General features: G+C 60.1%; 55 protein-coding genes (2 of these 55 running past the window's edge). 33 read left to right on the forward strand and 22 right to left on the reverse strand.

Annotated elements, in window-relative coordinates; all coding sequences use genetic code 11:
- The 3 genes in view from gpmM to ACK3CV_RS24475 are tightly spaced (at most 9 nt apart) and all read left to right on the forward strand, a layout consistent with a single transcriptional unit that may run on beyond the window.
- A protein-coding gene (gene gpmM / locus ACK3CV_RS24465) for a 2,3-bisphosphoglycerate-independent phosphoglycerate mutase (protein ID WP_164040065.1) crosses the window boundary here: on the forward strand, positions 1–452 show its 3' end. Its footprint begins 1,093 nt before the window's first position; only the last 452 of its 1,545 coding nucleotides appear in the window; the start codon falls outside the window, past its left edge; the stop codon is at positions 450–452.
- Positions 453–461: 9 nt separating this feature from the next.
- Entirely contained in the window at positions 462–1,796 is a 1,335-nt protein-coding gene (gene envC, locus ACK3CV_RS24470) for a murein hydrolase activator EnvC (protein ID WP_060424803.1), read from the forward strand.
- Positions 1,797–1,798: 2 nt separating this feature from the next.
- Complete coding sequence (locus ACK3CV_RS24475; RefSeq protein WP_164040063.1) at positions 1,799–2,749, forward strand: divergent polysaccharide deacetylase family protein; 951 nt, start codon at positions 1,799–1,801, stop codon at positions 2,747–2,749.
- A 41-nt stretch (positions 2,750–2,790) separates the two neighbouring features.
- On the opposite strand, the gene tdh is transcribed toward ACK3CV_RS24475, so the two are convergent.
- On the reverse strand, positions 2,791–3,816 hold the full coding sequence (tdh, locus tag ACK3CV_RS24480; RefSeq protein ID WP_033649729.1) for an L-threonine 3-dehydrogenase: 1,026 nt from the start codon (positions 3,814–3,816) through the stop codon (positions 2,791–2,793).
- A gap of 9 nt (positions 3,817–3,825) precedes the next feature.
- Positions 3,826–5,022 (reverse strand): glycine C-acetyltransferase, encoded by a 1,197-nt coding sequence (gene kbl, locus ACK3CV_RS24485; protein WP_033636462.1) that lies wholly within the window; start codon positions 5,020–5,022, stop codon positions 3,826–3,828.
- Positions 5,023–5,262: 240 nt separating this feature from the next.
- Between kbl and rfaD the strand changes: the two genes are divergently transcribed.
- Genes rfaD through ACK3CV_RS24515 form a run of 6 tightly spaced genes read left to right on the forward strand, consistent with a single transcriptional unit; the run spans position 5,263 to position 11,636 of the window.
- The gene (gene rfaD, locus ACK3CV_RS24490) at positions 5,263–6,192 is read left to right on the forward strand and encodes an ADP-glyceromanno-heptose 6-epimerase (protein ID WP_016929696.1); all 930 of its coding nucleotides are present in this window, start codon (positions 5,263–5,265) and stop codon (positions 6,190–6,192) included.
- 22 nt (positions 6,193–6,214) lie between these two features.
- On the forward strand, positions 6,215–7,261 hold the full coding sequence (gene rfaF, locus ACK3CV_RS24495; RefSeq protein ID WP_164141696.1) for an ADP-heptose--LPS heptosyltransferase RfaF: 1,047 nt from the start codon (positions 6,215–6,217) through the stop codon (positions 7,259–7,261).
- A gap of 2 nt (positions 7,262–7,263) precedes the next feature.
- Positions 7,264–8,229 (forward strand): lipopolysaccharide heptosyltransferase RfaC, encoded by a 966-nt coding sequence (rfaC, locus tag ACK3CV_RS24500; RefSeq protein ID WP_489009909.1) that lies wholly within the window; start codon positions 7,264–7,266, stop codon positions 8,227–8,229.
- Entirely contained in the window at positions 8,226–9,392 is a 1,167-nt protein-coding gene (locus ACK3CV_RS24505) for a glycosyltransferase (RefSeq protein ID WP_033654528.1), read from the forward strand. Before rfaC ends, ACK3CV_RS24505 begins: the two co-directional genes overlap by 4 nt.
- A gap of 28 nt (positions 9,393–9,420) precedes the next feature.
- A complete protein-coding gene (locus tag ACK3CV_RS24510; RefSeq protein ID WP_164040062.1) occupies positions 9,421–10,662 on the forward strand; it encodes an O-antigen ligase family protein in 1,242 nt (413 codons plus the stop codon).
- The gene (locus tag ACK3CV_RS24515) at positions 10,659–11,636 is read left to right on the forward strand and encodes a glycosyltransferase family 2 protein (RefSeq protein WP_164040061.1); all 978 of its coding nucleotides are present in this window, start codon (positions 10,659–10,661) and stop codon (positions 11,634–11,636) included. Before ACK3CV_RS24510 ends, ACK3CV_RS24515 begins: the two co-directional genes overlap by 4 nt.
- A gap of 36 nt (positions 11,637–11,672) precedes the next feature.
- Here ACK3CV_RS24515 and ACK3CV_RS24520 read toward each other — a convergent pair whose 3' ends face one another.
- Together ACK3CV_RS24520 and ACK3CV_RS24525 are read right to left on the reverse strand one after the other, a co-directional pair.
- Complete coding sequence (locus tag ACK3CV_RS24520; protein ID WP_164040059.1) at positions 11,673–12,767, reverse strand: glycosyltransferase family 9 protein; 1,095 nt, start codon at positions 12,765–12,767, stop codon at positions 11,673–11,675.
- Between the two features lie 8 nt (positions 12,768–12,775).
- Positions 12,776–13,732, reverse strand: coding sequence for a polysaccharide deacetylase family protein (locus ACK3CV_RS24525; RefSeq protein WP_164040058.1), 957 nt, complete (start codon positions 13,730–13,732; stop codon positions 12,776–12,778).
- 210 nt (positions 13,733–13,942) lie between these two features.
- Between ACK3CV_RS24525 and rfaQ the strand changes: the two genes are divergently transcribed.
- From rfaQ to ACK3CV_RS24540, 3 genes are read left to right on the forward strand one after another with little or no spacing between them, the layout of a single operon-like run.
- Entirely contained in the window at positions 13,943–15,025 is a 1,083-nt protein-coding gene (rfaQ, locus tag ACK3CV_RS24530; protein WP_033649736.1) for a putative lipopolysaccharide heptosyltransferase III, read from the forward strand.
- On the forward strand, positions 15,022–16,149 hold the full coding sequence (locus ACK3CV_RS24535) for a glycosyltransferase family 4 protein (RefSeq protein ID WP_489009910.1): 1,128 nt from the start codon (positions 15,022–15,024) through the stop codon (positions 16,147–16,149). Before rfaQ ends, ACK3CV_RS24535 begins: the two co-directional genes overlap by 4 nt.
- Before the next feature lie 2 nt (positions 16,150–16,151).
- A complete protein-coding gene (locus ACK3CV_RS24540) occupies positions 16,152–17,252 on the forward strand; it encodes a glycosyltransferase (RefSeq protein ID WP_489009911.1) in 1,101 nt (366 codons plus the stop codon).
- A gap of 45 nt (positions 17,253–17,297) precedes the next feature.
- On the opposite strand, the gene ACK3CV_RS24545 is transcribed toward ACK3CV_RS24540, so the two are convergent.
- Positions 17,298–18,311 (reverse strand): glycosyltransferase family 9 protein, encoded by a 1,014-nt coding sequence (locus ACK3CV_RS24545; protein ID WP_164040056.1) that lies wholly within the window; start codon positions 18,309–18,311, stop codon positions 17,298–17,300.
- A gap of 125 nt (positions 18,312–18,436) precedes the next feature.
- On the opposite strand from ACK3CV_RS24545, the gene waaA reads away from it, so the two are divergent.
- The 3 genes from waaA to coaD are packed head-to-tail and all read left to right on the forward strand — an operon-like array spanning position 18,437 to position 20,977.
- Positions 18,437–19,714 carry a lipid IV(A) 3-deoxy-D-manno-octulosonic acid transferase gene (gene waaA / locus ACK3CV_RS24550; protein ID WP_025304695.1) on the forward strand — a complete coding sequence of 426 codons (1,278 nt, stop codon included), beginning with the start codon at positions 18,437–18,439 and terminating at the stop codon, positions 19,712–19,714.
- Positions 19,715–20,488 (forward strand): glycosyltransferase family 2 protein, encoded by a 774-nt coding sequence (locus tag ACK3CV_RS24555; RefSeq protein ID WP_164040054.1) that lies wholly within the window; start codon positions 19,715–19,717, stop codon positions 20,486–20,488.
- 3 nt (positions 20,489–20,491) lie between these two features.
- Entirely contained in the window at positions 20,492–20,977 is a 486-nt protein-coding gene (coaD, locus tag ACK3CV_RS24560; protein WP_004931181.1) for a pantetheine-phosphate adenylyltransferase, read from the forward strand.
- Between the two features lie 3 nt (positions 20,978–20,980).
- Here coaD and mutM read toward each other — a convergent pair whose 3' ends face one another.
- From mutM to radC, 4 genes are all read right to left on the reverse strand, one after another.
- Positions 20,981–21,796, reverse strand: a complete 816-nt coding sequence (mutM, locus tag ACK3CV_RS24565) for a bifunctional DNA-formamidopyrimidine glycosylase/DNA-(apurinic or apyrimidinic site) lyase (protein WP_164040053.1) — start codon at positions 21,794–21,796, stop codon at positions 20,981–20,983.
- Positions 21,797–21,877: 81 nt separating this feature from the next.
- Positions 21,878–22,045: a 50S ribosomal protein L33 gene (gene rpmG, locus ACK3CV_RS24570; RefSeq protein ID WP_002442576.1), complete on the reverse strand. Its 168-nt coding sequence runs from the start codon at positions 22,043–22,045 to the stop codon at positions 21,878–21,880.
- A gap of 11 nt (positions 22,046–22,056) precedes the next feature.
- Entirely contained in the window at positions 22,057–22,293 is a 237-nt protein-coding gene (rpmB, locus tag ACK3CV_RS24575; RefSeq protein WP_004931195.1) for a 50S ribosomal protein L28, read from the reverse strand.
- A 262-nt stretch (positions 22,294–22,555) separates the two neighbouring features.
- Positions 22,556–23,239, reverse strand: coding sequence for a RadC family protein (gene radC, locus ACK3CV_RS24580; RefSeq protein WP_025304698.1), 684 nt, complete (start codon positions 23,237–23,239; stop codon positions 22,556–22,558).
- A 183-nt stretch (positions 23,240–23,422) separates the two neighbouring features.
- On the opposite strand from radC, the gene coaBC reads away from it, so the two are divergent.
- The 3 genes from coaBC (at position 23,423) to slmA (ending at position 25,923) form a co-directional block, all read left to right on the forward strand.
- Positions 23,423–24,640, forward strand: coding sequence for a bifunctional phosphopantothenoylcysteine decarboxylase/phosphopantothenate--cysteine ligase CoaBC (gene coaBC, locus ACK3CV_RS24585; protein WP_164040051.1), 1,218 nt, complete (start codon positions 23,423–23,425; stop codon positions 24,638–24,640).
- Complete coding sequence (gene dut / locus ACK3CV_RS24590) at positions 24,618–25,076, forward strand: dUTP diphosphatase (protein WP_033636478.1); 459 nt, start codon at positions 24,618–24,620, stop codon at positions 25,074–25,076. Before coaBC ends, dut begins: the two co-directional genes overlap by 23 nt.
- 250 nt (positions 25,077–25,326) lie before the next feature.
- Complete coding sequence (gene slmA, locus ACK3CV_RS24595; protein WP_025304700.1) at positions 25,327–25,923, forward strand: nucleoid occlusion factor SlmA; 597 nt, start codon at positions 25,327–25,329, stop codon at positions 25,921–25,923.
- A gap of 31 nt (positions 25,924–25,954) precedes the next feature.
- Here slmA and pyrE read toward each other — a convergent pair whose 3' ends face one another.
- Entirely contained in the window at positions 25,955–26,596 is a 642-nt protein-coding gene (gene pyrE / locus ACK3CV_RS24600; protein ID WP_004931204.1) for an orotate phosphoribosyltransferase, read from the reverse strand.
- Between the two features lie 96 nt (positions 26,597–26,692).
- The gene (gene rph / locus ACK3CV_RS24605; RefSeq protein ID WP_025160305.1) at positions 26,693–27,409 is read right to left on the reverse strand and encodes a ribonuclease PH; all 717 of its coding nucleotides are present in this window, start codon (positions 27,407–27,409) and stop codon (positions 26,693–26,695) included.
- A 126-nt stretch (positions 27,410–27,535) separates the two neighbouring features.
- Between rph and ACK3CV_RS24610 the strand changes: the two genes are divergently transcribed.
- Positions 27,536–28,399 (forward strand): YicC/YloC family endoribonuclease, encoded by an 864-nt coding sequence (locus ACK3CV_RS24610; protein WP_164040049.1) that lies wholly within the window; start codon positions 27,536–27,538, stop codon positions 28,397–28,399.
- 55 nt (positions 28,400–28,454) lie between these two features.
- Here ACK3CV_RS24610 and ACK3CV_RS24615 read toward each other — a convergent pair whose 3' ends face one another.
- Entirely contained in the window at positions 28,455–28,844 is a 390-nt protein-coding gene (locus tag ACK3CV_RS24615) for a hypothetical protein (RefSeq protein WP_164040047.1), read from the reverse strand.
- A 362-nt stretch (positions 28,845–29,206) separates the two neighbouring features.
- On the opposite strand from ACK3CV_RS24615, the gene ACK3CV_RS24620 reads away from it, so the two are divergent.
- Positions 29,207–30,391: a NupC/NupG family nucleoside CNT transporter gene (locus ACK3CV_RS24620; RefSeq protein ID WP_004931212.1), complete on the forward strand. Its 1,185-nt coding sequence runs from the start codon at positions 29,207–29,209 to the stop codon at positions 30,389–30,391.
- Positions 30,392–30,425: 34 nt separating this feature from the next.
- On the opposite strand, the gene ACK3CV_RS24625 is transcribed toward ACK3CV_RS24620, so the two are convergent.
- Positions 30,426–30,860 carry a DUF3574 domain-containing protein gene (locus ACK3CV_RS24625; RefSeq protein ID WP_047569999.1) on the reverse strand — a complete coding sequence of 145 codons (435 nt, stop codon included), beginning with the start codon at positions 30,858–30,860 and terminating at the stop codon, positions 30,426–30,428.
- A gap of 253 nt (positions 30,861–31,113) precedes the next feature.
- Between ACK3CV_RS24625 and ACK3CV_RS24630 the strand changes: the two genes are divergently transcribed.
- The 6 genes from ACK3CV_RS24630 to recG all read left to right on the forward strand — a co-directional run bounded on the left by ACK3CV_RS24630 (position 31,114) and on the right by recG (position 37,805).
- On the forward strand, positions 31,114–31,731 hold the full coding sequence (locus ACK3CV_RS24630) for a trimeric intracellular cation channel family protein (RefSeq protein WP_025304704.1): 618 nt from the start codon (positions 31,114–31,116) through the stop codon (positions 31,729–31,731).
- Positions 31,732–31,942: 211 nt separating this feature from the next.
- Positions 31,943–32,566: a guanylate kinase gene (gmk, locus tag ACK3CV_RS24635; RefSeq protein ID WP_033636481.1), complete on the forward strand. Its 624-nt coding sequence runs from the start codon at positions 31,943–31,945 to the stop codon at positions 32,564–32,566.
- A gap of 54 nt (positions 32,567–32,620) precedes the next feature.
- On the forward strand, positions 32,621–32,896 hold the full coding sequence (gene rpoZ / locus ACK3CV_RS24640) for a DNA-directed RNA polymerase subunit omega (RefSeq protein ID WP_004931221.1): 276 nt from the start codon (positions 32,621–32,623) through the stop codon (positions 32,894–32,896).
- Between the two features lie 18 nt (positions 32,897–32,914).
- Positions 32,915–35,026, forward strand: coding sequence for a bifunctional GTP diphosphokinase/guanosine-3',5'-bis pyrophosphate 3'-pyrophosphohydrolase (spoT, locus tag ACK3CV_RS24645; RefSeq protein ID WP_033636482.1), 2,112 nt, complete (start codon positions 32,915–32,917; stop codon positions 35,024–35,026).
- 5 nt (positions 35,027–35,031) lie between these two features.
- Positions 35,032–35,727 (forward strand): tRNA (guanosine(18)-2'-O)-methyltransferase TrmH, encoded by a 696-nt coding sequence (gene trmH, locus ACK3CV_RS24650; protein WP_164040045.1) that lies wholly within the window; start codon positions 35,032–35,034, stop codon positions 35,725–35,727.
- Entirely contained in the window at positions 35,724–37,805 is a 2,082-nt protein-coding gene (recG, locus tag ACK3CV_RS24655) for an ATP-dependent DNA helicase RecG (protein ID WP_033636486.1), read from the forward strand. The genes trmH and recG overlap by 4 nt, the downstream gene beginning before the upstream one ends.
- A gap of 42 nt (positions 37,806–37,847) precedes the next feature.
- Here recG and gltS read toward each other — a convergent pair whose 3' ends face one another.
- Positions 37,848–39,059 carry a sodium/glutamate symporter gene (gene gltS / locus ACK3CV_RS24660; protein WP_033636489.1) on the reverse strand — a complete coding sequence of 404 codons (1,212 nt, stop codon included), beginning with the start codon at positions 39,057–39,059 and terminating at the stop codon, positions 37,848–37,850.
- A gap of 240 nt (positions 39,060–39,299) precedes the next feature.
- Here gltS and ACK3CV_RS24665 point away from each other — a divergent pair, with 240 nt between their 5' ends.
- Positions 39,300–40,700: a nucleobase:cation symporter-2 family protein gene (locus ACK3CV_RS24665; RefSeq protein ID WP_019452186.1), complete on the forward strand. Its 1,401-nt coding sequence runs from the start codon at positions 39,300–39,302 to the stop codon at positions 40,698–40,700.
- A 128-nt stretch (positions 40,701–40,828) separates the two neighbouring features.
- Entirely contained in the window at positions 40,829–42,490 is a 1,662-nt protein-coding gene (locus ACK3CV_RS24670) for an AsmA family protein (protein WP_049195727.1), read from the forward strand.
- Between the two features lie 36 nt (positions 42,491–42,526).
- Here the strand turns inward: ACK3CV_RS24670 and fabY are convergent, their stop codons facing one another.
- The 5 genes from fabY to typA all read right to left on the reverse strand — a co-directional run bounded on the left by fabY (position 42,527) and on the right by typA (position 47,455).
- Entirely contained in the window at positions 42,527–43,474 is a 948-nt protein-coding gene (gene fabY / locus ACK3CV_RS24675) for a fatty acid biosynthesis protein FabY (protein ID WP_033636491.1), read from the reverse strand.
- Between the two features lie 21 nt (positions 43,475–43,495).
- Positions 43,496–43,933, reverse strand: coding sequence for a D-aminoacyl-tRNA deacylase (dtd, locus tag ACK3CV_RS24680; protein WP_016929644.1), 438 nt, complete (start codon positions 43,931–43,933; stop codon positions 43,496–43,498).
- Positions 43,930–44,823, reverse strand: coding sequence for a virulence factor BrkB family protein (locus ACK3CV_RS24685; protein ID WP_033636493.1), 894 nt, complete (start codon positions 44,821–44,823; stop codon positions 43,930–43,932). Before ACK3CV_RS24685 ends, dtd begins: the two co-directional genes overlap by 4 nt.
- Before the next feature lie 51 nt (positions 44,824–44,874).
- Entirely contained in the window at positions 44,875–45,465 is a 591-nt protein-coding gene (gene yihX, locus ACK3CV_RS24690; RefSeq protein WP_164141692.1) for a glucose-1-phosphatase, read from the reverse strand.
- Positions 45,466–45,631: 166 nt separating this feature from the next.
- Entirely contained in the window at positions 45,632–47,455 is a 1,824-nt protein-coding gene (gene typA / locus ACK3CV_RS24695; protein ID WP_004931243.1) for a ribosome-dependent GTPase TypA, read from the reverse strand.
- Between the two features lie 370 nt (positions 47,456–47,825).
- On the opposite strand from typA, the gene glnA reads away from it, so the two are divergent.
- The 4 genes from glnA to ACK3CV_RS24715 all read left to right on the forward strand — a co-directional run bounded on the left by glnA (position 47,826) and on the right by ACK3CV_RS24715 (position 52,135).
- Complete coding sequence (gene glnA / locus ACK3CV_RS24700) at positions 47,826–49,235, forward strand: glutamate--ammonia ligase (RefSeq protein WP_025304715.1); 1,410 nt, start codon at positions 47,826–47,828, stop codon at positions 49,233–49,235.
- 193 nt (positions 49,236–49,428) lie between these two features.
- Positions 49,429–50,478: a nitrogen regulation protein NR(II) gene (glnL, locus tag ACK3CV_RS24705; protein ID WP_004931246.1), complete on the forward strand. Its 1,050-nt coding sequence runs from the start codon at positions 49,429–49,431 to the stop codon at positions 50,476–50,478.
- A gap of 8 nt (positions 50,479–50,486) precedes the next feature.
- Positions 50,487–51,899 carry a nitrogen regulation protein NR(I) gene (gene glnG / locus ACK3CV_RS24710; RefSeq protein ID WP_015379452.1) on the forward strand — a complete coding sequence of 471 codons (1,413 nt, stop codon included), beginning with the start codon at positions 50,487–50,489 and terminating at the stop codon, positions 51,897–51,899.
- Between the two features lie 113 nt (positions 51,900–52,012).
- On the forward strand, positions 52,013–52,135 hold the full coding sequence (locus ACK3CV_RS24715) for a YshB family small membrane protein (protein WP_015379453.1): 123 nt from the start codon (positions 52,013–52,015) through the stop codon (positions 52,133–52,135).
- Between the two features lie 34 nt (positions 52,136–52,169).
- On the opposite strand, the gene hemN is transcribed toward ACK3CV_RS24715, so the two are convergent.
- The 3 genes from hemN to ACK3CV_RS24730 form a co-directional block, all read right to left on the reverse strand.
- Positions 52,170–53,543, reverse strand: coding sequence for an oxygen-independent coproporphyrinogen III oxidase (gene hemN, locus ACK3CV_RS24720; RefSeq protein ID WP_086580743.1), 1,374 nt, complete (start codon positions 53,541–53,543; stop codon positions 52,170–52,172).
- A gap of 182 nt (positions 53,544–53,725) precedes the next feature.
- The gene (gene yihI / locus ACK3CV_RS24725; protein WP_049234118.1) at positions 53,726–54,265 is read right to left on the reverse strand and encodes a Der GTPase-activating protein YihI; all 540 of its coding nucleotides are present in this window, start codon (positions 54,263–54,265) and stop codon (positions 53,726–53,728) included.
- 25 nt (positions 54,266–54,290) lie between these two features.
- Positions 54,291–54,494, reverse strand: coding sequence for a hypothetical protein (locus ACK3CV_RS24730; protein ID WP_223182053.1), 204 nt, complete (start codon positions 54,492–54,494; stop codon positions 54,291–54,293).
- Positions 54,495–54,999: 505 nt separating this feature from the next.
- On the opposite strand from ACK3CV_RS24730, the gene yihA reads away from it, so the two are divergent.
- On the forward strand, positions 55,000–55,591 hold the 5' portion of the coding sequence (gene yihA / locus ACK3CV_RS24735) for a ribosome biogenesis GTP-binding protein YihA/YsxC (RefSeq protein WP_019452177.1). 53 nt of this gene lie beyond the right edge of the window; the window shows 592 of its 645 coding nt (coding positions 1–592); the start codon lies at positions 55,000–55,002; its stop codon lies beyond the right edge, outside the window.

Here is a 55,591-nt window from a genome sequence, read left to right on the forward strand (position 1 = left end):
AAGTCGCCACCTACGATCTGCAGCCGGAGATGAGCGCCGCCGATCTGACCGACAAGCTGCTGAGCGCCATCCGCAGCGGCAAATACGACGCCATTATCTGCAACTACCCGAACGGCGACATGGTGGGGCATACCGGCGTGTATGAAGCGGCGGTCAAAGCGGTGGAAACGCTGGACGCCTGCATCGCCCAGGTGGTTGACGCGGTGCGCGACGTCGACGGTCAGCTGCTGATCACCGCCGATCACGGCAACGCCGAGCAGATGCGCGATCCGGCCACCGGCCAGGCGCACACCGCCCACACCAGCCTGCCGGTGCCGCTGATTTACGTCGGTAAACCGGCGCGGGCGGTCGAAGGCGGCAAGCTTTCGGACATCGCGCCAACCCTGTTAACGCTGATGGGAATGGAAATCCCGCAAGAGATGACTGGTAAGCCGCTGTTCATCGTGGAATAATCCTTCTCCATGAGGGAGAAGGCGTTTTTTGCACTATCAAGGGTAACCCGAAGCGCAAACGCAGGCAGCCGGCGGCTGCCTGAACGCACCGCGCCAAGGACGTTCACCGCCATGTGCGCCAGCGTATTTTGCGCTGGCGTCTTGCTGTTGCCGCTCGCCGGCCAGGCGGCGGAGGACAATAAATCCCAGCTGAAAGACATCCAGCAGAGCATCGCCGAGAAAGAAAAGGCGGTGAAGCAGCAGCAACAGCAGCGCAGCTCGCTGCAGGATCAGCTGCGTCAGCAGGAAAAAACCATCGCCCAGGCCAGCCGCCAGCTGCGCGACACCCAGAGCACGCTCACCCAGTTGGGCAAGGACATTGCCGGCCTGAACGCCTCGATAGCCAAACTGCAAAAGCAGCAATCAACCCAACAAAACCTCCTCGCCAAACAGCTCGACGCCGCCTTCCGGCAAGGGCAGCACAGCGCCGTGCAGCTGATCCTCAGCGGTGAAGAAAGCCAGCGCAGCGAACGTATTCTGGCCTATTTCGGCTATCTGAACGAAGCGCGTCAGAAAACCATCGAAGAGCTGAAGCAGACCCGCGCCGAGCTGGCGAAGCAAAAAACCACGCTGGTGGCCAAACAGGGCCAGCAAAAATCCTTACTGGGCGAGCAACAGACGCAGCAGCAGAAGCTGGAGCAGGCGCGCGGCGCCCGCAAGAAAACGCTGACCGCGCTGGAAGCCTCGCTGGAAAAAGACCAACAACGCCTGGTGGAACTGCGCCAGAACGAAGCCCGCATGCGCGACAAGATCGCCCGGGCGGAGCGCGAAGCCCGTGCGCGCGCCGAACGCGAAGCGCGTGAAGCGGCCAAGGTGCGCGAACAGGTGCGCATCAAGGAGCAGCAGGCGAAGAAAACCGGCACCACCTACAAACCTAGCGAAGCCGATCGCTCGCTGATGGCGCGAACCGGCGGCCTCGGTCGTCCGGCCGGCCAGCTGATGTGGCCGGTGCGCGGGCGCACGCTGCACGGCTTTGGCGAACAGCAGCAGGGCGAGCTACGCTGGAAAGGCATGGTGATCGAAGCCCGCGAAGGCAGCGAAGTGAAAGCCGTCGCCGATGGCCGCGTGCTGCTGGCCGACTGGCTGCAAGGCTATGGCCTGATGGTGGTGGTCGAACACGGTAAAGGCGACATGAGCGTGTACGGCTACAACCAGAGCGCGTTGGTCAACGTCGGGGCGCAGGTGCGCGCCGGCCAGCCGATCGCTCTGGTCGGCACCAGCGGCGGCCAGGGAACGCCGTCGCTCTATTTCGAAATCCGTCGTCAGGGACAGGCGGTTAACCCACTGCCGTGGTTGGGAAGATAGATTTGCGCTATGTCAAAACCCGTACAGCTCTGTTAATAGGCTGTCTGCTGCAGGTTTACGCTGCGCAGGCAGGAAAACTCTCCATCGTCATCGATGACGTGGGCTACCGCCCTCACGAAGAAAACGCGGTGCTGCAAATGCCGACGGCGATCTCGGTCGCGGTGTTGCCCAACGCGCCGCATGCCCGCCTGATGGCCACCCGCGCCCACAACCAGGGCCGCGAAGTCTTGATCCACATGCCGATGGCGCCGCTCAGCAAGCAGCCGCTGGAGCGCGATACCCTGCAGCCTTCCATGAGCAGCGACGAGATCCAGCGCATCATCCGCAACGCGGTGAACAACGTGCCCTACGCGGTCGGCATGAACAACCACATGGGCAGCGCCATGACCTCCAGCCTGCCGGGCATGCAGAAAGTGATGCAGGCGCTCGAAAGCTACCGACTGTATTTCCTCGACAGCATGACCATCGGCAGCAGCCAGGCGACCCGCGCCGCGGCCGGCACCGGCGTGAAGGTGATCAAACGCAAGGTGTTCCTCGACGATACCGCGAACGAAGCCGACATCCGCCGCCAGTTCAACCGCGCGGTCGAATTGGCGCGGCGCAACGGCTCCGCCATCGCCATCGGCCACCCGCGCCCGGCGACGGTGAAGGTGCTGCAGCAGATGCTGCCGTCGCTGCCCGCCGATATCGTGCTGGTCAAGCCGAGCGCGCTGCTGAACGAACCGCAGGGCAACGGCGGCGGCTACGTCCCACCGCCGGTCAAACCGCAAAAACCGCAGCCGAAGAACCCGTTCAGCGGCGGCATCAAGCAGTGCATGGTCAAACCGCCGAAGGAAAAAACCAACGCCGGCACCGCGCTGGGCGTCATCGCCGACAGCATCGCCACCTCGCCGCCGGTGACCTTCATCAAGCGTCATTGGCAGCACTGGACGCAAGCCAAACCGCAAGCGTAAAAAAAGGGCCGGAATTCCGGCCCTTGTCACGTCTGCCGAGATTAATCCCAGCTCAGCACCACTTTACCCGACTTGCCGGAGCGCATGGCGTCGAAGCCCTGCTGGAACTCGTCGATCGAGAATCGGTGGGTGATGATCGGGCTCAAATCCAGACCGGACTGGATCAGCGCCGCCATCTTGTACCAGGTTTCGAACATTTCGCGGCCGTAAATCCCTTTGATAAACAGCCCTTTGAAGATGACCTGGTTCCAGTCGATCGACATATCCGAAGGCGGAATGCCCAGCATGGCGATGCGTCCGCCGTGGTTCATCGCATTGAGCAGCGTGCGGAACGCCGGCGGCGCGCCGGACATTTCCAGACCGACGTCGAACCCTTCGGTCATACCCAGCTCGGCCATCACGTCGCTGAGGTTTTCCTTGCTGACGTTCACCGCGCGGGTCACACCCATCTTGCGCGCCAGTTCCAGGCGGTATTCGTTAACGTCGGTGATCACCACATGGCGAGCGCCGACGTGTTTGCACACCGCCGCCGCCATGATGCCGATCGGGCCGGCGCCGGACACCAGCACGTCTTCCCCAACCAGATCGAACGACAGCGCGGTGTGCACCGCGTTGCCGAACGGATCGAAGATCGAAGCCAGTTCGTCGGAGATGTTATCCGGGATCTTGAAGGCGTTGAACGCCGGGATCACCAGGTATTCCGCAAAGCTGCCCGGACGGTTCACGCCCACGCCGACGGTGTTGCGGCACAGGTGCGTGCGGCCGCCGCGGCAGTTGCGGCAATGGCCGCAGGTGATGTGGCCTTCGCCGGACACGCGATCGCCGATGCTGAAGCCTTTGACTTCCTGACCGATCGCCACCACTTCGCCGACGTATTCATGGCCGACCACCATCGGAACCGGAATGGTTTTTTGCGACCACTCGTCCCAGTTGTAGATATGCACATCGGTGCCGCAGATCGCGGTTTTGCGGATTTTGATCATGATGTCGTTGTGGCCCAGCTCCGGCTGAGGCACGTCGGTCATCCAAATCCCTTCTTCCGCTTTCAGTTTTGACAGTGCTTTCATGGTTTTACCTTATGCAATAACGCCAAGATCCTTACCGATACGTGTAAACGCCGCCACTGCGCGTTCGATTTGCTCCGGGGTGTGGTCGGCGGACATCTGGGTACGGATGCGCGCCTGGCCTTTCGGCACCACCGGATAGAAGAAACCGGTCACATAGATGCCTTCCTTGAGCAACGCATTGGCGAATTCCTGCGCCAGCTTCGCCTCACCCAGCATCACCGGGATGATGGCATGATCGGCGCCGGCCAACGTGAAGCCGGCGGCGGTCATTTTTTCGCGGAACAGACGCGCGTTGGCCCACAGGCGATCGCGCAGGGCATCGCCCTCTTCCAGCAGTTCCAGCACTTTGATCGACGCGGCGACGATCGCCGGCGCCAGCGAGTTGGAGAACAGGTACGGGCGCGAACGCTGGCGCAACCACTCCACCACTTCTTTCCTGGCGGCGGTGTAGCCGCCGGACGCGCCGCCCAGCGCTTTGCCTAACGTACCGGTGATGATATCGACGCGGCCCATCACTTCACAGTATTCATGGGTGCCGCGCCCGTTGGCGCCGACAAAGCCCACCGCGTGGGAGTCATCCACCATCACCAGCGCCTGGTATTCGTCCGCCAGATCGCACACCCCTTTCAGGTTGGCGATCACGCCGTCCATCGAGAAGACGCCGTCGGTGGCGATCAGGATGTGGCGCGCGCCGTCGGCTTTGGCCTGCTTCAGCTGCGCGGCCAGCTCGGCCATGTCGTTATTGGCGTAGCGATAGCGCTTGGCCTTGCACAGGCGCACGCCGTCGATGATCGACGCGTGGTTCAGCGCATCGGAGATAATGGCGTCTTCCGGGCCGAGCAGGGTTTCGAACAGCCCGCCGTTGGCGTCGAAGCAGGAGGAGTAGAGGATCGCGTCTTCCATGCCCAAGAAGGCCGCCAGTTTCTGTTCCAACTGCTTGTGGCTGTCCTGAGTGCCGCAGATGAAGCGCACCGACGCCATGCCGAAACCGTGACTGTCCATGCCCGACTTGGCGGCGGCGATCAGCGCCGGATGGTTGGCCAGGCCCAGGTAGTTATTGGCGCAGAAGTTGATCACATGGCTGCCGTCGGCGACGGCGATATCCGCCTGTTGCGCGGAGGTGATGATGCGTTCTTCCTTGAACAGCCCTTCACTGCGAGTGGCGGCAAGCTGTTGTTCCAACTGCTGATAAAAAGACGCTGACATTCGGTTATCTCCAGGATTGGGCTATTTGCGGCATATTTTACTGATTTGTAACCAAACTGACGAGAATGCGCGGGAGAGAATATTAAAATTGCAGCAGATATCACGGCAAAAAGCGGACTTCAATGGCAATGCGGGATATTCGGAGCCCTTCCGCTGTTTGCCGCGGCATGAAATGCTATTATAACCGCCATTGAGCGTGGGGCATTGTGCCCCGCCAGGCAGCTTAGCAGGGGTAACCCAATGATTATCGTCACAGGCGGCGCCGGCATGATCGGCAGCAACATCATTAAGGCACTGAACGACAAGGGATATCGCGATATCCTGGTGGTGGATAACCTGAAAGACGGCACCAAGTTCGTCAACCTGGTCGATCTGGACATCGCCGACTATATCGATAAAGAAGACTTTATCGCCAGCATCGTGGCCGGCGACGATCTGGGCGATATCGAAGCGGTCTTCCACGAAGGCGCCTGCTCCGCGACCACCGAGTGGGACGGCAAGTACATGATGGACAATAACTATCAGTACTCCAAAGACCTGCTGCACTACTGCCTGGATCGCGAAATCCCGTTCCTGTACGCCTCCTCCGCCGCCACTTACGGCGGCCGCGAAGAGTTCATCGAAGAGCGTGAGTATGAAGCGCCGCTCAACGTGTACGGCTACTCCAAATTCCTGTTCGATCAGTACGTGCGCGAGATCCTGCCGGAAGCGGACTCGCAGATCTGCGGCTTCCGCTACTTCAACGTTTACGGCCCGCGCGAAGGCCACAAAGGCAGCATGGCCAGCGTCGCCTTCCACCTGAATACCCAGATCAACCGCGGCGAAAACCCGAAACTGTTCGCCGGCAGCGAAAACTTCAAGCGTGACTTCATCTACGTCGGCGACGTGGCGGCGGTTAACCTGTGGTTCTGGGAAACCGGCAAATCCGGCATCTTCAACTGCGGCACCGGCCGGGCGGAAACCTTCCAGGCGGTGGCCGACGCGGTGGTGGACTTCCACCAGAAGGGCGCGGTGGAATACATCGAGTTCCCGGAGAAGCTGAAGGGCCGCTATCAGGCGTACACCCAGGCCGATCTGACCAAGCTGCGCGCCGCCGGCTACGACGCACCGTTCAAAACGGTCGCCGAAGGGGTGAAAGAGTACATGGCCTGGTTGAACCGCACCGCATAAGCTGAAGGAATTAACGCTGGGTATGAAAATACTGGTTATCGGCCCTTCTTGGGTTGGCGACATGATGATGTCGCAAAGTCTCTATCGCACCCTGAAGGCCGAATACCCGTCGGCGGAGATCGATGTGATGGCGCCGGCCTGGTGCCGCCCGCTGCTGGCGCGCATGCCGGAAGTCAATCAGGCGCTGGCGATGCCGCTGGGCCACGGCGCGCTGGGGCTCGGTGAACGCCGCCGCCTGGGGCGCGCCCTGCGCGCCAACCGTTACGATCGCGCTTACGTTCTACCCAACTCGTTCAAATCCGCGCTGGTGCCCTTCTTCGCCGATATCCCGCAGCGCACCGGCTGGCGGGGCGAAATGCGTTACGGCCTGCTGAACGACGTCCGCGTGCTCGACAAGCCGGCCTTCCCGCTGATGGTGCAACGCTACGTGGCGCTGGCCTATGACAAAGGCCGCATTCAGCGCGCCGACGATCTGCCGCAGCCGCTGCTGTGGCCGCGGCTGCAGGTGAGCGACGAAGAGATCGCCGACACCACCGCGGCCTTCAACCTGACCGACAGCCGGCCGATCGTCGGCTTCTGCCCGGGCGCGGAGTTCGGCCCCGCCAAACGCTGGCCGCACTATCACTACGCGACGCTGGCTCAGCGGCTGATCGAGAACGGCTATCAGATCGCGCTGTTCGGCTCGGCGAAAGATCACGAGGCCGGCGAACAGATCCGCGCCGCGCTGCAGGAAGACGCCCGCGATTTCTGCCTTAACCTGGCCGGAAAAACCCAGTTGGAGCAGGCGGTGATCCTGATCGCGGCCTGCCGGGCGGTGGTCAGCAACGACTCCGGTTTAATGCACGTTGCCGCAGCGTTGAACAAACCGCTGATAGCCTTGTACGGCCCAAGCAGCCCCGACTTCACGCCGCCGCTCTCGGACAAGGCGCGGGTAATTCGCCTGATCAGCGGCTACCACAAGGTGCGCAAGGGCGATGCCGAGCAGGGATACCACCAAAGTTTGATCGATATTCAGCCGCAGCAAGTATTGGATGCGCTGACGCCGCTACTTGTCGCCAGCGAGGAATAGTCATGCAGGTGTTAATCGTAAAAACCTCCTCAATGGGGGACGTGCTGCATACGCTGCCCGCCCTGACCGACGCGCTGCAGGCCATTCCCGATATCCGCTTCGACTGGGTGGTGGAAGAAGGTTTCAGCCAAATCCCGACCTGGCACCCGGCGGTGGATCGCGTGATCCCGGTGGCCATTCGCCGCTGGCGCAAGAACTGGTTCGGCAACGACACCCGGCAACAGCGCTGCGACTTCAAGCGCGTGCTGCAAGAACGCCGTTATGACGTGGCGATCGACGCGCAGGGCCTGATCAAAAGCGCCGTGCTGATCACGCGCATCGCCAAAGGCAACAAACATGGCCTGGACTGCAAGAGCGCGCGCGAGCCGTTCGCCAGCTGGTTCTACAACGTGCGCCATGAGATAGACAAGCAGCAGCACGCGGTGGAACGCACGCGCGAACTGTTCGCCAAAAGCCTTGGCTACGATAAACCGGGCAGCTACGGCGATTACGCCATCGCCGCGCGCTTTCTCAGCAGCCCGCCGGCCGATGCCGGGCGGTATTTGGTGTTTTTGCACGCGACGACGCGTGACGACAAGCACTGGCCGGAGCAAAACTGGCGCGAGCTGATCGCGCTGACGGCCGACAGCGGGTTGAAGATCAAACTGCCGTGGGGTGCAGAGCATGAACATCAGCGCGCGCTGCGCTTGGCGGAAGGTTTTTCACATGTCGAAGTGCTGCCGAAGCTCAGCCTGCAGCAGGTGGCCGAGGTGCTGGCCGGCGCCAAGGGCGTGGTCTCGGTCGACACCGGGCTCAGCCATTTGACCGCCGCGCTCGACAAACCGAACATCACGCTGTTCGGGCCGACCGATCCCGGCCTGATCGGCGGCTACGGGCAAAATCAGCACTCGTTGATTTCGCCGGAAAAAAGCATGGCGACAATCGACGCCGATACGGCATGGCAGGCGTTGCAAAAGGTTATAGCATGAAAAAACTGCACATTATCAACCTGGGTAAAATGGGCGGCGTCGAACGCCTGTTCCTGCAGTACATCAACGATACCACCGACGGCAGCAACCAGGTCTTGTGCATCAGCGGCGACATTGGCGAAGAAATCCGCCGCCAGTTGCCTGCGCATCAGCCCGTCACCTTCGCCAACCGCCTGATCAATGCGCTGCCGTTGCGCTGCCCGCAGTTCCTGCGCAAATTTTTGCTGAAGTGGAAAATCGAGCGGGCGAACGCCGACGTGGTGATCGTCTGGGACCTGGTGCCGGGGCTGGCGGCCAAACCCAAGCGCGGCAAGCTGGTTTACTACGATCACGGCTGCTCCTGGCGTTACCCCAAGAATAAAAAGACGCTGCGTTTCTTCGCCATGCTGGACGGCGTCATTTCCGCCTCACACGCGTCGAAGCGGGTGATGGAGCTGCGCTTTAATCTGCCTTGCCCAAATCACGTGGTGATCAACCGCATCAAAACGCCGGCGGGGATCGACACTGCGCCGAAAACCCTGTCGCAGCCGGTCAGGATCGGCACTGCCTCACGCCTGGTCAGCCTGAAAGGCATCAGCGTGTCATTATTGATGATGCAGGAACTGCTGCGGCGCGGGCATGACGTCACGCTGGAAGTGGCCGGCAAAGGGCCGGATCGCGCGGCGTTCGAGGCGCTGGCGGCCCGGCTACAGCTCGGCGATCGCGTCACCTTCAGCGGTTATCAGGATGACGTCGCCGGCTTCTTCAATCGCACGCACATCTACATGAGCACGCCGATCACCGAGCCGTTCGGCTTGTCCTGCATGGAATCGCTCTATTTCGGCGTGCCGGTCATCTTCCCGCAGGTCGACGGCCAGCCGGAAGCGGTGAAAGACGGGGTCTGCGGCATTGGCCTGACGCCGTCGGTCACCATCGAACAACACCGGCAGCTCACCGATATCGAGGTCGACTTCCCGCATGAGGTCTACGATCCGTTGACCGACAGCCTGGTCGCGCCCAAGCTGCTGTCGCATATCGACTGTGCGGATGCCGTTGAGAAATTGCTGGAGCGAGAAACCTACCAGACTCTGAGCCGAAATGCGCAGCGCTATCCTGCGGAACATTTTAACTATGCTCAGTTCAAAGTTGAATTCGACGACACGCTGCGATCCTTTATCGCTTAATTGAAACGTGAGCCGGAAAATACGCCCGATGCTAAAACACAGAACGCCACACCCTGCCTTCAGCTATCTGATCTATCTGGGGTGCGCTATCGCTTTTTGCACCATTCCTTTCGGTTCTGCGACCGGACGCAATCTGTTTTACGTTTCCAGCTACATCGCCTTTATCGCCGTTTGCCTGTACCCGCGCTACTACTTCAGCAACGTTAGAAACCTGCTGCTGCCCGCGCTGATGTTCAGCGTGGGCATGGGAACCATCCTCTGGATGCATCACTTCAAACAGCCGGGTGAGTACATCAATATTTATCGCTCTTATATGTCGACCGGCAAACTGCAGCTCGCGACCGCTTTCATTTTGCTGATCGCGCTCAATGAGCGGTTGTGCGTACAGCGCCTGCTGATCGTTGTGGCTCTCGTCACCGGTCTGGCGATCAACGGTTATTCCCTCTATCAGGGGCTGCGTCTGGATATCCCGCGCGTAGAGCTCAACTTCGATCGCGCCACGGTCGCCGCCTATCTGATGACCGCCATCGATCTGGTCATGATGCAAGCCATCCTGATGCTGCGCACCCGCTACCGCCTGGTGTTGTACATTGCGGCATTCCTGCTGTCCTTCTCTGCGCTGGTGCTCACCGGCACGCGCGCGGCCATGTTGGTCTATCCGGTGGCGGTCTGCCTGTCGCTGCTGGCCACCAAGCAGCTGGTTTCCAGAAAACACAAGCTTGCGTTGGTGGCCTCGGTACCGCTGCTGCTCGTAGCCTGCGGCCTGGTGTTTAAACCGCAGATAGAAGAACGCATTCAGGCTTTTGAGACCGACATGCGCCTGATGGACCAGCCGCAGACTGAAAACTCCATCATTTCCCGGCTGTCGATGCAAACGCTGGCATGGCATACCGGGTCACAAGCCCCGTGGGGCCAATCCGCCGAACAGCGCGGCGAAGAGATCCGTGCGATGGTCGCACAGCAACCCCGCCTGTCTGGCGTCATGCCCTACATCAACGTCCACCTGCACAACGAGCTGCTGGAAACTTACTCGCTCAAGGGCGTCTGGGGCGTACTGCTGCTGCTGGCGCTGTATGTCAGCCTGTTTTTCTCTTCCTTCCGGCCACAGCGCAACGCGCTGCTGCTGAGCGTCAGCGCCAGCCTGTTCGTTTACGGCCTGAGCGACGTCATCTTCTTCAGCACGGAAGGTACCGCCATGTTCGGCCTGGCGCTGATCGCCGCCGTTCTTTCCGTCACGAAACAGCCCCCTGTTCAGGAGCCCACCCCGTGAATCCTCAGCAGCCGCTGCTCAGCGTTATCGTGCCGTTTTATAATAACGAAGCGTTCGTTATCGCTGCGCTGGATTCGTTATTTGCACAGATTAGCGACGATATCGAGGTGGTGATCATCGACGATGGCTCCACCGACGCCTCCGGCGCGCTGGTCAGCCAATATCTGGCGCAGCGGCGGCACCCGCGCGTGGTCTTTACTTCACAGGCCAACGGCGGCATTGCGCACGCCCGCAACGTCGGCTTACAGCTGGCCACCGGACGCTATATCACCTTCCTCGACGGCGACGATCTGCTGAGCGACGACTATCTGGCGATCCTGCGCCCCCAGCTTACCGCCGGTGAATATGACCTGATCGATTTTAATTATCAGAAGTTCACCGAGCATCCGCCGACACCGGATAACCGCGCGGCGCGGCCCGTAGCCTACGACTTTTCACAATTGGGACTGGGCAGCCTGCAACCGTTGTTTGCACGCTCGATGTGGCATCTCTGGAGCCGGGTATATAAACGCACGCTGCTGGCAGGGGAAGCGTTCGAAGAAGGCAGGCGCTACGAAGACGTGATTTTCACACCTTTTCAGTATTTCAAAACTCGCCGCATCGCCCATCTTGACGGCGAACTCTACTTCTATCGGGACAACAGCCAGGGCATCACCCGCAATATCAAACCCAAAGATATTGAAGATATGTTGTTCGCCATGGAGAAGATGCTGCGTTTTGTGGCGCAGCATCCCGGGGATGAGCCGCTGCGCCGGTTGGCCGCCCTGATGCTGGCCAACTGCTTTTCCGAGGTGAAAAGCATGTCGAAGGCGGTCTACGGCTATTACCATTACGCGCCGGCAACGCTGCACATCCTGCGCCGCGCCGCCGACGTCTGCCGCAACAGCGACGTGCCGGGCAAAAAAGTCCGCCAGATGCGCTATGCGCGAGTGGATACCTTTCTTTCTAAGCTGCGCGGGCGCAGGCCGCGCTAACCGCATCGGCCTGGCGGCCGATGGGTCGTCTCGCCTTTAGCGCGCTAAAGGCACGTGTGCGACCAGCTCGTCATAAATCCGCTGCGGTTGGATGACCCCCATCGGGCTTTCCGCCTCCAGCGGCATCGTATAACCGGTACGCGACACCTGAATGATGCGGTGCAGTTCAGCATCCTGAATCGGCCCGGTGGAGCGTGAGTCGGCAGTCACGAACAGGCTGATGGTTTTCACCTTCAACGCCACCGCCAGGTGCAGCGGCCCGGTATCGCCGGTGACCAGAACATGGAAACTGTCGATCAACGTCAGCAAGCCTTGCAGCCCCGTTTTACCGATCTGGTTATCCACGCAGGCCTGCGTTTGCGGGCCGATCAGGCTCATAAACTGTTTGGCCTTGCCGTCGTCAAACGGTGCGCCAATCAGCACGATGCGTACATTAGGGTGCTTCGCCACCAGCTCATCGGCCAGCCGCGCATAGTGCGAAACCGGCCAGCAACGCGACTCCGTAGATGCCCCCAATTGAAACCCGATGGTGGGATGCTCGCTGCTTTTGACGCCGCGCTGATAATCCACGGGAATTTCCATCGTCGGATCGTCGCTGTGGCAGCCCAAAATGGAAATCAGCTCCAGCTTGCGGCGCACGAAGTGGCCGTAATAATGGAAGACATAGTTGGTCAGCCAAGGCTCCAGCCCGCAAATGCCCGAACTGTAGTTATCGCGGATAATGTACTTCGCCCCGGCCAGTACGGCGCTGATGATGTCATAAGGCAGGTGGGAGTGCAGAATCAGCGCCAAATCCGGCTGATGTTCGCGCAGCGATTTCAGCAACGGGCGGATCGTCTTGATCTTGCTGTCCCAATACACCACGCGATCGTAATAGCGGCCGTTTTCCACCAGCTCGCGGTTTTTCTTGTGCACCACCAGTGTGATGTGTGCGTTGGGGTAGCGTTCCCGCATCGCCCTCAATGCCGGCGTGTTGAACATGAAGTCGCCCAACGCCGTGGTGGAATAGATGACGATATTGTCAAACTGCTGGGCGCCGTCGAACGTCGCCTTATCCTGAAAACGACCGTACTTCGCCGTATAGCGCCGCAAGAACCAGTCGGCAACCTTGATTTTCCATTTTTTCGACATGTGCGTGCTTAATTCGCTTTAAGTTGATAATACTCGGCCAGCGTCATGCCCACCGTGCGCTGCTGCAGCCAGTCAAACAGCTGTTCCAGATCGCGGTACAGCCCTTCGATATCCTGCTCGGTTTTGAACGTCGGGCTGCCGCCCGGCATAAACTCGGAGGAGTGCAGCATAAATTCGACGTAGTCATGCCCCTGCGCCAGCGACGCTTCAGCCACGCTTATCATCTTGGCCACGTTGCCGCCACTCGGCCGCAGCCAGTTGACGGACGGCGAACGCCGCTTGCCGCGCAGCCGATCATAACCTTGCTTGAACGCGTTCATCAGCGCCGAGTGCTTATACTGAATGCTCATCGGCACTTCCAGCAGCGCCGAAGCGCCCGGTTTGGCAATGTTCTGCGGATCGATGAAATAGGCCTGCGACGGGAACCGGCTGTAATCGGTGCCGCCGTTGCCCTGCGGATTGCCCGGCGAAAACTGCCAGTTGACCCGCGGCGTCACCGAACAGTCCACCTGATAGCCATACTCCAGCAGCAGCGAGGCATAATATTCGTTGAACGCCCAGCGGCCAGCGCGATGGCTGAGCATTTTGGTCTGGAAGGCATCTTCCAGCAGCTTGGTCATGTGATCGACCTTGGCGCGGATTTGATCGGCGGGATACTCGATCAAATAAGGCTTGTGGCGCCAGTCGTCGTCGGTGAGCGGCGTTAGCGGCGGGCTGTTCCAGGCGTGCAGGTGCATGCCGACTTCACCCGCGCCGCGGGCGATCACGTCGCGCGCGAACTCGACGTAAGCCGGATCCATCGCCATTTCATAGTTGGTGAGATAAACCGGTTTGAAGGCGTATTTTTCGCACAATGCCTGAAAGCGCGGCAAGAAACGCGTGTTTTCGGTCGCGATGCGATCGTGGTTTTGCCACAGATTATCGCCTTCGGTATCAATGGTGATGAGAAACGCCGGTTTAGTCATGAATATCGAGCCTGATATCAACAGAATGCACTATGTTACGCAGCCCGTTTCGCCAGGGCAAACGACTTTGCTGCCTGGTTTGGACAACATTGAAACGCATTCGTCCCCGGCTCGGCGATTTTTTTGCGGCCCGGCAAGAAAACCTTGCAACAGTAGCCACATGCGATCGGGTCATTTAGAATCAAAGATTGGTTTCCCAGAAAGCGACTCATGATGAACGACGCGCCAGCCCCAACTTCCGCCCCATCCGTACAGCGTATTTTGATCATAAAACTGCGCCATCACGGCGATATGCTGCTGGTCACGCCGGTCATCAGCAGCCTGCGGCAAAACTACCCGCAGGCGCAGATCGATGTGCTGCTGTATCAGGAAACGCAGGAGATGCTGGCCAGTAATCCGGAACTGTCGACACTGTTCGCCATCGACCGCCAATGGAAAAAACAGGGCGCCCGCGCGCATCTGGGGCACGAACTGGCGCTGCTGCGCCGCCTGAAGGCGCAGCGCTACGATCTGGTGGTCAACCTGGCCGATCAGTGGCGCAGCGCCATCCTCACGCGCCTGACCGGCGCGCGCATCCGTCTGGGCTTCGATTTCCCCAAACGCCGTGGCTTCCTGTGGCGCCACTGCCACACGCAGTTGGTGCCGGTCGACAATCACGCCCACCTGCATACCGTCGAACAAAACCTCTCGCTGCTGGCGCCGCTGAACCTGCCCGCGCTCAGTGATCATGTGACCATGAGTTACGATCCGCAGGATTGGCAGGCATGTGAGCAACGGTTGCAGAAACAGGGCGTCACCGGCAGTTATATTGTGGTGCAGCCCACCTCGCGCTGGTTCTTCAAATGCTGGAGCGAAGAGAAAATGGCCGCCACCCTCACCGCCTTGCAGGCCGACGGCCACCAGCTGGTGATCACCTCCGGCCCCGACGCCAGAGAACAAGCCATGGTAGAGCGCATTTTGGCGCTCTGCCCGCCGCAGGGCGTGATTTCGTTAGCCGGCCAGCTGACGCTGCGCCAGCTGGCCGCCCTGATCGACCACGCCAAGCTGTTTATCGGCGTGGATTCGGTGCCGATGCACATGGCCGCCGCACTGCACACGCCGTGCGTGGCGCTGTTCGGCCCTTCCAAACTGACTTTCTGGCGGCCGTGGCAGGCTACCGGCGCCGTGATCTGGGCCGGCGACTTCGGCGAACTACCCGATCCGGACGCCATCGATACCGGCACCGACGAACGGTATCTCGACCTTATTCCTACAGACGCGGTGATTGCAGCCGCGCGGAGCACGCTGGCATGAAAGCATTTCGTTTGGCGATCGTTCGCCAAAAATACCGCCCGGACGGCGGAGCCGAACGTTTCGTTTCCCGCGCCCTGGAGGCGCTGGAGCAACAGGATCTCGATCTGAACGTCATCACCCGCGAATGGCAGGGTGACGCCAATCCCAACTGGCATATCCACCTGTGCAACCCGCTAAAACTCGGCCGCATCAGCCGCGAACGGGGCTTCGCCGTGGCGGCCAGGGCGCTGTGGCAGAAAGAGCATTTTGATCTGGTGCAAAGCCACGAGCGCATTCCCGGCTGCGACATCTACCGCGCCGGCGACGGCGTACACCGCCGCTGGCTGCTGCAACGCGCGCGTCTGCTGCCGGAATGGCGCCGCAAATGGCTGTTCTCCAACCGTTATCACCGCTATGTGATGTGCGCCGAACGCGCCATGTATGCCGCACCGGAGCTGAAAGCCGTCATCTGCAACGCCGAGATGATCAAGCAGGAAATCATCGCAGACTTTGGCGTGCCCGCCGAAAAAATCACGGTGATCTATAACGCCATCGATAATCAAAAGTTCCCGCCCGCCGACGAGGCCCTGCGCCAACGTCTGCGCGAGCAGTATCAGATCCCGCAACAGGCGCACTGCCTGATCTTCGTCGGTTCCGGCTTTGAGCGCAAAGGGCTGTCGGCCGCCATCCGAGCCGTGGCGGCGACCGACAGCCACCTGTTGGTGGTCGGCAAAGACAAGGCCGAAAAACGCTACCGGGCGCTGGCACAGTCGCTGGGCTGCAGCGATCGGGTTCACTTTATGGGCGTGCAGAAGCAGACCTTGCCGTTTTATCAGGCCGCAGATGCGCTGCTGCTGCCGACGCTGTACGATCCGTTCCCGAATGTGATTCTGGAAGCGATGTCGTGCGGCCTGCCGGTTATCACCAGCACCACCTGCGGCGGCGCCGAGTTTATCACCCCCGGCCAGAACGGCTTCGTGACCGACGCGCTCGACGTACCGGCCATCACGGAGGCCATTCGGGCACTGCCGCGCCAGGCGCTGGGATCATCCATGGGCGAAGCGGCAAGACTGCGTATTATGCCGGCTACGCCGGCGCATCTGTCCGAACAGCTTATTTCCCTCTATAACCGGTTACTGGATTAGCTATGCGTATTCTGATGATCATCGACGGCCTGCCGGGAGGCGGCGCGGAAAAAGTGGTGCTGACCCTGTGCCAGGGCATGCAGCAACAGGGGCATGACGTCAGTCTGATCTCGCTGCGCGACGTCTGCAATTACCCTATCCCGCCGGGCATTGATTATCAGGTGGTGGCCGATCGCAGCCGCGCCCCCTGGCGCAAGCTGACCGAGCTGTCGCGCCGCGCCGGCGCGCTGGATCTGGCGATAGCCGAACACGAGCGCCAACACGGCGCGTTCGATCTGGTGTTCTCCAACCTGCATAAAACCGATCGCATCGTCAGCCGCAGCAAGCGGTTGGCCGCGGATCGCCTGTGGTTCTGCATTCACGGCATTCTCTCCACCTCCTACCTCGGCCACCGCAAGGGCCTGGATCGCTGGCTGAAGCAACGCAAAATCGCCAACGTTTACCAGGGGAGAAATATCGTCGCCGTTTCACGGGCGGTCGGCGACGATCTGCAGCAGAACTTGCCGATCCGCCCGCGCCGGCTGGCGGTCATCAACAACCCGTTCGATATCGACGCCATCCAGCAACAGGCGGCAGCGCCTTGCGAACTGGCCGGCCAGGACTATCTGGTGCACGTCGGCCGCTTTCACGCCACCAAGCGGCATGATCGCCTGCTGAAAGCCTATGCGCACTCCGGCATTCAGGCGCCGCTGGCCTTGATCGGCGCCGGGGACGACGCCAGAGTCGCCGAGGTCAAACGTCTGGCAACAGACCTGGGCATCGCAGAGCGCGTGCTGTTTCTCGGTTTCCAGGCTAATCCCTACCCGTTTATTCGCCATGCCTCGCTGCTGGTGCTCAGCTCCGACAGCGAAGGGTTTGGCAACGTGCTGGTAGAATCGCTGCTGTGCGGCACACCGGTGGTCAGCACCCGTTGTCCGGGTGGCCCTGCGGAAATTCTGGAAAAAGCCGGCATGGCTAACGCGCTGGCGGAATTAAACGAAGCGTCGCTGGCAGAAAAAATGGCGGAGATTTACGCCAATCCGCCGCAGATAAATCAACAGCAATTGCTGAGCTATGGGCTTGAGCCTATTTGCCGTCAATATATTGAGCTGAAAGAAAAATAATAGAGAAAATAAATAAGGCAGGGGATAGCTGCCTTATTTTCTTCGTTAGCTGAGCGCCTGCATTTTCTGCCAAACCTCATCGACAGAAACATCTTCACAGTGCCCCGACTCACTCTGCAAAATATGATGACGGCCGGTCCATGGATGCCAGGAGGCTTTATCGGTATCGCCAAAGAACACCACCATGTCCTTATTCAACGCGGCGGCAAGATGCATCTGCCCACCGTCGCTGCACAGCACCCGGTCGCATAAATCAAACCCGCCCAACAGCTCACGCACCGACGCCGTCGGATAAAGCGCGACGCGTTCGTTTTGACACAGCGCCAGCAGCTGTTCGGCGCGCTGCTGGTCGCCGATGTCGTCCGGCGCCAGCGTGCCCTGCGGCGACCAGAAGATCAGCACGCCGGTGTGGGGATCGGCAACCAGACGGTTGATGATTTCGGCATAGCGTTCAACCGGCCAACGCCTTTTCGGGCTGCGGCTGCTGATATGCACGGCGCATACCCGTTCGACCGGTGGCAAACGCTCTAGCAACCGTTGCGCCGCCAATTGCCGCTCTTCAGGCGTCAGAAACACCCGCACCGGCGGGATCGGAATGGATTGATCGGTTATCGCCGATAAATAGCTGTAGGTATGTTCGACCTGATGTTGACCGCGGAAATCGTCCTTGCGGAACGGGCGATGAATATCTTTCGTGCCCAAATCGGCGCCGATGATATGGGTGGCGCCGGCCATTTTCGCTAAACGCAAACTGTATTTGCAAGGCACCGGGTTGGCCAGAATGACCGCATCGAATTTTATTTTGCGCAGCTTCAGGAAGATCATCAGACGCTCGAAATAAACGCCCAGCGTGGTCTCATTTTTCGCCTTGTGCTTGGCCTTTTTATAGACAAAGACTTTCTCGAGATGAGGGTTGTTTTTAACGACGTCCTGGCTGACTTTATTGATCAGCAGATAAACTTTTGCGTCCGGATAGGCAATTTTCACCCCTTCAATCAAGGGCGTGGTGCAAACAAGATCGCCGATGTTATCGCGGCGAATAATTAAAATATTCTTCATTCCGAGCCTGTCGGCGAAATCGCTCGCCGGTTGTCTGAAACTGACACCCAAGGTTACCAAATTAGCGCCTTTCCCTTCCAGTTATGGTACTATTCCGAATAACCCATATAAATGAAATTGATAGAATGTTGCTGCGTTTATATCAGGTACTACTCTACCTCATCCAACCCCTGATCTGGCTCCGCTTACTGCTGCGCAGCCGCAAAGCTCCAGCCTACCGTAAACGCTGGGCGGAACGCTATGGCTTCTGCGCCGGGAAAGTCGTGCCAGGCGGCATCATGCTGCATTCCGTCTCCGTCGGCGAAACGCTGGCGGCCATCCCGCTGGTGCGGGCGCTGCGCCATCGTTACCCCGCTTTGCCGATAACTGTGACCACAATGACCCCAACAGGTTCAGAACGCGTCCAGTCCGCTTTCGGCAAAGACGTGCATCATGTCTATCTGCCCTACGATCTGCCCGGCTCCATGAACCGCTTCCTCGATCAGGTGAATCCCAAGCTGGTGATCATCATGGAAACCGAGCTGTGGCCCAACCTGATCAACGCGCTGCATCAGCGGCAGATCCCCCTGGTGATCGCCAATGCGCGCCTGTCGGCCCGCTCCGCCGCCGGCTATAAGAAAATTGGCGGGTTCATGCGCGATATGCTGCGCCGCATTACGCTGATCGCCGCACAGAACCAGGAAGACGGCGATCGGTTTATCGAACTGGGCCTGAAGCGCTCGCAGCTGGCCGTGACCGGCAGCCTGAAATTCGATATCTCCGTCACCCCGGAGCTGGCCGCCCGCGCCGTTACGCTGCGCCGCCAATGGGCGCCGCGCCGCCCGGTGTGGATCGCCACCAGTACCCATGACGGGGAAGAAACCATCCTGCTGGAAGCGCACCGCAAACTGCTGGAAAAACACCCCGATCTGCTGCTGATCCTGGTGCCGCGTCACCCGGAGCGTTTTCCGACCGCCAAGGAGCTGGTGCAGAAAGCCGGCTTCAGCTACACCCTGCGCAGCAGCGGCGAAATTCCGTCCGGCAGCACCCAGGTGGTGATCGGCGATACCATGGGCGAACTGATGCTGCTATACGGCATCGCCGATCTGGCCTTTGTCGGCGGCAGCCTGGTGGAACGCGGCGGTCACAACCCGCTGGAAGCCGCCGCGCACGCCATCCCGGTGCTGATGGGCCCGCATACCTTCAACTTTAAAGACATCTGCGCCAAGCTTTCGCAGGCCGAAGGCCTGATCACCGTGACCGATGTGGATTCGCTGGTGAAGGAAGTGGAAACCCTGTTAACCGACGAAGACTACCGCCGCTACTACGGCCGTCATGCGGTGGAAGTGCTGTATCAGAATCAGGGAGCGTTGCAGCGCCTGCTGCAGCTGCTGGAACCGCACCTGCCGCCCCGGAGCCACTGAATGAACAGCCGCAAAAGCCTGTCGGTGGTGATGATCGCCAAAAACGAAGCCGGGCTGTTGCCGGACTGTCTGCGCTCGGTCGAGTGGGCCGATGAAATCATCGTGCTGGACTCCGGCAGCGAGGACGACAGCGTCGCCATCGCCGAAAGCCTGGGCGCCAAAGTCTTCACGCACACCGACTGGCAAGGGTTCGGCAAGCAGCGTCAGTTGGCGCAAAGCTACGCCAGCCATGACTACGTTTTGATGATCGACGCCGACGAACGCGTCACGCCCGAGCTGCGGCAATCCATCGAACGGGTGTTGAACGCGCCGGACGACGACGCCGTCTACAGCTGTGCGCGGCGCAATCTGTTCCTTGGCCGCTTCATGCGCCACAGCGGCTGGTATCCCGACCGCGTCAACCGCCTGTACGCCAACCGACGCTATCGCTATAACGACGATCTGGTGCACGAATCGCTGAACATCGGCGGCGCCAAAGTGATCCCCCTCAGCGGCGATATGCTGCACCTGACCTGCCGCGATTTCTTCGCCTTTCAGCGCAAACAGCTGCGCTACGCCGAAGAGTGGGCAACGCAACGCCACCGGGCCGGCAAGCGTTGCGGCTATCTGTCTATCCTGACCCACACGCTCGGCGCCTTCGTCAAAACCTGGCTGCTGCGGGCCGGCTTCCTCGACGGTAAACAGGGGTTGCTGTTAGCGGTGGTCAACGCGCAATATACCTTCAATAAATATGCCGCATTATGGGCATTGGGCCGCAACTACTCAGAGAAGTGAATCATGACCAGCAAAGCCATCTATCCCGGGACCTTCGATCCCATGACCAACGGCCACCTGGATTTAGTGACGCGCGCGTCACTGATGTTCGATCACGTGATTCTGGCCATCGCCGCCAGCCCGAGCAAAAAGCCGCTGTTCAGCCTGGATGAGCGCGTGGCGTTGGCGACGCAGGTCACCTCGCATCTGGACAATGTGGAAGTGCTGGGCTTCAGCGAGCTGATGGCGCACTTCGCCGCTCACCAAAATGCCAATATCCTGGTACGCGGCCTGCGTGCGGTGTCTGACTTTGAATACGAATTGCAGCTGGCGAACATGAACCGCCATTTGATGCCGACGCTGGAAAGCGTGTTCCTGATGCCTTCCGAAGAGTGGTCGTTCATCTCCTCCTCACTGGTGAAGGAGGTCGCCCGTCACGGCGGCGATATCGCACCTTTCCTGCCTGACGTGGTCACCCAGGCGCTGATGGCGAAGCTCGCCGCCGAGTGATGCTCAGCGCTGGCAGCGACGGCAAAAGAAGGTGCTGCGCTGCCCGTGCTTGGCCGATTCGATCGGCGTACCGCACGCGCGGCAGGGTTCTCCCGCCCGCCCGTAAACCTGCAGCTCCTGCGCGAAATACCCCGGTTTGCCGTCAGACTGCAAAAAGTCGCGCAATGTCGTGCCGCCCTGCTCGATAGAGCGCTGCAACACCGCCTTGATGGTCTTCACCAGCAGTTCCGCTTCGGCTTTGCTCAACGATCCCGCCGGACGATCGGGCAGGATCCCGGCGCTGAACAGCGATTCGCTGGCGTAAATGTTACCGACCCCAACCACCAGCTTATTATCCATCAGCCACGGTTTGATCAGCGTGCGCTTATTACGTGATTTTTCATACAGGTAATCGCCGTTGAACGCTTCACTCAGCGGTTCCGGCCCCAGATGCGCCAACACGCTGCTGGCCGCCAGGTCTTCGCACCACAGCCAGGCGCCGAAACGGCGCGGATCGGTATAGCGCAGGATCATGCCGTTGCTGATCACCAGATCGACGTGGTCGTGTTTGCCGGCTTCGTCTTCGTTTTCCTCGCGCAGCATGCGTAGGCTGCCCGACATGCCCAAGTGCACGATAATCCAACCGTTCTCCAGCTCGATCAGCAGGTATTTGGCCCGGCGCTGCACGCTGAGCACCGGCCGATCGCTCAGCGTCAGGATCTGCTCGGAAACCGGCCAGCGCAGGCGCGCGTTGCGCACCACCGCATACTGAATGCTGTGGCCGACAAGATAAGGCTCTATACCGCGTCTGCTCGTCTCAACTTCCGGTAATTCAGGCATCTGGCTTCCCCTCCGACGTTTTCTACCCTTTATAAAACAAAAAACCCGGCCAAGGCCGGGTTTTTCATTAATCCACTAAAATTATTTAATTTTAGCTTCTTTGTATACTACGTGCTGACGGACAACTGGATCGAATTTCTTCAGTTCCAATTTTTCCGGCTTAGTACGCTTGTTCTTCGTGGTGGTATAGAAGTGACCAGTACCAGCAGAAGAAACCAGCTTGATCTTCTCGCGAACACCTTTAGCCATGATTCAGTTCCTTAATACTTCTCACCACGGGCACGCAGATCGGCCAGAACCGTCTCAATACCCTTCTTATCGATAACACGCATACCTTTAGCAGATACACGCAGAGTTACAAAGCGCTTCTCAGCCTCAACCCAAAAACGGTGTGAGTGCAGGTTAGGCAGAAAACGGCGTTTGGTCGCGTTCATTGCGTGGGAACGGTTGTTACCGCTCACCGGGCGCTTGCCAGTAACTTGGCAGACTCGGGACATGTCTATTCTCCAAAAATCAAATCAGCTCGAGCTTCGTATAGGGTATGGCCGCCTCGTCAGGCTTTTAGAGCCCATCTCAGCAAACTTCATACTGAGGAGACTCTCGTCATCAGGTAGAAACCACACATCAGGTCAGAAACCTGCTGAGATAGGCTCTTGCGCCAAACCCAAGATTCTCAAAGGTGGCGTAGTATACGCTCTGAAGCGTAAGTGCTCAAGTCCCGAACAGCTAAAGATCCCACAAGGATCGCGAAAAAATCGCTTAAAGCCATCCGCGCTCGGCAAAAGAGACGCATTCACCCCGACCGATCACCAAATGATCAAGCACTCGGATCTCCAATAACTGACAGGCTTTCACCACCTGTTCCGTTATCAAGCGGTCGGCATGACTGGGTTCAGCCTTACCCGAAGGGTGATTATGCGCGAGAATCAGCGCGGCGGCATTAGCCTTCAACGCTTCGCGCACAATTTCTCTCGGGTAGACGACGACGCTGCTGATGGTACCAGCAAACATCTCCTGATGGCGAATAACCCGGTGCTGATTGTCTAAAAACAATACCAAAAAGACCTCCCGCTCGCGATGCGCCAGCAGGCTTTGCAGATAATGCTGAGTGACGCGCGGATTGAGCATGGCATTTTCCTGCGACAAATGGCTGGAAAAGAAGCGCAGCGCCAGCTCGGCAATCGCCTGCAGCTGCGTATAGCTGGCGTCCCCCAGGCCTTTTTGGCTGCAAAAAGCCTGATGATCGGCCGACATCAGGTGATAAAGCGAGCCGAACCGGCGCAGCAGCTGCTCCGCCAGCTGCATCACGTGCACGCCGGGCAACCCGGTGCGCAAGAAAATGGCCAACAGCTCTGCGTCGGATAGCGCCGCCGCCCCCTGCATCAACAGCTTTTCACGCGGTGCCAGCGCGCCCGGCCAGCACGCCACAATCGGGTTGCTCATCGTGTTCCTCCCTGAAAGGGCTACAGCATGCCATGTGCCGGCCGGCGCGTTCGACAGGTGTTTGATAACATTGCGAAGTGTTTCGCAAAGCACAATGTAACGCCCTGCAGCCATTGCGGAATCGCTCACCTGAACGGCGGATATGCTAAAATGGCGCATCTTTCGGCTTTCAATCGGACAATGATGATGACGGGACTTTCCGGCAAACATATTGTGCTTGGCATCAGCGGCGGCATCGCCGCTTACAAATGCCCAGAGCTGGTGCGCCGCCTGCGCGACAGGGGCACGGAAGTGCGCGTGGTGATGACCCACGCCGCCAAGGCGTTCATTACGCCACTGACGCTGCAGGCCGTTTCCGGCTACCCGGTGTCCGACGATCTGTTGGATCCCGCCGCCGAAGCCGCCATGGGCCACATCGAACTGGGCAAGTGGGCGGATCTGGTTATTCTGGCGCCGGCGACCGCCGATCTGCTGGCGCGCGTCGCCGCCGGCATGGCCAACGATCTGCTGACCACAGTCTGCCTGGCGACCGATGCCCCCATCGCCGCCGCGCCCGCCATGAACCAGCAGATGTATCGCGCCGCCGCCACGCAGGCCAACCTGCAAACGCTGCAGGCGCGCGGCATGCTGCTTTGGGGGCCGGACAGCGGCAGCCAGGCCTGCGGCGACGTCGGCCCGGGCCGCATGTTGGATCCGCTGGACATCGTCGACCTGGCGAACGCGCATTTTTCCGCCCCGCAGGATCTGCAACATTTGCAGGTTATGATCACCGCCGGCCCGACGCGTGAAGCGCTGGATCCGGTGCGTTTCATCAGCAACCACAGCTCCGGCAAAATGGGCTTCGCCATCGCCCGCGCCGCCGCCGCCCGCGGCGCACAGGTGACGCTGATCGCCGGGCCGGTCAACCTGCCGACGCCGCCATCGGTCACCCGAGTGGACGTCACCAGCGCGCTGGAGATGGAGCAGGCGGTGCAACAGCGCGCCGCGCAGCAGCAGATTTTCATCTCCTGCGCCGCCGTGGCCGACTACCGCCCCGAGCGGATCGCCGATGAAAAAATAAAAAAACAGGGTGATGAAATCATCCTCAAGATGGTAAAAAACCCCGACATCGTCGCCGGCGTGGCGGCGATGACCAAAAATCGACCGTTTGTCGTGGGGTTTGCCGCCGAAACCCAGAATGTGGAAGAATACGCGCGGCAAAAACTGGCGCGTAAGAAGCTGGATTTGATTTGCGCTAACGATGTATCGCTTGCAGAGCACGGGTTCAACAGCGACACCAATGCCCTGCACCTTTTTTGGCAGGATGGAGAGAAACGCCTGGCGCTGAGCGACAAGGCACTCCTTGGCCAACGTTTAATAGACGAGATAGTCAGCCGTTATGATGAAAAAAATCGACGTTAAGATCCTCGACCCGCGCATCGGTCAGGATTTCCCGCTACCGACCTACGCCACCCCGGGCTCCGCCGGTCTCGACCTGCGCGCCTGCCTGGACAGCGCGGTAGAGCTGGCGCCGGGTGAAACCACGCTGCTGCCTACCGGCCTCGCGATCCATATCGCCGACGCAAGCCTGGCGGCGGTGATCCTGCCGCGCTCAGGCCTGGGCCATAAGCACGGCGTCGTGTTGGGCAACCTGGTCGGCCTGATCGACTCCGATTATCAGGGCCAGCTGATGGTGTCCGTTTGGAACCGCGGCCAGAAGCACTTCACCATAGAGCCGGGTGAACGCATCGCGCAGATGGTCTTCGTGCCGGTGGTGCAGGCAGAATTCAACCTGGTGGAAGAATTCGACGGCAGCGAGCGCGGCGAAGGCGGCTTCGGCCACTCGGGGCGCCACTAAGCGCCACCCAAGGCACGAGGGCCGGCAGGGAAACGTCGCCTGAACCTTGCCTTTCCGGGGAGAAGGATGTCTCTGCGGCAAGGTTTTACCGCGACAATTGCAGCGCACACCAGGCAGCGCGGAAAAGGCCGTTAAGGCCGCTGACCCCAGCATCGTAAAAAAGCTATCACATAAGCCGCACAGAGCCTGCTCTGCAGCGGCCGGTGCACGGGTTTCCGTCAGTTAAGTTTTAGCAAGGGTCTAATCAGACATGGCAGAAAAAGAAAATACGAAAAGGAATCGGCGCGAGGAAATATTGCAGGCGTTAGCCCAGATGCTGGAGTCCAGCGACGGCAGCCAACGCATCACCACCGCCAAGCTCGCCGCGAACGTGGGTGTTTCTGAAGCTGCGCTGTACCGGCATTTCCCCAGCAAGACACGGATGTTCGACAGCCTGATCGAGTTTATCGAAGACAGCCTGATCACCCGCATCAACCTGATCTTGCAGGACGAGAAAGAGACGTTTAATCGTCTGCGCCTGATTTTACTGCTGATTCTGGGCTTTGCGGAACGCAACCCGGGGCTGACGCGCATCATGACCGGCCACGCGCTGATGTTTGAACAGGATCGCCTGCAGGGCCGCATCAACCAGCTGTTCGAACGCATCGAGGCGCAGCTGCGACAGGTGCTGAAAGAGCGCAAATTGCGCGAAGGCAAAGGCTTTATCGTCGATGAAACGCTGCTGGCCAGCCAGCTGCTGGCCTTCTGCGAAGGCATGTTGTCGCGCTATGTGCGTTCGGAATTCCGCTATCGCCCAACGCAGGAATTCGACGCCCGCTGGCCGCTGTTGGCGGCCCAGCTGCAATAAAGATAACGCCGGGCATGCCCGGCGTTTTTACTTACACCCCGTACTGCTCACGGTAAGCGCGCACCGCCGCCAGGTGGTCCGCCATTTCCGGCTTCTCTTCCAGATAGGCGATCAGGTCCTTCAGCGTCACGATCGAAATCACCTTGCAGTGATAGTCGCGTTCCACTTCCTGAATGGCGGAGATATCTGCGCGGCCGCGTTCCTGACGGTCGAGGGAAATCAGCACGCCCGCCAGCGAAGCGCCGCTGGCGCCGATGATTTCCATCGACTCGCGGATCGCGGTGCCGGCGGTGATCACATCATCCACCAACATCACGCGCCCCTGCAGCGGGCTGCCTACCAGCGAACCGCCTTCGCCGTGGGTCTTGGCTTCCTTGCGGTTAAAGCAGTAAGGCACGTCGCGCTCATGGTGTTCCGCCAACGCCACCGCCGTAGTGGTGGCGATAGGAATGCCTTTATAGGCCGGGCCAAACAGCAGGTCGAAATCGATGCCGGAGTCCATCAGAGCTTCGGCGTAGAAGCGCCCCAACAGCGCAAGATCGCGCCCGGTATTAAACAGGCCGGCGTTGAAGAAATACGGGCTGGTGCGGCCGGACTTCAGGGTGAACTCGCCGAATTTCAATACCTGCTTGTTAAGCGCGAACTCGATAAACTGGCGCTGATAGGCTTTCATTACTGCTTCTCCTCGTCTGAATCTGCTTGGGTCTTGTCATTACTGCCGCCCGATCGCCGGGCATAAAAAAGGCGACTTCTCAGTCGCCTTAAAAAATCAGTCCGCCAGCGCCGCTTTCTGCGCCTGGAAGATGGTTTCGATGCCCCCTCGGGCCAGCGCCAATAGCGCCAACAGCTCATCGTGGCTGAACGGCTCGCCTTCGGCGGTGCCCTGCACCTCAATCATGCGGCCATCTTCCATCATCACCACGTTCATGTCGGTTTCCGCCGCGGAGTCCTCCACATACTCCAGATCGCACAGCGCTTCGCCATTGACGATGCCGACGGAAACCGCCGCCACCATGCCCTTCATCGGGTTGGCTTTCAGCTTGCCGTTGGCCACCAGCGTGTTCAACGCATCGGCCAGCGCCACGCAGGCGCCGGAGATCGAGGCAGTTCGGGTACCGCCGTCGGCCTGCAGTACGTCGCAGTCGAGGGTGATGGTGAATTCACCGAGCTTTTTCAGGTCTACCGCGGCGCGCAGCGAGCGGGCGATCAGGCGCTGGATCTCCAGCGTGCGGCCACCCTGTTTGCCTTTGGCGGCTTCACGAGCGTTGCGGCTGTGGGTGGAGCGCGGCAGCATGCCGTACTCGGCGGTGATCCAACCTTGCCCCTGGCCTTTCAGGAAGCGCGGAACGCCCTCTTCTACCGTGGCGGTGCACAAGACTTTGGTATCGCCAAACTCAACCAGCACTGAACCTTCAGCGTGTTTGGTATAGTGACGGGTCAGTGTCAGGGGGCGAACTTGCTGTGGTGCTCTGCCTGCAGGACGCATGGGCTCTCTCCGGCTTCAAATCAACTATTGGCTGCGCATTATACGGGCTTCGTGACGTAATGCCTATCCTGCCCGCAGCCGCGACGCTATAATCGCCCCATCTTTTCCTATTACGGGTACGCATCAATGATCCGCAGCATGACCGCCTACGCCCGGCGTGAAATCAAGGGTGAATGGGGCAGCGCAGCCTGGGAGCTGCGTTCCGTTAACCAGCGCTACTTAGAAACCTACATCCGCCTGCCGGAACAATTCCGCAGCCTGGAGCCGGTGATCCGTGAACGTATCCGTGGCCGCCTGACCCGCGGCAAAGTCGAATGCAACCTGCGTTTCGAGCTGGATCCAAGCGCGCAAAGCTCGCTGATCCTGAACGAAAAACTGGCCAAACAGCTGGTCGAAGCCGCCAACTGGGTGAAAATGCAGAGCGACGAAGGTGAAATCAACCCGATCGACGTGCTGCGCTGGCCGGGCGTGATGTCCGCGCAGGAGCAGGATCTGGACGCCATCAGCGCCGAGCTGATGCAGGCGCTGGACGGCGCGCTGGATGACTTTATCGTCGCACGCGAAAGCGAAGGTGCCGCGCTGAAAACGCTGATCGAACAGCGCCTCGACGGCGTCAGCGCCGAAGTGGTCAAAGTGCGCGCCCAGATGCCGAACATCCTGCAATGGCAGCGCGAGCGCTTGGTCAGCAAGTTGGAAGAAGCCCAGGTACAGCTGGAAAACACCCGCCTGGAGCAGGAGCTGCTGCTGATGGCGCAGCGCATCGACGTCGCCGAAGAGCTGGACCGTCTGGAAGCGCACGTGAAAGAGACGCACAACATCCTGAAGAAGAAAGAAGCCGTCGGCCGCCGCCTCGACTTTATGATGCAGGAGTTCAACCGCGAATCGAACACCCTGGCCTCCAAGTCGATCAATGCCGACGTCACCGCTTCCGCCATCGAGCTGAAAGTGCTGATCGAGCAAATGCGCGAGCAGATTCAGAACATCGAGTGATCCTGCCCCACATGCCATCAAGCCCGCGCCAAGCGGGCTTTTTTATGGCTGCAGATCAGCGATGGGCGGCCGCCTGCTCTTCATCAATCAGCCCCATTTTCTGCAGCTGCACCGCAATGCTCCAGGTTGAGCGCTCGAACTCATCGCTCAGCGCTTCCAGCGTCGCCCCGGCCGCATGGCTCTCACGCAGCCGCAGTTTTTCTTCTTCCGGCCAGGGGAAGTAGGCATTGGCCAGCCGGCCCTCGGCCAGATTCTTCTGCCGCTTCTCCTCCGGCGTTAGCCGGGCTTTTTTCTGCAGTTCGGCTTCACCGTCGAACTCGTTGGCCAACGCGAACAGCAGGCGGATAGCCTCCGGCGCACAGGCCGCCGAAGCCGGTCTCAACAGCTCGCCGGTGTCGGGATTAACGCCGTTGGCCAGCGCCCTGAGCAACGTGCCGGTATTCATCGTTCGCCTCCTTGTCCGAGAAAATACGCGCCGGTCGTGGCGCCTTGTTCAGGCATTTTTCTTTGCCTCTCTCGAGAAAACCACACTTTACGCCATGAAAAAGCGCCAGTTGCGAGCCAGATTCCAGGCGTTTGCACGCGAGTGACGGCGATTGCATCAGGTTGCGAGCCGGAAGGCCTCTGGGCAACCGGCTCACCGGGAAGCTTATGAAAAACTGCCGAGCAGCGCGTGCGGATGACAATCGGCAAGATATCCCGCACGCCATAAGTATTTTGTTCTAATTATCACGCAAGGTAATGAAAGGACGGCGATGCTGTGGCTAAATGTGTTTTTTCTCTGCCCGTGAACCGTACGGACCGTTTATGCCACAAATTCTGCAATTTATTATGGCTCTGGTGGTGATCATCGCCCTGGCGCTGCTGGTCAGCAATAATCGCAAGAAAATCCGCCTGCGCTATATCATCCAGCTGCTGGTGATCGAAGGCGCGCTGGCCTATTTCTTCCTGCACTCCGCCAGCGGGCTCAGCGTGATCAAACACGTCGCCGGCTTCTTCGACACCCTGCTCGCCTACGCCGCCCAAGGATCGGAGTTCGTGTTCGGCGGCATGAGCAAGGATGGTCTGGCATTCATCTTCCTCGGCGTTTTGTGCCCTATCATCTTTATTTCCGCCCTGATCGGCATTTTGCAGCATTTCCGCATCCTGCCGCTGATCATTCGCCTGGTCGGCACCTTGCTGTCCAAGGTCAACGGCATGGGCAAGCTGGAATCGTTCAACGCCGTCAGCACGCTGGTGCTGGGGCAGTCGGAGAACTTCATCGCCTATAAAGGCATCATCGGCGATATCTCGCCGCGCCGCATGTACACCATGGCCGCGACCGCCATGTCGACGGTATCGCTCTCCATCGTCGGCGCCTACATGTCGATGATCGACGCGCAGTACGTGGTGGCGGCATTGATCCTTAACATGTTCAGCACCTTCATCATTCTGTCGATCATCAACCCGTATCAGGTCGAAGACGAGCCGGAGCTGAAGCTGAACAAACTGCATGAAGATCAGAGCTTCTTCGAAATGTTGGGCGAATACATTCTGGCCGGCTTCAAGATTGCGATGATCATCGCGGCGATGCTGATCGGCTTTATCGCGCTGATCTCCGCCGTCAATGCGTTGTTCTCCGCGGTGCTCGGCATCAGCTTCCAGCAGATCCTCGGCTATGTGTTCTATCCGCTGGCCTGGCTGATCGGTATCCCGGCGGAAGAGGCTCTGAAGGCGGGCAGCATCATGGCGACCAAACTGGTGGCCAACGAATTCGTGGCGATGATTGAGCTGAAGAAAATCGCGGCGGAGCTGTCGCCGCGCGGGCTGGGCATTCTGTCGGTGTTCCTGGTGTCGTTCGCCAACTTCGCCTCCATCGGCATCGTCGCCGGCGCCATCAAGGGACTGAACGAGCAGCAAGGCAACGTGGTTTCCCGTTTTGGCCTGAAGCTGGTTTACGGCTCGACGCTGGTGAGCCTGCTGTCGGCGGCCATCGCCGGCCTGGTGCTGTAATCCCCACTCCCGGCCGCAGGGCCGGGAGTTCGCTTTAAAACGCCACGCACACCGGCGCATCCACCCGCATTACCGAATCCTGCGCAAACTGCTGCTTGTAGCCGCTGCGCAGCGCCTCGATATTCGCCTCGCTCTCTTTGCCCGGCGCATGGATCAGCAGCAGCGCCTTGCTGTTCTCGCGCGCCAGCTTGCCATCGTGGCCCAGCCACTGCCCTTTGGCATCAAAGACCGTCAGCCCGTCTTTAAAGCGCGGCGTCACCTGGCTATCGACGAAGGTTTGCCACTCGGCGGCGGTGATCGCCGGCCCCGCCGGGCGATTCAGGCCGAAGTAGAGCGTTGTCTGCACCAGCGGATCGCCGGTGCGGCAAGCCGGGGCGGGTGGCACAGCCTGGTGGCCTGGCGCCACGCAGCCGCTCAGCAGCAGGGCGGCCACCACGGCGCCGGCGGCCAATCTCGGGGAGTTTTTCATCTGCAGTCTCGGTTTATCGGTTGAAGGATTCGCTGCAAAAAGCATAGTCAGCGATGGAAACCAGCGCGAAATTTCTAATGCTTTCATCAACAGCCAGATGTTAAAAAAGGCTGGTTATCGGCAATAAAAACGGAGTTTGGATTAGCTAAATTAATCCGAAACGCCATCGGTGAAAAAAACTCAGTGGCGCGCGCCATCGGCGGCGATTACCCTGCCGGCCATCATTCTGACGCAAGTACGCTGTGAATCCCTTATGTTACTGAGCATCCTTTATATCATCGGCATCACCGCCGAAGCCATGACCGGCGCGCTGGCGGCCGGCCGCCGCCAAATGGACATGTTCGGCGTGATCATCATCGCTTCGGTCACGGCGATCGGCGGCGGGTCGGTGCGCGATATGCTGCTCGGGCATTTTCCATTGGGCTGGGTCAAACACCCGGAATACATCGTCATCGTCGCGATAGCGGCGATCGTCACCACCTGGGTGGCTCCCCTGATGCGCCATTTGCGCCGCCTGTTCCTGGTGCTCGACGCCGTCGGCCTGATCGTCTTCTCCATCATCGGCGCGCAGGTGGCCCTGGATATGGGACACAGCGCCATTATCGCCGCCATCGCCGCGGTGATCACCGGCGTCTTCGGCGGGGTGCTGCGCGACATGTTCTGCAACCGCATCCCGCTGGTTTTCCAGAAGGAGATCTACGCCGGCATCTCCTTCAGCGCCGCCTGGCTGTATATCGGCCTGCAGCACCTCAGCCTGCCGCACAATCTGGTGGTGATCCTCACGCTGGTCGCCGGCCTGAGCGCACGCCTGATCGCCCTGCGCTTCCGCCTCGGCCTGCCGGTGTTCAACTACCAGCATCCGGATCACTGATCTCGGGGCGGCAACGCGCCGCCGCCGAGGCCAAAACTGCAGAAATGTTGCCCTTCGACGCGCAAATTCGCTCATTCGCCGCTTTTTCCGCGCAAAGCCTCGGGCAAAATGCGAGCTAACGCTGCACCCGGCGCGTTAGCCGTGTATACTGTGCGGAGAAAATACACATCCGCTGTTATTGGCATATCAACCGTTATCAACGAACATCATCATGGCTCAAGGCACGCTTTATATTGTCTCTGCTCCCAGTGGCGCAGGTAAATCAAGTCTGATTCAGGCTTTGTTAAAGACGCAACCGCTGTACGACACGCAGGTTTCGGTTTCGCACACCACGCGCGACAGCCGCCCGGGTGAAAATCACGGCGAGCACTATTTCTTCGTCTCGAAAGACGAATTCCGCCGGATGATCGAGCAGGACGCGTTTCTTGAGCACGCCGAAGTGTTCGGCAACTATTACGGCACCTCGCGCGCCGCCATCGAACAAGTATTGTCGACCGGCGTGGACGTGTTTCTGGATATCGACTGGCAGGGCGCGCAGCAAATCCGCGCCAAAATGCCGCAAGCGCGCAGCATCTTCATTTTGCCGCCGTCGAAGGAAGAACTGGGTCGCCGCCTGCGCGGGCGCGGGCAGGATTCCGAAGAGGTGATCGCCAAGCGCATGGCTCAGGCCGTGGCGGAAATGACGCATTACGCGGAGTACGATTACCTGATCGTGAACGATGATTTCGATCTGGCGCTGTCCGATCTGAAGACCATCATTCGCGCCGAACGCCTGCGTTTGGGCCGCCAGTTGCTGCGGCATGACGCTTTAATCAGCAAACTATTGGCAGACTGAAGGCAGTTTCAGTATCATGCCCAGTCTTTTCGTCACCTGTGGAGTAGCACAAATATGGCACGCGTAACTGTTCAAGACGCTGTAGAGAAAATTGGTAACCGTTTTGACCTGGTGTTGGTCGCTGCTCGTCGGGCGCGTCAGATCCAGACCGGCGGCAAAGATGCACTGGTTCCGGAAGAGAACGACAAGTACACCGTTATCGCCCTGCGCGAAATCGAAGAAGGCCTGATCACCAGCCAGATCCTCGACGTGCGTGAGCGCCAGGAACAGCAAGAGCAGGAAGCCGCAGAGATTCAAGCGGTTACCGCGATTGCTGAAGGTCGTCGTTAATTAGACTGCGAGTCCGCCTTGTACCTGTTTGAAAGCCTGAATCTGCTGATTCAACGTTACCTGCCCGAGGAGCAGATTAAGCGCCTCAAACAGGCATACCTCGTCGCGCGCGACGCGCACGAGGGCCAGACACGCTCCAGCGGTGAGCCTTACATTACTCACCCGGTCGCCGTGGCCTGCATCCTGGCGGAAATGCGTCTCGATCACGAGACGCTGATGGCGGCATTGCTGCACGACGTCATCGAAGACACCCCAGCCACCTATCAAGATATGGAACAGCTGTTCGGCAAGAGCGTCGCCGAACTGGTTGAGGGCGTCTCCAAGCTCGACAAGCTGAAGTTCCAGGACAAGAAAGAAGCGCAGGCGGAAAACTTCCGCAAGATGATCATGGCGATGGTGCAGGATATCCGCGTCGTGCTGATCAAGCTGGCCGACCGTACGCACAACATGCGCACCCTCGGTTCGCTGCGCCCCGACAAACGCCGGCGCATCGCGCGTGAAACCCTGGAAATCTACAGCCCGCTCGCCCACCGTCTGGGTATTCATCACCTGAAGACCGAGCTGGAAGAGCTGGGCTTCGAGGCGCTGTACCCGAACCGTTATCGCGTGATCAAGGAAGTGGTGAAAGCCGCACGCGGCAACCGCAAAGAGATGATTCAAAAAATCCTCTCCGAGATCGAAGGGCGACTGACCGAAGCCGGCATCGCCTGCCGCGTCAGCGGGCGGGAAAAACACCTCTACTCCATCTACCTCAAGATGCATCTCAAAGAACAGCGTTTCCATTCCATCATGGATATCTACGCGTTCCGGGTGATCGTGAAAGAGGTCGATACCTGCTACCGCGTGCTCGGCCAGGTGCACAGCCTGTACAAACCGCGCCCGGGGCGAGTGAAAGATTACATCGCCATTCCCAAGGCCAACGGCTATCAATCGCTGCATACCTCGCTGATCGGCCCGCACGGCGTGCCGGTCGAAGTGCAGATCCGCACCGAAGACATGGACCAGATGGCTGAGATGGGGGTAGCCGCGCACTGGGCTTACAAGGAAAGAGAACAGGGCGAAACCGGCACCACGGCGCAGATCCGCGCCCAGCGCTGGATGCAGAGCCTGCTGGAACTGCAGCAAAGCGCCGGTAGTTCGTTTGAGTTTATCGAGAGCGTCAAATCCGATCTGTTCCCGGATGAGATTTACGTTTTCACCCCGGAAGGCCGCATCGTCGAGCTGCCCGCCGGCGCCACGCCGGTCGATTTCGCCTATGCGGTGCATACCGATATCGGCCATGCCTGCGTCGGCGCGCGCGTCGATCGTCAGCCGTACCCGCTGTCGCAGTCGCTGACCAGCGGCCAGACCGTCGAGATCATCACCGCGCCGGGCGCGCGGCCCAACGCCGCCTGGCTGAACTTCGTGGTCAGCTCGAAAGCGCGCGCCAAAATTCGCCAGATGCTGAAGAACCTCAAGCGCGACGACTCCGTCGGCCTCGGCCGCCGTCTGCTCAACCACGCGCTGGGCGGCAGCCGCAAGCTGGCCGAAATCCCGCCGGAAAACATTCAGCACGAGCTGGATCGTATGAAGCTGGCGACGCTGGACGATCTGCTGGCGGAAATCGGCCTCGGCAACGCCATGAGCGTGGTGGTGGCGAAGAACCTGCAGGGCGATCAGTCCAGCCTGGGCGCATCCTCCGGCGTGCGCAACCTGGCCATCAAGGGCGCCGACGGGGTGTTGATCACCTTCGCCAAGTGCTGCCGCCCGATTCCGGGCGATCCGATTATCGCTCACGTCAGCCCGGGCAAAGGGCTGGTGATCCACCATGAGTCCTGCCGCAATATTCGCGGCTATCAGAAAGAGCCTGAGAAGTTCATGGCGGTCGAGTGGGATAAAGAGACCGAGCAGGAGTTCATCGCCGAGATCAAGGTGGATATGTTCAACCACCAGGGCGCGCTGGCCAACCTGACGGCGGCGATCAACGCGGCCGAGTCCAATATTCAGAGCCTGAACACCGAAGAGAAAGACGGTCGGGTTTATAGCGCCTTTATCCGCTTGACCACCCGCGATCGCATCCATTTGGCAAACATTATGCGTAAAATCCGTATCATGCCGGATGTGATCAAAGTTAACCGCAACCGAAACTAGCGCTTATGAGTCCTGAACGCTATGCGCGGATTTGTGAAATGCTCGCGACCCGGCAGCCGGATTTGACGGTCTGCCTGGAGCAAGTGCACAAGCCGCATAACGTCTCCGCCATTATCCGCACCGCCGACGCCGTCGGCGTGCATCAGGTCCACGCCGTGTGGCCCACCACCCGCATGCGCACCCTGGTTTCCTCCGCCGCCGGCAGCAACAGCTGGGTCAGCGTCAAAACCCATCGCACCATCGGCGACGCGGTCGGTCATCTGAAAGCGCAGGGCATGCAAATTCTGGCCACCAATCTGTCTGCGCGCGCGGTCGATTTCCGCGAGGTGGACTACACCCGGCCCACCTGCGTGCTGCTCGGCCAGGAAAAAACCGGCATCACCGAAGAAGCGCTGGCGCTGGCCGATCGGGACATCGTCATTCCGATGATCGGCATGGTGCAATCGCTCAACGTCTCCGTGGCCTCGGCGCTGATCCTGTATGAAGCGCAGCGCCAGCGGCAGAACGCCGGCCTGTATCGCCGCAACAACAGCATGCTGGATGAAGAAGAGCAGCAGCGTCTGCTGTTCGAAGGCGGCTACCCGGTGCTGGCCAACGTAGCCAAGCGCAAAGGGCTGCCGCGCCCGCAGATTGACGAGCAGGGCCAGGTGGTCGCCAGCGCCGAATGGTGGGCGGCCATGCAGGCGACGGTGCGCAAATGAAAGGCCGCCTGCTGGATGCTGTCCCACTCACCACGCTTTCCGGGGTTGGCGCCAGCCAGGCGGGCAAACTGGCCAAACTCGGCCTCGAGACCATTCAGGATCTGCTGCTGCACCTGCCGCTGCGCTACGAAGACCGCACCCGCCTCTACCCGATCAACGATCTGCTGCCGGGCATCTACGCCACGGTAGAAGGGGAAGTGCTGCGCAGCGACATCAGCTTCGGCCGCCGCCGCATGCTGACCTGCCAGATCAGCGACGGCACCGGCATCCTCACCATGCGGTTCTTCAACTTCAACGCCGCAATGAAGAACAGCCTGGCCACCGGCCGCCGCGTGACCGCCTACGGCGAGATCAAGCGCGGCAACCACGGCGCGGAAATCATCCATCCGGAATACCGCATTCAGGGTGAAGCCAGCGAGGTTGAGCTGCAAGAGTCGCTGACGCCGGTCTACCCCACCACCGAAGGGGTGCGGCAGGCCACGCTGCGTAAGCTAACCGATCAGGCGCTGGAGCTGCTGGATACCTGCGCTATCGCCGAGCTGCTGCCGCCGGAGCTGAGCGGCGGCCTGATGAGCCTGCCGCAGGCGCTGCACACCCTGCATCGCCCGCCGCCGGACATCCAGCTGGCGGATCTGGAGCTGGGCAAACACCCGGCGCAAAAACGCCTGATCCTTGAAGAGCTGCTGGCGCATAACCTCAGCATGCTGGCGGTGCGCGCCGGCGCGCAGAGCTATCAGGCGCAGCCGCTGCTGCCGGACGATCGGCTGAAAAACCGTTTTCTCGCCCAGCTGCCGTTCTCGCCGACCGGCGCGCAAACGCGCGTGGTGGCCGACATCGAAGCCGATATGCAAAAAGACTTCCCGATGATGCGGCTGGTGCAGGGCGACGTCGGTTCCGGCAAAACGCTGGTGGCGGCGCTGGCGGCGCTGCGCGCCATCGCGCACGGCAAGCAGGTAGCGCTGATGGCACCGACCGAGCTGCTGGCCGAGCAGCACGCCAACAATTTCCGTCAGTGGTTTGAACCGCTGGGGCTGGAGGTCGGCTGGCTGGCCGGCAAACAGAAAGGCAAGGCGCGCATCGCGCAGCAGGAGGCTATCGCCAGCGGCCAGGTGTCGATGGTGGTCGGCACCCACGCCATCTTCCAGGAGCAGGTGCAGTTCAACGGCCTGGCGCTGGTGATCATTGATGAGCAGCACCGCTTCGGGGTGCATCAGCGGCTGGCACTGTGGGAGAAAGGCGAAGAGCAAGGCTTCCACGCCCATCAGCTGATCATGACCGCCACGCCGATCCCGCGCACGCTGGCGATGACCGCCTATGCCGATCTCGATACCTCGGTCATCGACGAGCTGCCGCCGGGCCGCACGCCGGTGACCACCGTCGCCATCCCCGATACCCGCCGCGCCGACATCATTCAACGGGTGAAGAGCGCCTGTCTGGAAGAGGGGCGGCAGGCTTACTGGGTATGTACGCTGATCGAAGAGTCCGAGCTGCTGGAAGCGCAGGCGGCGGAAGCCACCTGGGAAGAACTGAAAACCGCGCTGCCAGAGCTGAAGGTAGCGCTGGTGCACGGCCGCATGAAAGCGCAGGAAAAGCAGGCGGTGATGCAGGCGTTTAAACAGGGCGAGCTGCAGCTGTTGGTGGCCACTACGGTGATCGAAGTCGGCGTCGACGTGCCGAACGCCAGCCTGATGATCATCGAAAACCCGGAGCGGCTGGGCCTGGCTCAGCTGCACCAGCTGCGCGGCCGCGTAGGGCGCGGCGCCGTGGCCTCACACTGCGTGCTGCTGTACAAAACGCCGCTGAGCAAGACTGCGCAAACGCGCCTGCAGGTGCTGCGCGACAGCAACGATGGCTTCGTCATCGCGCAGCGCGATCTGGAGATCCGCGGCCCGGGCGAGCTGCTGGGCACCCGCCAGACCGGCAGCGCCGAATTCAAGGTGGCGGATCTGCTGCGCGATCAGGCGATGATCCCCGAAGTGCAGCGCGTCGCTCGCCATCTCCATCAGCACTATCCGGAGCACGCCCAGGCACTGATCGAACGCTGGCTGCCGGAGAAAGCGCGCTACTCCAACGCATAAAAAAGGGCGCCGCAGGCGCCCTTTTCGCGATGAACCGTGATATCACCCCACCGCCGGGAACACCGGCAGCAGCAGATACAGCTTGATGACGATGGCATTGGCGATATCGATAAAGAACGCCCCCACCATCGGCACCACCAAAAACGCCACGTGCGACGGGCCGAAGCGATCGGTGATCGCCTGCATGTTGGCGATCGCCGTCGGCGTGGCGCCCATGCCGAAGCCGCAGTGGCCGGCGGCCAGCACCGCCGCGTCGTAGTTCTTGCCCATCACCCGATAGGTGACGAAGATCGCGTACAGCGCCATGACCAGCGTCTGCACCGCCAGGATCGCCAGCATCGGCAGCGCCAGCGAGGCCAGCTCCCACAGGCGCAGGCTCATCAACGCCATCGCCAGGAACAGCGACAGGCTGACGTTGCCCAGCACCGACACCGCCCGCTCGAACACGGTATAGAAACCGGTGAAGGCCAGCGTGTTGCTGAGGATCACCCCGACGAACAGCACGCAAACGAAGTTCGGCAGTTCAAACACCGTGCCGCCCAGCAGGCCGGCAATCAGCTGCCCCAGGCTCAGACAGATGGCGATCATGGCGATGGTTTCGATCATCACCAGCGAGGTGATCAGACGGCCGCTTTCCGGCTTCTCGAAGCCGCTCGGCTGCACGCTGTCATCCGGGGTGCCTTCCGGCGTGGAGGAGTGCTTGACCAGATAGCGCGCCACCGGGCCGCCGATCAGGCCGCCCAGCACCAGGCCGAAGGTGGCGCAGGCCATGGCGACTTCCGTGGCGTTCTCGAAGCCGTAGCGCTCGATGAATAGCTTGCTCCAGGCCGCCCCGGTGCCGTGGCCGCCCGACAGGGTGATCGACCCGGCGATCAGGCCCATCAGCGGATCCAACCCCAGCATTTTCGCCATGCCGATGCCGATGGCGTTCTGCACGATAAGCAGCCCCAGCACCACGAACAGGAACACCACCAGCACCTTGCCGCCGGCGCGCAAACGCGCCAGGTTGGCGTTCAGGCCGATGGTGGCGAAGAAGGCCAGCATCAGCGGATCCTTCAGCGACATGTCAAAACTGATTTCCCAGTTGACGAGCTTTTTCAGGGCTAACAGCAGGAGGGCCACCAGCAAACCGCCGGCGACGGGAGCGGGAATGGTATATTTTCGCAGCAGGGGAATGGTTCTGACGCACTTGCCCCCGAGGAGCAAAACCAACGTCGCCGCGACTAACGTGCCATAAGTATCAAGATGAAACATCCAGGTACTCCATGTAAGGGAAAAGATCCAAATAAAAATAATAAGTTATAGAAAACCACTTAGTTTTTAAACTTGATGAGTGCAGGATTAGAAGTAAAAAACGCTGAGATGACAAGAAAAAATGAATGAAAATGCGACATAAACAGGAAAGTCGGCAACATAATATTTACGCGCAACCGTTTGCTTTTGTGGGGCGGAGCATTAAAATGCCTGCTTTGCCGTATCTGGAAACGCCACACCATGAGCATGTCATCCTCCGAGCTTGATGCCGCGCGCCAAGCCGCCTCAGAACCCCGCGCCAGTGAACTGATTTATCGCCTGGAAGATCGCCCGCCGCTGCCGCAAACGCTGTTTGCCGCCGGCCAGCATCTGCTGGCGATGTTCGTCGCGGTGATCACCCCGGCCCTGCTGATCTGCCAGGCGCTGGGCCTGCCGGCACAGGATACCCAGCACATCATCAGCATGTCGCTGTTCGCCTCTGGTCTGGCTTCCATTCTGCAAATCAAAACCTGGGGGCCGGTGGGTTCCGGGCTGCTGTCGATTCAGGGCACCAGCTTCAACTTCGTTTCGCCACTGATCATGGGCGGCCTGGCGCTGAAAAACGGCGGCGCCGACGTGCCGACCATGATGGCCGCGCTGTTCGGCACCCTGATGGTCGCCTCCTGCACCGAAATTCTGCTGTCGCGCGTGCTGCATCTGGCGCGCCGCATCATCACCCCGCTGGTTTCCGGCATCGTGGTGATGATCATCGGCCTGTCGCTGATTCAGGTCGGCCTGACCTCGATCGGCGGCGGCTACGCCGCGATGAACGATCATAGCTTCGGCTCGCCGAAAAACCTGCTGCTGGCCGGCGCGGTGCTGGCGGTAATCATCCTGCTGAACCGCCAGCGCAACCCTTACCTGCGCGTGGCTTCGCTGGTGATCGCCATGGCAGTCGGCTATCTGTTGGCCTGGGCGATGGACATGCTGCCCGCCGACGCACCGGCGGCCCCCACGGCGGCAATCACCATCCCCACGCCGCTCTATTACGGCCTGGGCTTCGACTGGAACCTGCTGCTGCCGCTGATGCTGATTTTTATGGTCACCTCGCTGGAAACCATCGGTGACATCACCGCCACCTCCGACGTCTCCGAACAGCCAGTCAGCGGGCCGCTGTACATGAAGCGCCTGAAGGGCGGCGTGCTGGCCAACGGCCTGAACTCGATGCTGTCGGCGGTGTTCAACACCTTCCCCAACTCCTGCTTCGGCCAGAACAACGGCGTGATCCAACTGACCGGCGTCGCCAGCCGCTACGTCGGCTTCGTGGTGGCGCTGATGCTGATCGCGCTGGGGCTGTTCCCGGCGGTGGCCGGCTTCGTGCAGCACATCCCTGAGCCGGTACTGGGCGGCGCGACCATCGTGATGTTCGGCACCATCGCCGCCTCCGGCGTGCGTATCGTATCGCGCGAGCGTCTGAACCGTCGCGCCATCATGATCATGGCGCTGTCGCTGGCCGTCGGCATGGGCGTCTCCCAGCAGCCGCTGATCCTGCAGTTCGCGCCGGACTGGCTGAAAACCCTGCTCTCTTCCGGCATCGCCGCCGGCGGTATTACCGCTATCGTGCTGAATCTGGTGTTCCCGCAGGAACACGAGAAGAAGTAACCCGTCCCTCGGCGTTCAAACGGTCGCTTGCGGCCGTTTTTTATTGTCTATCAGACCATTGCCCTTGAGATGCCCGGCCAATTGCGGCATAAACAGGGTATCTTTTTTGACCGATGCGGATGTAGACGATGAAATTTATCGGAAAGCTGTTGCTGACGTTGCTGCTGCTGATCGTGCTGGCGGCAGTGGTGCTGTACCTGGTGGGGCAAACCCGCTGGGCGGCAGGCCGCCTGAGCGCCTGGATCAGCGACAACAGCGAATACCGCCTGTCGATAGGAAAAATCACCCATTCGTGGAGCCAGCCGAACCAGATCGCGCTGGAAGACGTGCAGCTGGCGCGCAACGGCCAGCCGCAGGCGCTGGTCGCCAAACGCGTCGATCTCGGCCTCAGCCTGCGCCAAATCACCGAACCGCGCTATTTCCACAGCGTCACGCTGCGCGACGGCACGCTGAACGTGCAGCCGCAGGCGGCGGCGCTGCCTGTACAGGCCGACGTGCTGCAGCTGAGCAATATGGCGTTGCAGTCCAACGATAGCGAGTGGCAGCTCAACGCGCAGCAGGTCACTGCCGGCATCACGCCGTGGCGCCCGCTGGCCGGCCATCTGCTGGGGGACAACAACCAGTTCCAGTTCAGCGCCGGTTCGATGACGCTGAACGGCATCCCCGCCTCGAAGGTGTTGATGCAGGGGGAGCAGAAGCAGGGCCAGCTGCTGTTGAACAACTTCGGCGCCGATCTGGCGCAGGGCGACCTGACCGGCGTGGCCAGCCGCGCCGCCGACGGCAGTTGGCAGGTGGATCGCCTGCGGCTGAGCGGCGTGCGCATGCAGACCCCGCTGACGCTGGCGGAATTCATGCAGCGCTTTACCACCCTGCCGCCGGTCACCCTCAAGCGTTTCGATCTGATCGACGCGCGCCTGGAAGGCAAGGCATGGGCGTTTAACGATCTCGATCTGTCGCTGCAAAACGTCAGCGTCGAAAAAGGCGACTGGCGCAGCGAAGACGGCTCGCTCAACGTCAACGCCAGCGACGTGATCAACGGCGGCTTCCACCTGATCGATCCGATCGCCACCCTGCGGCTCTCCTCCGCCGGCATCGCCATTCAACAGTTCACCACCCGCTGGGAAGGCGGGCTGCTGCGCACCTCCGGCAACTGGCTGCGCGCCGGCAAACGCCTGCAGCTGGATGAAGTGGCCATGGCGGCGCTGGAGTACACCTTGCCGAGCGACTGGCGCGAACTGTGGCTGAAACCGCTGCCGGACTGGCTGGCGGAGGTGTACGTCACCAAGCTGACCACCAACCGCAATCTGATCATCGATATCAACCCGGCATTCCCGTTCCAGATCACCGCGCTGGACGGCTACGGCAGCAACCTGCTGCTGGCGCGCGATCGCCAGTGGGGCATATGGTCCGGATCGCTCAACCTGAACGGCAGCGAGGCGACCTTCAACAAGATAGACGTGCGGCGCCCTTCGCTGACGCTGAACGCCGACGCCAATCAGATTAACGTCTCCGAGCTCAGCGCCTTTATGCCTAATGGGTTGCTTGAGGCCAAAGCGACCGTCGATCAACTGCCGGGCAAGCCGTTCCAGCTGACGCTGCACGGCCGTTCGGTACCGATCAACACCTTGCAGCAATGGGGATGGCAGCCGGTGCCGCTGACGGGCGACGGCAACCTTGAGCTGCAGTTGAAAGGGCTGCTGAACAGCGACGGGCCGTTCAAAGCCTCGTTGAAGGGAAATCTGCAGGCCACCGCCGGCGACGGCCAAGCGGTGAACCAGCAACTGCCGTAATGCCCTGCGCGGCCCGCCCTCAGGCAGGCCGCCGTCTTACTCTTCCAGCGCCTCAGAGCCGCCCTGATCCAACGGCACATCCGGCTCGGCCGGCAGCACCATGTAGGTGCCTTCGAACACCGCGCCTTTATCCTCGTCGCCGAACAGATGCACTTCGGCGTGCACGCGCGCGCGGCGGCCGCGCGCCAGACGCGCCAAATCGCCGCTCAGCGAGCCGAGATCCGCCACCGCCCGCGGCCTGCCGGTGATCGGTTTGCTGTAGCGAATGTGCGCGTCCGCCAGAATGATGGTGCCACCGAGATGGCGCTCGCGCAGCAGCAGCCAAATCAGCCCCCAGGCGGTCAGCGTCGCCAGCGAGAACAGGCTGCCGGCGAACAGCGTGTGGTGCGGATTCTGGTTGCCGGTCTCGGGCATGGTGGTGACGAAGCGCTGGCCGGTGTATTGGCTGATGCGCACGCCCATCTTTTCGCTCAGCGGGATGTGTTCATACCAGGCCTGCTGCAGTTGGCCGCACCAGTCGGGACGATGCAGGATATCGTCCAGCGTCGCTACCGGTTTGATCATCAAAAAGTGGCGGATCGGGGTGGTCTGCGGCGCAGTGATCTCCCCCTGATTGACGAACCCCAGCTTGGCGAAGAAGTCCACCGCGTCTTCACGGGCGCTGCACACCACCCGCTTCACGCCTTCCTGCCGCGCAACGGATTCCAGCGTCATCGCCACCAGCGTTCCCAGCCCTTTATCCTGCAGCGTCGGGTCTACCGCCAGAAAACGGATCGCCGCCTCGTTGTCGGCATTGATGTACAGCCGCCCGATGGCGACGATTTTACCTGCCTCGTCCACCACCATTTGGTGGTGGGCCATGGCGTCATAGGCATCCTTTTCCGAACCCACCGGCTGGTGCAGCGGCTTGCGCAGCATTTCCCAGCGAAACTGGTAATACTCCTTCAGTTCTTGCTCTGTTACGGGTACTCGTAGGTGATACATAGACGCCTGTTCTCCGAATGCTTAGACCTGTAGCCAGAATGTCACCGGACCATCGTTGACCAGCGCCACCTGCATGTCGGCGGCGAATTCGCCGGTCTGGGTCTCTACGCCGCGTTCGCGGCACTGGCCAACAAAATATTGATACAACCGATCTGCGACCAAAGGTGCGGCGCCGCGCGAGAAGCTGGGCCGCATGCCCTTTTGGGTGTCCGCCGCCAGGGTGAACTGCGAAACGACCAGCACGCTGCCCCCGGCCTGCTGGACGTTGAGATTCATCTTGTCGTTCTCGTCGCCGAAAATGCGGTATCCCAACACGCGTTCGCACAGGCGCTGCGCTTTTTGCTCGTTATCGCCCTGCTCCACGCCCAATAACACTAACAAACCGGGGCCAATCTTGCCTACCGTCTCGCCACCCACCGTGACGCTGGCGTTTAACACCCGTTGAATCAACGCAATCATTCCTGCTGCCCTTCTGGTTTCTGTTCCTGTTGCTCCGCCTTCTGCCGGCGGTAGTCGCGGTATTCGCCGATGGTCACGGTGATTTCCGCGCCGAGTAACACGATACACCAGCTCCAGTAGACCCACAGGAATAAAATCGGGATCACCGCCAGCACGCCGTAAATCAGCTGATAGGAGGGGAACATGGTGACGTACAGCGCGAATCCCTTCTTGCCCAGCTCGAACAGCAAGCCGGCCACCAGCGCGCCAATCAGCGCGTCTTTGGGCGGCACCCGCACCGTCGGCACGATGCAATACAGCAGCCAGAAGGAAGCACACGACAAAATCAGCGGGAAGATGCGCAGCACCTGATCCACCAGGCCGTTGACGCCGGTCTGCGCCAGCCAGTTGAGCGACAGCAGATAGGAACTGATGGCCATGCTGGCGCCAACCAGCAGCGGCCCCAGCGTCAGCACCATCCAGTACACGGCGAAGGAGAAGACGATCGGCCGCTTGTTCTTGCTGCGCCAGATGGTGTTCAGCACGCTGTCCACCGAGGAGATCAACAGCAGCGCGGTGACGATCAGCCCGCAGGTGCCGACGGCGGTCATCTTGTTGGAGTTGGCGACGAACTGTTCCAGGTAGTTCTGTATGACGTTGCCGGCGGCCGGCACGAAATTGGAAAAGATAAAGCTCTTCAGCTGCTCGCTGATGTCGGAAAACATCGGGAAAGCGGCGAACAGCGCGAACACCACGGTGACCAGCGGCACCAGCGACAGCAGGGAAACATAGGCGAGATGGCCCGCCAACATCGTCAGGCCATCGTGATCGATACGCTGGTACAGCAGCCGTCCGAAGGTGACGCCGGGCTTAATCGCAGAGGGCAGCTTCTTGCGGCGGAAAAACGACATGGTCACTCCTTGATGTCCGTTGATACGCCTTAAGCTTAACGCGCCCTGCTCTCATTGAGCAAAATAGGCCGGCACTACGTCGCGATCGGTGACGTGCACCGTCTTGATCCCCAGCGCCTGCGCGGCGAGGACGTTCGCCGGGTGATCGTCGAAGAACACCGCGTCGGCGGCGGCGATGTTTTCCGCGGCCAGCACATGCTGGTAGATCTCGGCCTCCGGCTTGCGCATGCCGAGATCTTGCGACAGATAGAGATGATCGGCGGCGGCGGCCACTTCAGGATAGTGCTGCGGCCAGTAGTTGCAGTGCAGACGGTTGGTGTTCGACAGCACCACCACCCGGTGGCCCTCGTTGCGCAGGCGCTGCATGATGTCGATCACTTCCGGACGCAGCGCGACGAATACCGCCTGCCAGCCGGTGGCGAACTGCTCGAAGCTGAGCGCGATGCCCATTTCATCACACAGCTTGCCGGCGAAGTCTTCGTCGCTGATTTCACCGCGCTCATGCTGCTGGAACACCTCACCCATAGTGAAACGATCGGACAGCACCGCCAACGGCGTGCCGCTCAAATTGCTCCACACGCCCAGCACACGCTTGAAATCGATATCGACGATCACATTACCTAAATCAAAGATATACAGCATAGTCCTCTCCTGATGGGCCGGTGAGATTTCACTGTAGCGGGAAAAGGAACAGCTGAACAGGGAGCGAACGGAAAAGCGCATAGCGCGCCGCACAAACGGGGAACAACAGAGGAAAAAACTCAGGGCGCGAGAACCGCGCCCTAAGCATGAGGCACTCAATCAGCGATTAAGCGTCTTTAGGACCGCGGCTGGCGCGCTTACGATCGTTTTCCGTCAGGTGACGCTTACGGATACGGATCGAGGTTGGCGTCACTTCTACCAGTTCGTCGTCATCGATGAACTCCAGAGCTTGCTCCAGGGTCATTTTGATGGCCGGAACCAGGGTAGTCGCTTCGTCAGTACCGGAAGCACGCATGTTGGTCAGCTTCTTACCGGTCAGGCAGTTTACGGTCAGGTCGTTGGAACGCGAGTGAATACCGATGATCTGGCCTTCATACACTTCCGCACCGTGGCCCAGGAACAGCTTGCCGCGATCCTGCAGGCCGAACAGCGCGAACGCGACCGCTTTGCCCTGGCCGTTGGAGATCAGCACGCCGTTCTGACGCTGGCCCACTTCGCCCGGACGCACGTCGTCGTAGTGGCTGAAGGTGGAGTACAGCAGACCGGTGCCCGAAGTCATGGTCATGAATTCGTTACGGAAGCCGATCAGACCGCGGCTTGGGATCACGTAGTCGAGACGCACGCGGCCCTTACCGTCCGGATCCATGTTTTTCAGGTCGGCTTTACGCTCGCCCATCGCCTGCATCACGGAACCCTGATGCTGCTCTTCGATATCCAGCGTCACGTTCTCGAATGGCTCCTGCTTGCGGCCATCGATTTCACGGAAGATAACTTTCGGACGGGAAACCGCCAGCTCGAAACCTTCGCGACGCATGTTTTCGATCAGCACCGACAGGTGCAGTTCGCCACGGCCGGAGACGCGGAAGGCGTCCGCATCGTCGGTTTCTTCAACGCGCAGCGCCACGTTGTGCACCAACTCCTTGTTCAGACGGTCAAGGATCTGACGCGACGTCACGTACTTGCCTTCTTTACCGCAGAACGGCGAGGTGTTGACGTTGAAGAACATGGTGACGGTCGGTTCGTCGACGGACAGCGCCGGCAGCGCTTCTACGGCGTTGGTGTCGCAGATGGTGTCGGAGATGTTCAGCTCGCCCAGGCCGGTGATGGCGATGATGTCGCCCGCTTCCGCCAGGGTGCTGTCGATACGCTCCAGACCCAGGTGGCCCAGCACTTTGCCCACTTTACCGTTGCGAGTTTTACCTTCGCTGTCGATGATGGTGACCTGCTGGTTCGGCTTCACTTTACCGCGCTTGATGCGGCCGATGCCGATAACGCCCAGGTAGTTGTTGTAGTCCAACTGGGAGATCTGCATCTGGAATGGCGCTTCCAACTCAACCTGCGGCGCAGACACGTGGTCGACGATCGCCTGATACAGCGGGGTCATGTCTTCCGCCATGTCGGTGTGGTCGACGCCGGCGATGCCGTTCAGCGCAGAAGCGTAGATGATCGGGAAGTCGAGCTGCTCGTCGGTCGCGTCGAGGTTCACGAACAGGTCGAACACCTGATCCACAACCCAGTCAGGGCGCGCGCCAGGACGGTCAACCTTGTTGATGACCACGATCGGCTTCAGACCGTTGGCGAAGGCCTTCTTGGTCACGAAGCGGGTTTGCGGCATAGGGCCATCCATTGCATCCACAACCAGCAGCACCGAGTCAACCATCGACATCACGCGCTCTACCTCGCCGCCGAAGTCGGCGTGTCCCGGGGTATCCACGATGTTGATACGGTAACCGTTCCAATTAATGGCGGTGTTTTTTGCGAGGATGGTAATCCCACGCTCTTTCTCCAAATCGTTGGAGTCCATTACGCGTTCGGTGGCTTCCGCACGCTCTCCGAAAGTACCGGATTGTTGCAGCAGCTTATCAACCAGGGTGGTTTTACCATGGTCAACGTGGGCAATAATGGCGATGTTACGCAAATTTTCGATCACAGCTTTGCCTCGGGCATTAGAAATAGCGCGCTATTGTACACGTATTAAGCGAGGGACTAAACAAGATCACAACCATCTCTTATAAACAACCGCGTACCGGTCAGTTTGTGATCCCTTTCACGGTGCAAAAAGCCGCAATCGCTGCACTTTTGCACCATTTCGGTGCTCGCACCCACCGTCATTGCACCATAACAGTGCAATTTATCGTTGATGGTGCATACTGTGGCTGGGTAAAACCCGCGCAGAAAGGCGATGAACGCCTTTTTAAAAAGTTGGCACGCTTTTCGCTTTAGTCTTTTCAAGGCGAAAAAAAGCCAGTTCCACAGATTCGTTCCACGACGACGACAATGATAAACCGGGAGAGTTAAGTATGTCCGCTGAACACGTATTGACGATGCTGAATGAGCATGAAGTGAAATTCGTAGACCTGCGTTTCACTGACACCAAGGGTAAGGAACAGCACGTGACTATCCCGGCTCACCAGGTAAACGCCGACTTCTTCGAAGAAGGCAAAATGTTTGACGGCTCCTCTATCGGTGGTTGGAAGGGCATCAACGAATCTGACATGGTGCTGATGCCGGACGCCAGCACGGCGGTTCTGGATCCGTTCTTCGAAGAACCTACGCTGATCATTCGCTGCGACATTCTCGAGCCGGGCACCATGCAAGGCTACGATCGCGACCCGCGCTCCATCTCCAAACGCGCCGAAGACTTCCTGCGCTCCTCCGGCATCGCGGATACCGTGCTGTTCGGGCCAGAGCCTGAGTTCTTCCTGTTCGACGACATCCGCTTCGGCAGCAGCATCCGCGGTTCCCACGTGGCCATCGACGACATCGAAGGCGCCTGGAACTCCGGCACAAAATACGACGGCGGCAACAAAGGCCACCGTCCGGCGGTGAAAGGCGGTTACTTCCCGGTTCCACCGGTCGACTCTTCGCAGGATCTGCGTTCCACCATGTGCTTGACCATGGAAGAGATGGGCCTGGTGGTTGAAGCGCACCACCACGAAGTGGCGACCGCCGGTCAGAACGAAGTGGCAACCCGCTTCAACACCATGACCAAGAAAGCCGACGAAATTCAGATCTACAAATACGTGGTGCACAACGTGGCGCACGCCTTCGGCAAAACCGCGACCTTCATGCCGAAGCCTATGTTCGGCGACAACGGTTCCGGCATGCACTGCCACATGTCGCTGTCCAAGAACGGCACCAACCTGTTCGCCGGCGACAAATACGGCGGCCTGTCTGAAACCGCGCTGTTCTACATCGGCGGCATCATCAAGCACGCCAAGGCGATCAACGCCCTGGCCAACCCGACCACCAACTCGTACAAACGTCTGGTGCCGGGTTACGAAGCGCCGGTGATGCTGGCTTACTCCGCCCGTAACCGCTCCGCGTCCATCCGCATCCCGGTGGTCGCCAGCCCGAAAGCGCGCCGCATCGAAGCCCGCTTCCCGGATCCGGCGGCTAACCCATACCTGTGCTTCGCCGCGCTGCTGATGGCCGGCCTGGACGGCATCATCAACAAGATCCACCCTGGCGACGCCATGGACAAAAACCTGTACGACCTGCCGCCGGAAGAAGAAGCCGAGATCCCAAAAGTGGCCGGCTCGCTGGACGAGGCGATGGCCGCACTGAACGAAGACCGCGAGTTCCTGACCCGCGGCGGCGTGTTCACCGACGATGCGATCGATGCCTACATCGAACTGCGCAAAGAAGAGATGGACCGCGTTCGCATGACGCCACACCCGGTTGAGTTCGAACTGTACTACAGCGTCTAAGCCCTACCCGCGCCGTCTGCGCAGGCGGACGGCGCCCACATTTTTGTTATCGCTTTTTTGTTGCCGTGGAAACTTTCAGCCCATCTTCGGATGGGTTTTTTTCTCCACCGTATTTTCTGCAAAACTATTCCATACCGCGCCGATCCCGGATGGAGTAGGATAGATGCACTAAAAAGGTGCAGGAGTCTGCTGTATGGCAACTGGCAAGCTGCCCGATGCTGGGCAGATCCTCAATTCACTCATCAACAGCATCCTGCTGTTGGATGACTCTCTGGCGGTTCACTACGCCAACCCTGCGGCACAGCAATTGCTGGCGCAAAGCTCCCGCAAGCTGTTCGGCACGCCGCTGCCCGATTTGCTCGGTTATTTTTCGCTGAACGTCTCTTTGATGCGCGAAAGCCTGCGCGCCGGTCAGGGCTTCACCGACAACGAAGTGACCCTGGTGGTCGACGGCCGTGCGCATATCCTTTCCCTGACCGCTCAGGCGCTGCCGGAAGGCTATATTCTGGTCGAGCTGGCGCCGATGGACAATCAGCGCCGCCTGAGCCAGGAACAGCTGCAGCATGCCCAACAGGTGGCGGCCCGCGATCTGGTGCGCGGTTTGGCGCACGAGATTAAAAATCCGCTGGGCGGCCTGCGCGGTGCGGCGCAGCTGCTGGCCAAGGCGCTGCCCGATCCGGCGCTGACCGAATACACCAAGGTGATCATCGAGCAGGCCGATCGGCTGCGCAATCTGGTGGATCGCCTGCTCGGCCCGCAGCGGCCCGGCCAGCACATCACCCAGAGCATCCATCAGGTCGCGGAGCGCGTCTGCCAGCTGGTGTCGCTGGAAATGCCGGATAACGTCACGCTGGTGCGCGATTACGATCCGAGCCTGCCGGAAATGGCCCACGACCCGGATCAGATAGAACAGGTGCTGCTGAACATTACCCGCAACGCGCTGCAGGCGCTGGGCGAGGCGGGCGGCACCATCACGCTGCGCACCCGCACCGCGTTTCAGATTACGCTGCACGGCACCCGCTACCGCCTGGCGGCGCGCATCGACGTCGAAGACGACGGCCCCGGCGTGCCGGCGCAGCTGCAGGACACGCTGTTCTACCCGATGGTCAGCGGCCGTGAAGGCGGTACCGGCCTGGGATTATCCATCGCCCGCAATCTTATCGATCAGCATTGCGGAAAAATTGAATTCAACAGTTGGCCAGGTCATACCGAATTCTCGGTCTACCTGCCCATTCGTCAGTGAGGTTTGCTATGCAACGAGGGATAGTCTGGATCGTCGATGACGATAGCTCCATCCGCTGGGTGCTTGAGCGCGCGCTCACCGGCGCGGGCCTGAGCTGCGCCACCTTCGAAGGCGGCAATGACGTGCTGGAAGCCTTGGCCACGCAAACCCCCGACGTGCTGCTGTCCGATATCCGCATGCCGGGCATAGACGGCCTGGCGCTGCTCAAGCAGATCAAACAGCGCCACCCGATGCTGCCGGTGATCATCATGACCGCGCATTCGGATTTGGACGCCGCCGTCAGCGCCTATCAGCAAGGGGCCTTCGACTACCTGCCGAAGCCGTTCGACATCGACGAAGCGGTGGCGCTGGTCGAGCGCGCCATCAGCCATTATCAGGAGCAGCAGCAGCCGGTGCGCAGCCAGCCGGCCAGCGATCCGGCGGCGGACATCATCGGCGAGGCGCCGGCGATGCAGGACGTGTTTCGCATCATCGGCCGGCTGTCGCGTTCGTCGATCAGCGTGTTGATCAACGGTGAATCCGGCACCGGCAAGGAGCTGGTGGCGCATGCGCTGCACCGCCACAGCCCGCGCGCCAAGTCGCCGTTCATCGCCCTGAACATGGCCGCCATCCCCAAGGATCTGATCGAGTCCGAGCTGTTCGGCCACGAGAAAGGCGCCTTCACCGGCGCGAACCAAATCCGTCAGGGCCGTTTTGAACAGGCCGACGGCGGCACGCTGTTCCTCGACGAGATCGGCGATATGCCGCTCGACGTGCAAACGCGCCTGCTGCGGGTGCTGGCGGACGGCCAGTTCTACCGGGTCGGCGGCTATGCGCCGGTGAAGGTCGACGTGCGCATCATCGCCGCCACGCACCAGAATCTGGAGCTGCGGGTGCAGGAAGGCAAGTTCCGCGAGGATCTGTTCCACCGCCTGAACGTGATCCGCGTACACCTGCCGCCGCTGCGCGAGCGCCGTGAAGACATCCCGCGACTGGCGCGCCACTTCCTGCAGATCGCCGCCAAAGAGTTAGGCGTCGAGGCCAAAAACCTGCACCCGGAAACCGAAACCGCGCTGACCCGCCTGCCCTGGCCGGGCAACGTGCGCCAGCTGGAGAACACCTGCCGCTGGCTGACGGTGATGGCCGCCGGGCAGGAAGTGCTGATCCAGGATCTGCCGGGTGAGCTGTTCGAAACCGCCGCGCCGGAAAGCCCCAGCCACAGTCTGCCGGACAGCTGGGCCACGCTGCTGGCGCAGTGGGCCGATCGCGCGCTGCGTTCCGGTCATCAAAACCTGCTGTCGGAAGCACAGCCGGAAATGGAGCGCACGCTGCTCACCACCGCCCTGCGCCACACCCAGGGGCACAAACAGGAAGCCGCGCGCCTGCTGGGCTGGGGGCGTAATACCCTGACCCGCAAGCTCAAAGAGCTGGGTATGGAATAGGAACGGGGATGGATGATGAAAAACGCCGTCCGGCGCACAAAAAAACGCCAACCGCAGGCTTTACAGCCGGTGCGGGCGCAGTATGATCGTGTCGCACACTCTGGAGGTTGACGATGCTGGACTCATTCATCGTATTCATTTCTCAGGGCGCGGAGCTGGGCTCCGCCGCCAGCCACACCCCGCAGGCGGCGGTTGCCGCGGTATTGTGCGCCGCGCTGATTAACTTCTTCAGTTAAAAAAACAGCCGCATCAGCGGCTGTTTTTTCATCCTCAGATCACCCGTGAGAACTGCTGGCTGCGCGCCTGTTGCCGCAGATAGCGGTCGAAACACATGCAGATATTGCGGATCAGCAAGCGCCCGCGCGGCGTGACGCGAATGCCCTGCTCGTCGCGCTCCACAAGCCCATCGCGTTCAAACGGCGCCAGCAGCTGCAGGTCTTCGGCGAAGTAAGCGGTGAAATCGATGCCGTATTGCCGTTCGAGCGGCTGATACGCCAACCGGAAATTGCAGATCAGGGTTTTGATCAGATCGCGCCGCAGGCAATCGTCGTCCGTCAGCGCCAGCCCGCGCCACAGGGCGTTGCCCTGCGCTGGTACGCTCTCATAGTAACGCTTCAGCTCTTTCTGGTTCTGCGCATAGCTGTCGCCGAGCATGCTGATGGCCGACACGCCCAGCCCCAGCAGATCGCTGTCGCCCTGGGTGGTATAGCCCTGGAAATTGCGGTGCAGCTTGCCTTCGCGTTGGGCGATTGCCAGCTCGTCGTCCGGGCGCGCAAAGTGATCCATGCCGATGAACTGATAGCCGGCGCCGGTCAGGAAAGCGATGCTCTGCTGCAGAATATCCAGCTTCTGCTGGGCGCTGGGCAGATCGGCGTCTTTGATTTTGCGCTGGGCGGCGAACAAGTTTGGCATATGCGCGTAGTTGAACACGCTGAGGCGATCGGGATTCAGTTCAGCCACCCGCTGCAGCGTGAAAGCGAAGCTTTCCGGCGTCTGTTTCGGCAGGCCGTAGATCAGATCGATATTGGTCGAGCGGAAGCCCAGCGCTTTGGCCCGCTCAATCAGGGCGAAGATAAAGGCTTCGTCCTGCTCGCGGTTGACCAACTGCTGCACCTGCTTGTTGAAATCCTGCACCCCCATGCTCAGACGGTTAAAGCCTTCGGCGCGTAAATGATCGAGCACATCCAGCGCTATCTCGCGCGGATCGACCTCGATCGACATCTCCGCATCGGGCAGGAAATCAAAGTGTTCGCGCAGCAACGCCACCAACCGGCTGATTTGCGCTTTATCCAGGTAGGTCGGCGTACCGCCGCCCCAGTGCATCTGGCCGACCTTGCGGCCGGCGAACAGCGGCGCACGGCTGGCGATCTCTTGCGCCAAAACGTTCAGGTACTCGTCGGCCTTGTGGGTCTGGCGCGTCACCAGCTTGTTGCAGCCGCAGAAGTAACACAGCTTATGACAGAAAGGGATATGCACATACAGCGACAGCGGCCGCTCAGGGTAACGCGCAGCGGCGCGTTGAAACGCCGCTTCGTCGTAGCGCTGGTTAAACTCCAGCGCCGTGGGGTATGAAGTATAACGCGGCCCTGAGTAGTTATATTTTTGGATCAGGGCCAAATCCCAGACAATCGTCTGCTCTGACATGCTCACTCCTTCCGATATCTTTTTCTACCGGGCCTGGAGAGAGGCGGTTGTCTGCGCTGTCTGGCCACGGAAGCGCTGCGAAAACGCGCTTTGCGCTTAGACAGCCGCCATAGTTTACCGAATAACCACAGCAGATAACACATCAAGAGTAGGGCTATTGCCGGGATTAGCCACATAGCGCGTTAAAAAGCGTCTTTCGGGTTGCCGCCTTTCAGCAGCTTCAGAATATCTTCCTGCTTCTCTTCTTCTTCTTCGTCGTCTTCACCCAGTTCGATGCCCAACACGTCCATCAGCACATCGATGCGATCCAACGTTTTGTCGACATAGGTCTGCTCTTCCGCGTTCAGCGTTTCGCCATCGTCGATGCGATCCAGCAGCGCGTTCAGGCGTTCGTCATTTTCCAGCTTCGCCAGCTCTTCTTCCGGCGACAGGCGCGGTTTCGCTTCGGCCTTTGGCTTCGGCTGCGGTTTGGCCTTCACTTTGGTTTCGTCGACCACCAGCGCTACCGGCACTTTACTGCCGATACGCGGATCTTTGGCTTCCGCCGCCGATTTGTTCTTCTGGCTGCCGGACTCGACCTGGGTGCGCGAACCGGAAGCGTGGCCGCGGCGCTTTTTCAGGCGTTTGCGCTCGCGCGCTTCCTGATCGAGCTCCATACGGCTTTTCTTTTTCGTTTTTGACTTCGCCGCGCTGCCGCGAGGTGCTTTTGATGGCTGGTTCATAGCGTGTGCTCTTAGGTATGTAGATTCAGTATAGAATTGCGGCGGAATCTAGCAGAAAGCGGACAAAGAAAAAAGGCGGCAGGTTAAACCTGCCGCCTATTTCGCACCTTCTTGCGAAGGGTATTCCTGTTACGCGCTCCTTGCGCACATGCAACATCCCGGTTTTTCCTTCTGCTATAACCGCATTCCCTGCCACTACGTCCTTCATCCTGAAAGAAAAATCGTCCATGGCGCAATCCATTCGCATCCGCTCTTCCCGAGCGAGCTTCCTGCCGGCATCCAAACTGCCAATACTTCACCATCCGATGTGCCTGCCGCCTGTTCCGGTGCGAAAGGGTCACTTCCTGTTGCGTTCATCCTGGCACTCATTGCACGCCCTGTGCATTCCCTGAGATTTGTCATCCTTCCCGGATGTTCCTTAATCCTGCGCAACCCTGCGTTAACGACTACTTTACGTTATTGTTGCCAAGGCTCAAGGCACCTGACGCCGATTTGGACGACATTTCCCTACAACGAAAAAACAACATATTGTTTTTAAAATAAAAACAGAAACATCACTTTCGAATAAAGCGACATTACCCGCGATTCGAATGGCAAATGTCTCACAACGTACGCGCGGCATAACTGTCGTTTTATCGCGTCCCGCCGCTTAAAAACCGAGAAACACGCCATTTTTACCGCTGATGCAGTTATAATCGCCAACTAGTTAGCCATCCTCACGGAGACGAAAAATTTTGACCAGCAAGAACTACAACTATCATGTGACCCATTTCGTCACCAGCGCACCCGATATTCGCCATCTGCCGGGGGATGCAGGAATTGAAGTCGCCTTTGCCGGCCGTTCCAACGCCGGGAAATCCAGCGCGCTGAATACGCTGACCAACCAAAAAAGCCTGGCGCGCACCAGTAAGACGCCGGGGCGCACCCAGCTGATCAACCTGTTTGAAGTGGAAGACGGCATCCGCCTGGTCGACCTGCCGGGTTACGGCTACGCCGAAGTGCCGGAAGAGATGAAGCGCAAATGGCAGCGCGCGCTGGGCGAATACCTGCAGATGCGCAACAGCCTGAAAGGCCTGGTGGTGCTGATGGATATTCGCCATCCGCTGAAAGATCTCGACCAGCAGATGATCCAGTGGGCAGTCGACGTCGGCACGCCGGTGCTGGTGCTGCTGACCAAGGCCGACAAGCTGGCCTCCGGCGCACGCAAGGCGCAGCTCAATATGGTGCGTGAAGCGGTGCTGCCGTTTATGGGGGATATCCAGGTTGAAGCCTTCTCGTCGCTGAAGAAGATCGGCGTCGACAAGCTGCGCCAGAAGCTGGACACCT

The organism is Serratia sp. TSO36 (genome assembly GCF_057808395.1).

What these genes read in the sequence shown, in the direction of transcription:
- rfaQ (WP_033649736.1), top strand. Translation starts at nt 13,943, where the DNA reads ATGATGAACGACGCGCCAGCCCCAACTTCCGCCCCATCCGTACAGCGT.
- radC (WP_025304698.1), bottom strand. Translation starts at nt 23,239, where the DNA reads ATGAGCAACCCGATTGTGGCGTGCTGGCCGGGCGCGCTGGCACCGCGT.
- rpmB (WP_004931195.1), bottom strand. Translation starts at nt 22,293, where the DNA reads ATGTCCCGAGTCTGCCAAGTTACTGGCAAGCGCCCGGTGAGCGGTAAC.
- gmk (WP_033636481.1), top strand. Translation starts at nt 31,943, where the DNA reads ATGGCTCAAGGCACGCTTTATATTGTCTCTGCTCCCAGTGGCGCAGGT.
- ACK3CV_RS24535 (WP_489009910.1), top strand. Translation starts at nt 15,022, where the DNA reads ATGAAAGCATTTCGTTTGGCGATCGTTCGCCAAAAATACCGCCCGGAC.
- rph (WP_025160305.1), bottom strand. Translation starts at nt 27,409, where the DNA reads ATGCGTCCTGCAGGCAGAGCACCACAGCAAGTTCGCCCCCTGACACTG.
- ACK3CV_RS24510 (WP_164040062.1), top strand. Translation starts at nt 9,421, where the DNA reads ATGCTAAAACACAGAACGCCACACCCTGCCTTCAGCTATCTGATCTAT.
- rfaD (WP_016929696.1), top strand. Translation starts at nt 5,263, where the DNA reads ATGATTATCGTCACAGGCGGCGCCGGCATGATCGGCAGCAACATCATT.
- mutM (WP_164040053.1), bottom strand. Translation starts at nt 21,796, where the DNA reads ATGCCTGAATTACCGGAAGTTGAGACGAGCAGACGCGGTATAGAGCCT.
- rpoZ (WP_004931221.1), top strand. Translation starts at nt 32,621, where the DNA reads ATGGCACGCGTAACTGTTCAAGACGCTGTAGAGAAAATTGGTAACCGT.
- kbl (WP_033636462.1), bottom strand. Translation starts at nt 5,022, where the DNA reads ATGTCAGCGTCTTTTTATCAGCAGTTGGAACAACAGCTTGCCGCCACT.
- fabY (WP_033636491.1), bottom strand. Translation starts at nt 43,474, where the DNA reads ATGTATCACCTACGAGTACCCGTAACAGAGCAAGAACTGAAGGAGTAT.
- ACK3CV_RS24520 (WP_164040059.1), bottom strand. Translation starts at nt 12,767, where the DNA reads ATGTCGAAAAAATGGAAAATCAAGGTTGCCGACTGGTTCTTGCGGCGC.
- gltS (WP_033636489.1), bottom strand. Translation starts at nt 39,059, where the DNA reads ATGTTTCATCTTGATACTTATGGCACGTTAGTCGCGGCGACGTTGGTT.
- coaBC (WP_164040051.1), top strand. Translation starts at nt 23,423, where the DNA reads ATGATGACGGGACTTTCCGGCAAACATATTGTGCTTGGCATCAGCGGC.
- glnA (WP_025304715.1), top strand. Translation starts at nt 47,826, where the DNA reads ATGTCCGCTGAACACGTATTGACGATGCTGAATGAGCATGAAGTGAAA.
- rfaF (WP_164141696.1), top strand. Translation starts at nt 6,215, where the DNA reads ATGAAAATACTGGTTATCGGCCCTTCTTGGGTTGGCGACATGATGATG.
- ACK3CV_RS24685 (WP_033636493.1), bottom strand. Translation starts at nt 44,823, where the DNA reads ATGTCGTTTTTCCGCCGCAAGAAGCTGCCCTCTGCGATTAAGCCCGGC.
- yihI (WP_049234118.1), bottom strand. Translation starts at nt 54,265, where the DNA reads ATGAACCAGCCATCAAAAGCACCTCGCGGCAGCGCGGCGAAGTCAAAA.
- ACK3CV_RS24505 (WP_033654528.1), top strand. Translation starts at nt 8,226, where the DNA reads ATGAAAAAACTGCACATTATCAACCTGGGTAAAATGGGCGGCGTCGAA.
- dut (WP_033636478.1), top strand. Translation starts at nt 24,618, where the DNA reads ATGATGAAAAAAATCGACGTTAAGATCCTCGACCCGCGCATCGGTCAG.
- ACK3CV_RS24715 (WP_015379453.1), top strand. Translation starts at nt 52,013, where the DNA reads ATGCTGGACTCATTCATCGTATTCATTTCTCAGGGCGCGGAGCTGGGC.
- hemN (WP_086580743.1), bottom strand. Translation starts at nt 53,543, where the DNA reads ATGTCAGAGCAGACGATTGTCTGGGATTTGGCCCTGATCCAAAAATAT.
- ACK3CV_RS24540 (WP_489009911.1), top strand. Translation starts at nt 16,152, where the DNA reads ATGCGTATTCTGATGATCATCGACGGCCTGCCGGGAGGCGGCGCGGAA.
- ACK3CV_RS24615 (WP_164040047.1), bottom strand. Translation starts at nt 28,844, where the DNA reads ATGAATACCGGCACGTTGCTCAGGGCGCTGGCCAACGGCGTTAATCCC.
- waaA (WP_025304695.1), top strand. Translation starts at nt 18,437, where the DNA reads ATGTTGCTGCGTTTATATCAGGTACTACTCTACCTCATCCAACCCCTG.
- ACK3CV_RS24670 (WP_049195727.1), top strand. Translation starts at nt 40,829, where the DNA reads ATGAAATTTATCGGAAAGCTGTTGCTGACGTTGCTGCTGCTGATCGTG.
- ACK3CV_RS24625 (WP_047569999.1), bottom strand. Translation starts at nt 30,860, where the DNA reads ATGAAAAACTCCCCGAGATTGGCCGCCGGCGCCGTGGTGGCCGCCCTG.
- rfaC (WP_489009909.1), top strand. Translation starts at nt 7,264, where the DNA reads ATGCAGGTGTTAATCGTAAAAACCTCCTCAATGGGGGACGTGCTGCAT.
- envC (WP_060424803.1), top strand. Translation starts at nt 462, where the DNA reads ATGAGGGAGAAGGCGTTTTTTGCACTATCAAGGGTAACCCGAAGCGCA.
- pyrE (WP_004931204.1), bottom strand. Translation starts at nt 26,596, where the DNA reads ATGAAAGCCTATCAGCGCCAGTTTATCGAGTTCGCGCTTAACAAGCAG.
- glnG (WP_015379452.1), top strand. Translation starts at nt 50,487, where the DNA reads ATGCAACGAGGGATAGTCTGGATCGTCGATGACGATAGCTCCATCCGC.
- ACK3CV_RS24665 (WP_019452186.1), top strand. Translation starts at nt 39,300, where the DNA reads ATGAGCATGTCATCCTCCGAGCTTGATGCCGCGCGCCAAGCCGCCTCA.
- slmA (WP_025304700.1), top strand. Translation starts at nt 25,327, where the DNA reads ATGGCAGAAAAAGAAAATACGAAAAGGAATCGGCGCGAGGAAATATTG.
- yihX (WP_164141692.1), bottom strand. Translation starts at nt 45,465, where the DNA reads ATGCTGTATATCTTTGATTTAGGTAATGTGATCGTCGATATCGATTTC.
- ACK3CV_RS24610 (WP_164040049.1), top strand. Translation starts at nt 27,536, where the DNA reads ATGATCCGCAGCATGACCGCCTACGCCCGGCGTGAAATCAAGGGTGAA.
- tdh (WP_033649729.1), bottom strand. Translation starts at nt 3,816, where the DNA reads ATGAAAGCACTGTCAAAACTGAAAGCGGAAGAAGGGATTTGGATGACC.
- coaD (WP_004931181.1), top strand. Translation starts at nt 20,492, where the DNA reads ATGACCAGCAAAGCCATCTATCCCGGGACCTTCGATCCCATGACCAAC.
- ACK3CV_RS24555 (WP_164040054.1), top strand. Translation starts at nt 19,715, where the DNA reads ATGAACAGCCGCAAAAGCCTGTCGGTGGTGATGATCGCCAAAAACGAA.
- rpmG (WP_002442576.1), bottom strand. Translation starts at nt 22,045, where the DNA reads ATGGCTAAAGGTGTTCGCGAGAAGATCAAGCTGGTTTCTTCTGCTGGT.
- dtd (WP_016929644.1), bottom strand. Translation starts at nt 43,933, where the DNA reads ATGATTGCGTTGATTCAACGGGTGTTAAACGCCAGCGTCACGGTGGGT.
- ACK3CV_RS24630 (WP_025304704.1), top strand. Translation starts at nt 31,114, where the DNA reads ATGTTACTGAGCATCCTTTATATCATCGGCATCACCGCCGAAGCCATG.
- ACK3CV_RS24730 (WP_223182053.1), bottom strand. Translation starts at nt 54,494, where the DNA reads ATGGACGATTTTTCTTTCAGGATGAAGGACGTAGTGGCAGGGAATGCG.
- glnL (WP_004931246.1), top strand. Translation starts at nt 49,429, where the DNA reads ATGGCAACTGGCAAGCTGCCCGATGCTGGGCAGATCCTCAATTCACTC.
- ACK3CV_RS24545 (WP_164040056.1), bottom strand. Translation starts at nt 18,311, where the DNA reads ATGAAGAATATTTTAATTATTCGCCGCGATAACATCGGCGATCTTGTT.
- recG (WP_033636486.1), top strand. Translation starts at nt 35,724, where the DNA reads ATGAAAGGCCGCCTGCTGGATGCTGTCCCACTCACCACGCTTTCCGGG.
- ACK3CV_RS24525 (WP_164040058.1), bottom strand. Translation starts at nt 13,732, where the DNA reads ATGACTAAACCGGCGTTTCTCATCACCATTGATACCGAAGGCGATAAT.
- ACK3CV_RS24620 (WP_004931212.1), top strand. Translation starts at nt 29,207, where the DNA reads ATGCCACAAATTCTGCAATTTATTATGGCTCTGGTGGTGATCATCGCC.
- trmH (WP_164040045.1), top strand. Translation starts at nt 35,032, where the DNA reads ATGAGTCCTGAACGCTATGCGCGGATTTGTGAAATGCTCGCGACCCGG.